The organism is Mesorhizobium sp. CNPSo 4670 (genome assembly GCF_057784235.1).
Window position 1 is genome coordinate 441671 of the sequence record NZ_JBWJFQ010000003.1, and the last position, 40612, is coordinate 482282.

The 40612-nt window shown below is 62.1% G+C and carries 40 protein-coding genes, 1 tRNA gene and 3 pseudogenes; 19 read left to right on the forward strand and 25 right to left on the reverse strand.

What is annotated here, in order from left to right; genetic code table 11:
• Window positions 1-33: 33 nt before the first annotated feature.
• Window positions 34-216: a response regulator gene (locus AC0ZT5_RS08505; RefSeq protein ID WP_488496112.1), complete on the reverse strand. Its 183-nt coding sequence runs from the start codon at window positions 214-216 to the stop codon at window positions 34-36.
• Window positions 213-1622, reverse strand: coding sequence for a GAF domain-containing protein (locus AC0ZT5_RS08510; RefSeq protein ID WP_488496062.1), 1410 nt, complete (start codon window positions 1620-1622; stop codon window positions 213-215). The genes AC0ZT5_RS08505 and AC0ZT5_RS08510 overlap by 4 nt, the downstream gene beginning before the upstream one ends.
• A gap of 433 nt (window positions 1623-2055) precedes the next feature.
• Between AC0ZT5_RS08510 and AC0ZT5_RS08515 the strand changes: the two are divergent.
• A pseudogene (locus AC0ZT5_RS08515) lies at window positions 2056-2289 on the forward strand (hypothetical protein).
• Between the two features lie 455 nt (window positions 2290-2744).
• On the opposite strand, the pseudogene AC0ZT5_RS08520 reads toward AC0ZT5_RS08515, so the two are convergent.
• Window positions 2745-3093 (reverse strand): annotated as a pseudogene (locus AC0ZT5_RS08520) (hypothetical protein).
• A 115-nt stretch (window positions 3094-3208) separates the two neighbouring features.
• Here AC0ZT5_RS08520 and AC0ZT5_RS08525 point away from each other — a divergent pair.
• Window positions 3209-4114 (forward strand): LysR family transcriptional regulator, encoded by a 906-nt coding sequence (locus AC0ZT5_RS08525; RefSeq protein WP_488496063.1) that lies wholly within the window; start codon window positions 3209-3211, stop codon window positions 4112-4114.
• Here AC0ZT5_RS08525 and AC0ZT5_RS08530 read toward each other — a convergent pair.
• From AC0ZT5_RS08530 to AC0ZT5_RS08545, 4 genes are all read right to left on the reverse strand, one after another.
• On the reverse strand, window positions 4098-4802 hold the full coding sequence (locus AC0ZT5_RS08530) for a peroxiredoxin-like family protein (protein ID WP_488496064.1): 705 nt from the start codon (window positions 4800-4802) through the stop codon (window positions 4098-4100). The genes AC0ZT5_RS08525 and AC0ZT5_RS08530 overlap by 17 nt on opposite strands.
• A gap of 236 nt (window positions 4803-5038) precedes the next feature.
• Window positions 5039-6433 carry an NAD(P)/FAD-dependent oxidoreductase gene (locus AC0ZT5_RS08535; RefSeq protein ID WP_488496065.1) on the reverse strand — a complete coding sequence of 465 codons (1395 nt, stop codon included), beginning with the start codon at window positions 6431-6433 and terminating at the stop codon, window positions 5039-5041.
• Between the two features lie 42 nt (window positions 6434-6475).
• On the reverse strand, window positions 6476-7633 hold the full coding sequence (locus tag AC0ZT5_RS08540; protein WP_488496066.1) for a patatin-like phospholipase family protein: 1158 nt from the start codon (window positions 7631-7633) through the stop codon (window positions 6476-6478).
• Window positions 7634-7656: 23 nt separating this feature from the next.
• Window positions 7657-8439, reverse strand: a complete 783-nt coding sequence (locus tag AC0ZT5_RS08545) for a 3-hydroxybutyrate dehydrogenase (RefSeq protein ID WP_488496067.1) — start codon at window positions 8437-8439, stop codon at window positions 7657-7659.
• A 277-nt stretch (window positions 8440-8716) separates the two neighbouring features.
• On the opposite strand from AC0ZT5_RS08545, the gene AC0ZT5_RS08550 reads away from it, so the two are divergent.
• The gene (locus tag AC0ZT5_RS08550; RefSeq protein WP_488496068.1) at window positions 8717-9628 is read left to right on the forward strand and encodes a LysR family transcriptional regulator; all 912 of its coding nucleotides are present in this window, start codon (window positions 8717-8719) and stop codon (window positions 9626-9628) included.
• Window positions 9629-9690: 62 nt separating this feature from the next.
• Here the strand turns inward: AC0ZT5_RS08550 and AC0ZT5_RS08555 are convergent, their stop codons facing one another.
• From AC0ZT5_RS08555 to AC0ZT5_RS08575, 5 genes are all read right to left on the reverse strand, one after another.
• Window positions 9691-10155 carry a DUF302 domain-containing protein gene (locus AC0ZT5_RS08555; protein WP_488496069.1) on the reverse strand — a complete coding sequence of 155 codons (465 nt, stop codon included), beginning with the start codon at window positions 10153-10155 and terminating at the stop codon, window positions 9691-9693.
• Window positions 10156-10192: 37 nt separating this feature from the next.
• Complete coding sequence (locus AC0ZT5_RS08560) at window positions 10193-11395, reverse strand: MFS transporter (RefSeq protein WP_488496070.1); 1203 nt, start codon at window positions 11393-11395, stop codon at window positions 10193-10195.
• A 91-nt stretch (window positions 11396-11486) separates the two neighbouring features.
• Window positions 11487-11969 carry a cupin domain-containing protein gene (locus AC0ZT5_RS08565; protein ID WP_488496071.1) on the reverse strand — a complete coding sequence of 161 codons (483 nt, stop codon included), beginning with the start codon at window positions 11967-11969 and terminating at the stop codon, window positions 11487-11489.
• A 193-nt stretch (window positions 11970-12162) separates the two neighbouring features.
• Window positions 12163-13077: a LysR family transcriptional regulator gene (locus AC0ZT5_RS08570; protein WP_095775296.1), complete on the reverse strand. Its 915-nt coding sequence runs from the start codon at window positions 13075-13077 to the stop codon at window positions 12163-12165.
• A 240-nt stretch (window positions 13078-13317) separates the two neighbouring features.
• Window positions 13318-13785 carry a hypothetical protein gene (locus tag AC0ZT5_RS08575; protein ID WP_488496072.1) on the reverse strand — a complete coding sequence of 156 codons (468 nt, stop codon included), beginning with the start codon at window positions 13783-13785 and terminating at the stop codon, window positions 13318-13320.
• 41 nt (window positions 13786-13826) lie between these two features.
• On the opposite strand from AC0ZT5_RS08575, the gene AC0ZT5_RS08580 reads away from it, so the two are divergent.
• From AC0ZT5_RS08580 to AC0ZT5_RS08630, 11 genes are all read left to right on the forward strand, one after another.
• Window positions 13827-14675, forward strand: a complete 849-nt coding sequence (locus AC0ZT5_RS08580; RefSeq protein WP_488496073.1) for a patatin-like phospholipase family protein — start codon at window positions 13827-13829, stop codon at window positions 14673-14675.
• Window positions 14676-14906: 231 nt separating this feature from the next.
• Window positions 14907-15176 (forward strand): BufA1 family periplasmic bufferin-type metallophore, encoded by a 270-nt coding sequence (locus AC0ZT5_RS08585; protein WP_192247663.1) that lies wholly within the window; start codon window positions 14907-14909, stop codon window positions 15174-15176.
• Between the two features lie 41 nt (window positions 15177-15217).
• The gene (bufB, locus tag AC0ZT5_RS08590; protein ID WP_488496074.1) at window positions 15218-16252 is read left to right on the forward strand and encodes an MNIO family bufferin maturase; all 1035 of its coding nucleotides are present in this window, start codon (window positions 15218-15220) and stop codon (window positions 16250-16252) included.
• Window positions 16239-17039, forward strand: a complete 801-nt coding sequence (locus AC0ZT5_RS08595; protein WP_488496075.1) for an HvfC/BufC family peptide modification chaperone — start codon at window positions 16239-16241, stop codon at window positions 17037-17039. The genes bufB and AC0ZT5_RS08595 overlap by 14 nt, the downstream gene beginning before the upstream one ends.
• Complete coding sequence (locus AC0ZT5_RS08600; protein ID WP_488496076.1) at window positions 17036-17512, forward strand: DoxX family protein; 477 nt, start codon at window positions 17036-17038, stop codon at window positions 17510-17512. Before AC0ZT5_RS08595 ends, AC0ZT5_RS08600 begins: the two co-directional genes overlap by 4 nt.
• Window positions 17513-17537: 25 nt before the next feature.
• A complete protein-coding gene (locus AC0ZT5_RS08605; protein WP_488496077.1) occupies window positions 17538-18245 on the forward strand; it encodes an NAD(P)H-dependent oxidoreductase in 708 nt (235 codons plus the stop codon).
• Between the two features lie 273 nt (window positions 18246-18518).
• On the forward strand, window positions 18519-19595 hold the full coding sequence (locus tag AC0ZT5_RS08610) for a class I SAM-dependent methyltransferase (RefSeq protein ID WP_488496078.1): 1077 nt from the start codon (window positions 18519-18521) through the stop codon (window positions 19593-19595).
• 142 nt (window positions 19596-19737) lie between these two features.
• Window positions 19738-19941, forward strand: a complete 204-nt coding sequence (locus AC0ZT5_RS08615; RefSeq protein ID WP_488496079.1) for a hypothetical protein — start codon at window positions 19738-19740, stop codon at window positions 19939-19941.
• A 142-nt stretch (window positions 19942-20083) separates the two neighbouring features.
• The gene (locus AC0ZT5_RS08620; protein ID WP_488496080.1) at window positions 20084-20722 is read left to right on the forward strand and encodes a DUF1326 domain-containing protein; all 639 of its coding nucleotides are present in this window, start codon (window positions 20084-20086) and stop codon (window positions 20720-20722) included.
• Window positions 20723-20991: 269 nt separating this feature from the next.
• Window positions 20992-21591 (forward strand): DUF2182 domain-containing protein, encoded by a 600-nt coding sequence (locus AC0ZT5_RS08625; protein ID WP_488496081.1) that lies wholly within the window; start codon window positions 20992-20994, stop codon window positions 21589-21591.
• 261 nt (window positions 21592-21852) lie between these two features.
• Entirely contained in the window at window positions 21853-23298 is a 1446-nt protein-coding gene (locus AC0ZT5_RS08630; protein ID WP_488496082.1) for a DUF5939 domain-containing protein, read from the forward strand.
• Window positions 23299-23940: 642 nt separating this feature from the next.
• Here AC0ZT5_RS08630 and atzF read toward each other — a convergent pair.
• Genes atzF through AC0ZT5_RS08670 form a run of 8 tightly spaced genes read right to left on the reverse strand, consistent with a single transcriptional unit; the run spans window position 23941 to window position 32200 of the window.
• Window positions 23941-25743, reverse strand: coding sequence for an allophanate hydrolase (atzF, locus tag AC0ZT5_RS08635; RefSeq protein WP_488496083.1), 1803 nt, complete (start codon window positions 25741-25743; stop codon window positions 23941-23943).
• Entirely contained in the window at window positions 25740-26090 is a 351-nt protein-coding gene (locus tag AC0ZT5_RS08640) for a cupin domain-containing protein (RefSeq protein ID WP_488496084.1), read from the reverse strand. Before AC0ZT5_RS08640 ends, atzF begins: the two co-directional genes overlap by 4 nt.
• Entirely contained in the window at window positions 26083-26751 is a 669-nt protein-coding gene (locus AC0ZT5_RS08645; protein ID WP_488496085.1) for a cysteine hydrolase family protein, read from the reverse strand. The genes AC0ZT5_RS08640 and AC0ZT5_RS08645 overlap by 8 nt, the downstream gene beginning before the upstream one ends.
• Window positions 26751-28280, reverse strand: a complete 1530-nt coding sequence (locus tag AC0ZT5_RS08650; protein ID WP_488496086.1) for an ABC transporter ATP-binding protein — start codon at window positions 28278-28280, stop codon at window positions 26751-26753. The genes AC0ZT5_RS08645 and AC0ZT5_RS08650 overlap by 1 nt, the downstream gene beginning before the upstream one ends.
• 10 nt (window positions 28281-28290) lie before the next feature.
• Window positions 28291-28992: a biuret amidohydrolase gene (gene biuH, locus AC0ZT5_RS08655; RefSeq protein ID WP_488496087.1), complete on the reverse strand. Its 702-nt coding sequence runs from the start codon at window positions 28990-28992 to the stop codon at window positions 28291-28293.
• Window positions 28993-29009: 17 nt separating this feature from the next.
• Entirely contained in the window at window positions 29010-29936 is a 927-nt protein-coding gene (locus AC0ZT5_RS08660; protein ID WP_488496088.1) for an ABC transporter permease, read from the reverse strand.
• Window positions 29936-31054, reverse strand: coding sequence for an ABC transporter permease (locus AC0ZT5_RS08665; RefSeq protein ID WP_488496089.1), 1119 nt, complete (start codon window positions 31052-31054; stop codon window positions 29936-29938). Before AC0ZT5_RS08665 ends, AC0ZT5_RS08660 begins: the two co-directional genes overlap by 1 nt.
• 18 nt (window positions 31055-31072) lie before the next feature.
• The gene (locus AC0ZT5_RS08670) at window positions 31073-32200 is read right to left on the reverse strand and encodes a BMP family ABC transporter substrate-binding protein (protein ID WP_488496090.1); all 1128 of its coding nucleotides are present in this window, start codon (window positions 32198-32200) and stop codon (window positions 31073-31075) included.
• A 321-nt stretch (window positions 32201-32521) separates the two neighbouring features.
• On the opposite strand from AC0ZT5_RS08670, the gene AC0ZT5_RS08675 reads away from it, so the two are divergent.
• Window positions 32522-33166: a GntR family transcriptional regulator gene (locus AC0ZT5_RS08675; RefSeq protein ID WP_488496113.1), complete on the forward strand. Its 645-nt coding sequence runs from the start codon at window positions 32522-32524 to the stop codon at window positions 33164-33166.
• Between the two features lie 52 nt (window positions 33167-33218).
• Complete coding sequence (locus AC0ZT5_RS08680; RefSeq protein WP_488496091.1) at window positions 33219-33344, forward strand: hypothetical protein; 126 nt, start codon at window positions 33219-33221, stop codon at window positions 33342-33344.
• A 425-nt stretch (window positions 33345-33769) separates the two neighbouring features.
• Here AC0ZT5_RS08680 and AC0ZT5_RS08685 read toward each other — a convergent pair.
• Window positions 33770-33845, reverse strand: a tRNA-Ile gene (locus AC0ZT5_RS08685).
• 135 nt (window positions 33846-33980) lie between these two features.
• On the opposite strand from AC0ZT5_RS08685, the gene AC0ZT5_RS08690 reads away from it, so the two are divergent.
• The gene (locus tag AC0ZT5_RS08690) at window positions 33981-34691 is read left to right on the forward strand and encodes an SIMPL domain-containing protein (protein WP_488496092.1); all 711 of its coding nucleotides are present in this window, start codon (window positions 33981-33983) and stop codon (window positions 34689-34691) included.
• Window positions 34692-34941: 250 nt separating this feature from the next.
• On the opposite strand, the gene AC0ZT5_RS08695 is transcribed toward AC0ZT5_RS08690, so the two are convergent.
• Window positions 34942-35319: a hypothetical protein gene (locus AC0ZT5_RS08695; protein WP_477300600.1), complete on the reverse strand. Its 378-nt coding sequence runs from the start codon at window positions 35317-35319 to the stop codon at window positions 34942-34944.
• 351 nt (window positions 35320-35670) lie between these two features.
• Window positions 35671-36117, reverse strand: a complete 447-nt coding sequence (locus AC0ZT5_RS08700; RefSeq protein ID WP_095091722.1) for a YcgN family cysteine cluster protein — start codon at window positions 36115-36117, stop codon at window positions 35671-35673.
• 198 nt (window positions 36118-36315) lie between these two features.
• Between AC0ZT5_RS08700 and AC0ZT5_RS08705 the strand changes: the two genes are divergently transcribed.
• Window positions 36316-38559: an OmpA family protein gene (locus AC0ZT5_RS08705; protein WP_488496093.1), complete on the forward strand. Its 2244-nt coding sequence runs from the start codon at window positions 36316-36318 to the stop codon at window positions 38557-38559.
• 322 nt (window positions 38560-38881) lie between these two features.
• Window positions 38882-39396, forward strand: a pseudogene (locus tag AC0ZT5_RS08710) (TIGR00645 family protein).
• Between the two features lie 108 nt (window positions 39397-39504).
• Here AC0ZT5_RS08710 and AC0ZT5_RS08715 read toward each other — a convergent pair.
• Both AC0ZT5_RS08715 and AC0ZT5_RS08720 read right to left on the reverse strand, forming a co-directional pair.
• Complete coding sequence (locus AC0ZT5_RS08715) at window positions 39505-40371, reverse strand: SDR family oxidoreductase (protein ID WP_488496094.1); 867 nt, start codon at window positions 40369-40371, stop codon at window positions 39505-39507.
• Window positions 40372-40481: 110 nt separating this feature from the next.
• Window positions 40482-40612 (reverse strand): LuxR C-terminal-related transcriptional regulator (locus tag AC0ZT5_RS08720; protein WP_488496114.1); only part of this gene is annotated, 131 nt, incomplete at its 5' end.

Sequence of the window (40612 nt, forward strand, 5' to 3'; positions counted from 1 at the left end):
GACAACTGGTGAGGCTTGAGCTTGAGTTCGGCTCTATCCGCCTGCCAGTGTGGCTCTTCTCAACGAGGCGACAAGCTCGTCGACCCGCAACGGCTTGCTCAAATAGTCATCCATCCCCGCATCCAGATATCGCTCGCGGTCCCCGGCCATTGCGTTGGCCGTAAGGGCCACGATGTAGGGTTGGCGGATCTCGGGAGTGGCGGAGGTGCGGATCAGCCTTGTGGCCTCGAGGCCATGAGAGTGGTGAAGGCTTCGCCAAACTGATAGGGGAAATGGATCAGCCTGGTTTCCCGGTCGAGCAGGGCCACATAGACGATGTCGGCGTTGAAGATTTCCTGCATCTGGTTGCCAATCAGCTGGATCGTATTCCCAAGTTCCGATTCGGCGATGAGTGCCTGGCTCACCTTGCTGATTGCACCCAGTTCGGCCGCACGGTCTTCGGTCTCTTTAAGGAGCCGTTGGGTTTCGTCAAACAGGCGGGCATTGGCGATGGCAACGCCCATGTTGGAGGCGACCGTCTGCAGCAGGCGCACATGGTTTTCGTCAAAGGCATGCTTCTGGTAGCTCTGCACGCTGAGCACCCCCAGTGTCCTTTCACCCGAGTTGATCGGCACACCAATGTAAGACGCGGTTCTGTCCTCTTCGTTGGGAAAGAAAGCGCCCAGTTCTTTCCCTTTCTCCAGAGTACCAAAAACCAACGGCTTACCCGTCAGGATGATCTTCGATGAAACTCCCACGCCCATCGGAAATGGTTCAATGAATCGATATCCGCGATAGTATGCATAAGGGACATGGATTAGGCCGGACGCATTATCGTGCAACACGATTTCACTGACCTCGGTGCCGAAGGCTTCCCGCACCTTGTCGCCCACGAGGCGAATAACAGTTTCCAGGTTCAGCGACTCCGTCATCGCCTCGCTGACACTATTGAGAATGGCCAGTTCCGCCGCGCGGTCCTCGGTTTCCTTGAGAAGGCGCTGGGTCTGATCGAAGAGCCGGGCATTGGCGATGGCAACGCCCATGCTGGAGGAGAGTCCCTGCAACAGACGCACATGCGATTCGTTGAAGGCGTCCCTCTCGTAGCTTTGCACGCTGACAACGCCCAGAGTTTTGTCGCCGGCAATGATCGGCACGCCCAGGTAGGATTCGGTTTCGTCCTCTTCCGTAGGCGTAAGAGCGCCCAACTCATTGGCACGATCACCTGAGCCGATTACGAGCGGTTCGCCGGACAGGATGACTTTGGAGGTCAGTCCCTCGCCCATCGAAAATGGTTCAGGTTCCTGGTAGTCCTTGTAGAACGCATAGGGGACCGTGATCAGATCAGACGCGTCATCGTGCAACAGGATTTCAGTGACGTCCGCGCCGAATATTTCGCGTACCTTATCACCGACGATGCGAGTCACTGTTTTGACATTTAGCGTCTTCGCCATCGCCTCGCCGACGCTGTTGAAAATGGCGAGTTCCTTTGCGCGTTGCTCAGCTATCCTGAGCAGACGCTTGTTTTCACCAGAAAGACGCTCAAGTTCAATTGCTGTGGCCGCTTTGGCGATTTCCAGCTCGGCAATCTTCCGGTTGGCGGATTCGAGGCGCCTCGCAAGGTCGATTTCGACTAAGCCCGGCATATCGGCTTTCTCCCAAAGGGACATCCCGCCCACAGGTCGAGCGGGGTCCCTGCCCATTGCCAATCAGGTTGTCCGGAGGGAATGTTACATGCCAGCGCTTTGATTGGCGAGTACGCTGGACGCACTGCCCCGTAGGTCGCCAGCCGAGCATCCACCCACGCTTCGAAAGTGTCCGATCGCAGTGTCGAGTTCTGGCGCAACCGCGCGACCTCCGGTGCGGTCGCTAGCAACGTCTGCTTTCAGCCGTGGTACGGCTGACCTCAACGGCCGAATTTGGGCGCAAAGCGGTCATCATCGCCTGATCCCTTCAACGGCAGCTTCGGGGCACGACGAGAAGTCTGCGGTGACGACGCCCGCATTCTCCGCAGGTCCCGATCCGATGGGCCGGGTGTGTGCAACATGCTGTTGCACACCTCTGGTATCTATTGCGCCCGTGTCTGACCCGAACTACCTCACTCCTGAAGAAGTCATCGCTCGCTACCGCGGTCAGCTGAACGAGGGGACACTTCGCAACTGACGCTGCATGCGCATCGGGCCGTCGTTCCTCAAAATCGGCAAAGCAATCCTCTACCCGAGCAGCGAGCTCGATCGCTGGGACAAATCGATCCTCGTTGTCTGCAGGCCCACACGCAAACTTCCGCTCGAAAAGGCGTCTCCACCAGGGTAGTAGAAAGGCCGTTCAGCCGTCCCGAGTGGCACTAGCGAGAAAAGATGAGCGTTCGGAATCCGTGGTTGATCGGGACGTCAGGGTACTGCGCAAATGCGACCATTCCCATGCGTGAAAGATCACAAGTGGTCACTCGGCACACACCCCAGTTAACAGCCCCTGCCCTCTAAGGTTGACACACAAGCAACTGATAATCCTTATGATTCCTTTCTTGGTGTGTTGATGCACAATGATCCCGCTCGACACCCCACGGTCATTGTGAATCACGACCGGTCGCGCTTGGATCTAATCTCAACGTGAAATCAGAGATTTGCGAGTTTCACTTTGGTCCGCCCAGCCTCCTTGGAGGCAGACACGCGCCCTTCCCTGCCCCACCCCTCACTGAAAGCGCCAGGAACGGCCTGCGATTGGGATGACTGAAATGGGGCCGCAAGCGGACAGACGGCTTTTGGCGATTAGCGGATGTTCAAGTCGACGCTGGGTATGATTCCCACGCTTTCTCCCGAGAAGACAGTGAAATGCGGGTGGTTCTCGAACAGGCAGACGGCAGCATCGATGGTATCGGCCTCAACGACAATGTAGCCGCAGAGAGGGTCCACGGCGTCGGCGATGCCTTCATTGGTAACGCGCCGTCCTGCCGACCACGCCGCCACGATCGGGAAAAAATGCGGCATTTCTCTCCTACCAGTTCGTCCACTGCTGTAAGCCGAAGGCATCAATCGCGCTCTGCTCGGGCTCAGGCAAGCTCCGAAAGCGGGCGAGGTCTTCGGGCTTCATAGTGTAGACTGCAAGAAAGCGGGGCATGCGGCGGTCTACGTGCTGGCAGAAGGCAGGCCACTTTGCTGAAAACGATTTATTGCGTTAATCTTCGAATATGCACCATCGCTGATAGACCAATTCGCTGAGGGGGCGAAAATTAATGGAGATGCAGCAGGTCCGTTATTTTCTGGCCCTGTCCAACACGCTTAATTTCACTCGAGCAGCGGAAGAGTGCAATGTCACACAGCCAGCTCTGACGCGCGCAATCAAGACCCTGGAAGACGAGTTGGGTGGGGAGCTGCTTCGGCGCGAGCGCCAGCATTCCCATCTGACCGAGCTTGGCCGGCGCATGCTGCCACTGCTGCAACAATGTTACGATGCTGCCACCTCCGCAAAATCTCTTGCCAAGGCCGTGCAAAGCAGTGACGTCGCTCCACTCAACGTCACCATTTCCAATAGCGTCAACATAGCGCTGCTGGTTTCAACCTTCACCGAGCTTTTCCGAGCCTACCCTGGAGTGCACCTCAAGATCAGTCGCGGTTCGCCGACCGCTGTCATCGAAGCTCTCAAGAACGGCGAGGTCGAACTGGCGGTTGCCGGCCCGCTGGGACAGGCCTGGGATCGGCTCGACACGTGGCCGCTTTTCCAGGAAGCGATCGAGCTGGTCGTGAACTCCAATCACCCTCTTGCCCGCCGAAACGAAGCGGACGTCGCACTGAGCCAGTTGTCCGCAGAGCCCGTGCTCAGTCGGATCGACTGGGAAACGAGCGAAGATTTGTCGCGCGGTCTCTCGGCCAAGGGATTTTCGCCTCGCACCGCTCACGAGGTTGAAACCGACCAGGATTTGCTGGCGCTGCTGGAAGCCAATGCTGGCGTTGGCTTTGTCTCGATGACTGCACCTCGCTCGCCCAACGTCCGCCGACTCAAGCTGCGTGATCTGGATGTTTCTCGGATCGTCGCTGTATACGCAGTCGCCGGCCGACATCGCTCGCAGGTGGCCATGACGCTCCTCAACCTCCTGCGATCGACCGACTGGTCGACTTTTGGCGTCAGCGAGCCCGCCTGAGCGCCGCGATCAAGTCGTCGATGTCCATCCGCCGACGGTAGTCGGGATCGACGAACCGATCTGTGATGATGCCATCAATCCCGACAACGAAAGTAGCAGGGATCGGCAGGAACCAGCTGTTATTGCCCTGGTAGTTCGGCAGATCGAGGCCAAGGCCCATCAGCCGCTCCATTTCGGCTCCCACCCAGATCGCCAGGTTGAGGGACAAAGCGTAGCCATTGTCCATATCGGTCAGGAAAGGAAATTGCGCACCAACCGATGCCTTCATCGCCTTCGCGAATTTGCGCCGCTCCGGCATGATCACCACGACCTGGCCGCCCAAAGTCGCGATCTCCTGCTGGGCTTCGACGATGCCGATCGCATTCAGGCGGCAATAGGGACACCAATGTCCGCGCTGAAAGGTTATGACGGCCGGCCCGTGAGCAAGGATTTCAGATAGGCTCACGAGCCTGCCCTCGTCGTCAGGCAGCAGGAATGCGGGCATGACATCGCCGGGCGCGGGCGCGCTTGCGCCAGCTTCCTGCTCCCGGAGGCGCGCTACCAGCCGGTCAACCGCGTCAGCGAAATCCGCGTTCAGGCGGCGCACGGCCCTGGCAATCACCGCCAGCCGCTCGTTGAGAGGCGCGTCGAGTTCTATGGCAGCCTGGACGGACTGTTCAAATGTCATTGGCTGGTCGTCGGCGGCCATTTCAGCACTTTCGCAATTTCCATGCAGCCTAACATTGAAGCCCTACGACCACGGCCATGCTTTTCTTGCATGGAGTCGATGCATTGCGTGCATCGAAACCGCGGGGATTCATCTTCTGTTCGATATTTCGGGTCGAATCGTTACAGCATGTTCCTGAGATCTGAGGTCCGCCAGGCTGCGCGCCTCTGCCATCGCTATCGACAGCCCGGGAATGCATTTACTCGCCTTCCCAAGACTCAATGCAGTTTGACTCGCGGTCTGGCGCGGCGTGACAAGAAGCCGATTGCCGTGTCCAGCACGGTCTTGAAGGTCCCGTGGACTGCCTTGAGATGCATCTTGTAGAGCGAGCGATACATCAGCCGTGTAAGCAAGCCCTCGACCTTCAGTCCGCCGACCAAGCTGCCGAAGGTGCCGTAGTCGGCCAGTGAGACGAGAGAACCGTAGTCGCGATAACGGAACGCCGGCGCCGCCCATCCTCCCCGGCGTGCTGCCATCACCTTGACCATATGATCGGCCTGCTGATGGGCCGTCTGGGCGCGCGGCGGCAAAGGGCCTTCGCTGCCGGGCAACACACAACTCGCGCAGTCGCCGATCGCAAACACGTTTTCGTCTCCCATGGCCCGAAGCGTCTCATCCACGACCAAGCGGTTGATGCGATCCGTATCGAGGCCATCGAGCTGCCTCAGAAAATCCGGCGCCTTGATCCCGGCGGACCACACGACGAGTTCGGCCGGCACGAACAGCTTCTCGCCAAGCTTGATACCGTCTTCTGTCACTTCGGTGACCTTGATGCCGCATCGGATCTGAACGCCGAGATCTACAAGCCGGCGCGCAGAAGATCGCGCAAGGTGTTCCGGCAAAGCCGGCAGGATGCGCGGTCCCGCCTCGACGATGGTGATGCGGATCAGCCTCTCGAAATCGATGTTGTCGAGATTGTGCGAGGCGATTTCTCGCATCGACTTGTGCAACTCCGCGGCCAGTTCAACCCCGGTCGCCCCGGCGCCAACGATGATGCAATGGAGCTGGCCCGGCGAAAGCTTCTCGTATTGCGCGTTTGCACGCAGGCAGGCGTCGATCATGCGCTTGTTGAAACGGCAGGCCTGACCGGTCGTGTCGAGTGCAATAGCGTGACGTGCGGCCCCCGGCGTACCGAAATCGTTGCTGACGCTGCCCACGGCCAGCACCAGCGTGTCGTAGCCCAGCACCCGTGGGGGAATGATCTGCCTGCCATCATCGTCGAAGCTCGGCGCAACAAAGATTTGGCGCTTGGAGCGATCGATGCCGACGACTTCGCCGATCCGGTAGCGATAGTGGTGGCGACTGGCATGGGCAATGTATTCCACCGCATCGTTCGACGGGTTCAAAGTTCCGGACGCCACCTCGTGCAGAAGGGGTTTCCAGATGTGGGTGCGATTGCGGTCGACCAGCGTGACCGAAAGCCGCCCCTTGCCGGACTTGCGCCCGAGGCGCGTTGCCAGTTCCAGCCCGCCCGCGCCGCCGCCGACAATGACCAGGCGATGCAGAGAGCTGTCCGCATGAGATGGTGTCTCCGGTATCGCACGGAAAATCGCTGCATTGTTGGCGAGCACGGCTTCCGGAACCAGCCGCATCCCGGGAGTGATTATCTGCATCGGTATTCTCCGTCTTTCTTCTCGGCGTCGCGCTCGAACCGATCACTCTTGCGACTCGTGGATGACGATGCCCTGCAGCATGCCGACGTCGCATTCCCACGGCTTCTCCGAGAGGACGCGCTGCCCGTGCTCGTATCCGGCCTGCCAGCGCGTGCGGACGCCTGCGCGGGTGAAGTCGATGTCCTTGGTGTGGTCCTCGCCGTCGAGGCGCGGTGAAAGCAACCGAACAAGGTGCATGACCGACGGGCAGCCATAGGAGGCAAGTTCCTTGAACATCGGATCCTCACGCCGCTCCTCGGGAACCAGCCTTCCCATTTCACGCACGACGTGCCGCAGACGGTGCAGTTGCTCCTGTCTGGCAACGTGGCTCCGGCCCCGGCTGGCGTATTGAAGGTCCTTTTGCCGACCCATGACCTGCCAGATCGATTTCGGCTCGGTGGCGCGTGGCTGCCACATGTTGACGGCAAAGATCAGCGAGTCGCGCCGCGGACGCGCGTCGAGCACGACCTCGATGGGCGTGTTCGAATAGATGCCACCATCCCAGTAAGGCTCGCCGTCGATACAGACCGCCGGAAACGCCGGCGGCAAGGCACCCGACGCCATGATGTGCGCCGCCGACAGGGTCATCTCTCGGGTGTCGAAGTATTTGAGTTCACTGGTGTTGACGTTGACCGCGCCGACCGTCAGGCGGGTATGGCGCCGGTTGAGATAGTCGAAGTCGATCAAGTCATTCAGCGTCCTCTTGAGCGGATCGGTCGTGTAGTAGGAGGCGTTCTCGACACCCACTTCGCGGTTCACTCCGAACATGGCGCTTGGATTCGGCTCGAAGAATCCCGGTATGCCGCGCATCACGGTGCCCATATTGGCAAAGACATTGCTTGGAACCATCATCCGGAAAAACTCATCGAGCGGGCTGATACGGCTGACGTTTTCCCAGAATTCCTGAAGCCTCGCGAGCCGAACCGTTGGTTCGTTTCCGGCAATCAACGCCGCGTTGATGGCACCGATCGAGGTGCCAATGACCCAATCCGGCTCGATCCCGCCTTCGACGAGCGCCTGGTAGACACCGGCCTGATAGGCACCTAGGGCGCCGCCGCCTTGCAGCACCAACACCGTTTGCCGCTGAACGGCAGCATCGGCCACTTGGGCGACCTCCGGCAAAGGTTCAGCGGTCGGGGGATTTCGGGTGATCTTGTTCATGGTCTCTGCTCCTCGCTGGCGGTTCAATGGGCGGTCCAGCCGCCCTCGATTGGCATGATCGCGCCGGTGATCGAGGCTGCCTCGTCCGAGGCCAGAAACAGGCAGAGTGCCGCTACCTGGGCTACGGTCACGAACTGCTTGGTTGGCTGAGCCGCCAAAAGCACATCCTTGATCACCTGTTCTTCTGTGATCCCCCGGGCCTTGGCCGTATCCGGTATCTGCTTCTCGACCAGCGGGGTGAGCACGTATCCGGGGCAAACCGCATTGACGGTAATGCCCTGCTCGGCGACTTCCAGCGCAACCGTCTTGGTCAGACCGGCGACGCCGTGCTTGGCGGCGACATAGGCGGATTTGTAGGGCGAGGCGACAAGGGCGTGGGCGGACGCAACGTTGATGATGCGACCCCATTTGCGTTCTTTCATGGCCTGCAGCGCGCGTCGGATCGTGTAGAAAGACGACATCAGATCGATCGCCACGACTGCTTCGAATTTCTCGATCGGAAAGTCGTCGATCGGTGCGACATGCTGGATGCCGGCATTGTTGACTAGGATGTCGACCGCGCCGAACTCGGCGATAGCCTTGTCCATCATCGCGGTGATCGCGCTGCCCTTGCTCATATCCGCGCCATCGTAGCGAACGATCACGCCGTGGTCGGTGGCGAGCCTGGCGCGTAACTTCTCGATCTCCGTGGCATCGCCGAAACCGTTGAGCACAATGTTGCATCCCTTCGCTGCGAAGGCCTCGGCGATGCCTTGGCCGATGCCGCTGGTCGAGCCTGTGATCAGTGCCGTCTTTCCTATGAGCATCGTTGTTTCCTTCGGTTGAAGCCGCGGCCGAAATGGCCTGCAAACGGCTGCGAGCGACGGGCCGTGGCGCCCAGTCTCGACTTCTGGGCCAAGTATGGCGGGTGGCTGAAGGCAGCGGAAATGCCGTTGAGACATGGATTCGATAGCCGACCGTCAGATCGTCAATCTGTCGCCTGGGATATCAATCGCCGGATCGGGTTGTTTGACGTAGGGGTAACTAGTAAGATCAACCGGCAACGCGGGTCGTGCCGTGTGCCAGCCGCTGGGGGAGCGTGCAGTGGAGATCAGCCAGGTCAGGTATTTCTTGGCCGTCGCCAAGGAACTGAATTTCACTAGGGCGGCCGAGCTGTGCAACGTTACGCAGCCGGCACTGTCACGCGCGATCAAGCTGCTCGAAGACGAGTTCGGCGGCGCGCTTTTTCACCGTGAACGACGCTTCACTCATCTGACGGAACTCGGTCGAATGGTCGAGACCTATCTCGAAGGCGTTTTCGAGAACTCCCGGCAGGCAAAGCAGATCGCCGAGCAATATGTGCACCTGAGGAAAACGCCCCTCCGGGTCGGCATTATGAGCACGATTGCTCCGGATGAAATCATCGAACTCATCTCGTCCGTGCGCACGCACCATCCGGGCGTGGAGCTTCATCTTTGCGACGCTGATGCACCGAGCTTGCGACGGCGGCTGCTCGGAGGAGATCTCGAGGCAGCAATTTACGCGTTGCCATCAAACGTGCCCGATGAGGAAGTTCACTCCTTGCCGCTGTTTCAGGAGCAGATGGTGATGGCCGTTCATCTGAACCATCGGCTGGCCAACCAGCGCAGCGTGCGGGTGACGGATATGAGCAATGAAAGCTACATCCACCGCAACAATTGCGAATTTGCCGGCTATGCTGACGCCATTCTTTCCGAGCAGGGTGTCACGGTCAGCCCCGTTTACTGGAGCGATCGCGACGATTGGACACTCGCAATGATCGCCGCCGGGCTTGGTTTCGGATTCATGCCCGAGCATACCGCCAAGCACCCCGGAGTGGTGCGGTTGCCGATCACCGATCCGGAATTCTGGCGCGAGGTCAATCTCGTTACGGTGCGTGGCCGCAGGCATTCGCCGGCGGTTGGTGCACTCGTGCGCGAGGCCACGCAGAAGAAGTGGTTCGGCGAACGTGCGAAGGCGTTGTCCGCCGCTGAGTAGCCTCTGCGCGCAAAACGTTCTTTCCCATGCCGGAGCGATGGATCTCCGGCACCTGTCCACGCTCAGTTCTTCCTGATCGTCGAGGTCACGGACTGGATCACTTCGGTTGCCATTTTGAACTGTGGGGCGCGATCGGTGATGCCATGACGCTTGGCGATCCAGTCGAAATCGCTATAGGCGGCGTAAACCGCGCCATCCGCAGTCTGGTAGACCAGCACGCGCACCGGCCAGTCGAGACCGGCTTCGGGATTGGATGTGATGAAGGTTGTCCCGAGCGCCGGGTTGCCGAACATCACCAGCCGCGACGGCCTGACTTCGTTGCCGGCATTGTTGCCAAGCTTTGCCTGGTCGATGACGCCGAAGAACTTGATACCCTTCTTGAGGACATCCTTCTTGATGCGGGCGACGGTTTCAGTGACGGAATAATCGCTCTTCACCGTAACGACGCCGTCCGAAGCGGCAGCCGGGAGGGTGATCGCCACAATCATGGTGGCGCCGGCAAGCAAGGTTTTGAGGCAAGTGGTCATGTCAGTCTCCTTTGTTGGATGGTCAAATTTCAGGGTGCTAGGTCTTTGGCGTTTGCAGCATGCGCGCGACCACGATCGCAACGGCGAGGACCGCGGCGAGCACCGCCACACATGCGGTCCAGCCGATCCGGTCGTAGATTTGGCCGATGACGAAGCTGCCGGCGAGCCCGCCCGCATAGTAGGAGGCGAGGTAGATGCCGCTTGCGGCGGCTCGGTCGCGCGAGGCGGTCCGGCTGACGTGCCCCGTGGCTAACGCCTGCGCCAGGAAGGTGCCGATGGCGACCAGCGCCATCCCAGCAAGAACGATCGGCAGGCGGGGCGTGAGCAGCAGAAGCAAACCCAGGATCGCCAGCGCAAGCGTAGCGCCGATGCCGATCCGTGGGCCGAGGCCCGCAGCGACACGCCCGGCGAGCGGCGTGGTCAGCATGGAGGGCAGGAAGACGAAATACACCAGCCCCAGTGCCATCGGCGATAGCGATAGCGGCGCAGCGACGAGCTGGAAGTTCACATAGGTGAACGTGCCGATGAAGACGAAGAGGATCAGGAAGGCGATCACGAAACAAGCGCGCAGTTCGGCGTTCTCCAGCGGGCTTTTCCAGGACGCACGGGCAGATTGACCGACCGTATCGGCCCTTATCGTTGCAGAGGTCTTTTGCAGCGTGAACCAGACGAGCGCCGCGCCAGACAGATTGAGGGCCGCGAAGGTCAGGAAGTTGGTGGAGATGCCGAACGTGTCGGCGACGGCGGCCGACATCAGTCGTCCGAAGAAATTGCTGGCGACATTGCCCGTCACGTAGGCGGCGAGGGCGCTGGTCGTCTGCCGCGCTGAAAAATGCTCGGCCAGGTAGGCCATCGTGAGCGTGAATGCGGTCGACATGCACAGGCCTTGCGCCACGCGCAATAGGGCGAAGACGACTATGCTGTCTGTTTGCGAAAGCAGCGTCGTTGGGATGGCGAGGATGGCCAGGCTGATCCAGATGCCATTGCGGCGATCGATGCCGCGCCCGAACAGAGCGACCGCGACCCCGGCCACCGCCATGCCGAACGTGCTTGCGTTGACGGCGAAGCCCATGGTCGCGCGGCTGACGCCGAATTTTATGACCAACGAAGGCAGGATTGCCTGGGTGGCGAACAGATCGACAAGCGTGAGAAACGCGATCAGTGCAACGAGGCCGAAGCGCCAGCTGTCGGCAGCCACCATGCGCAGCCGAGTCGGTTGCGTGTGTTCACTCATCGTCATGACAGGGCTCCGTGGCCACACGTCCCCAGGCGACCGCCCGAGGACGCGTTTTCAGTTGCTGATGCTGGAATCTGCTCGCCGCAGGCGCGGCTCACATCATGTGGTCGTCGGGCATCGCAGGCGGCAGGATGTCGGCGGAATAGAGCACGGCGGGCACCTTGCCGTTGTTCTTCCACCAATGGGCGAGCTGGCCAAACTCGGCGGTCACGTCGCCGGCTGGATGCTCGATCCCCACCTTGCAGGTGCTGCGATATTCGGTGATCGAACCTTCTACGATCAGGATGTTGGCAGGACGAACATTGTGCTCATGCCATGGCACGACGCCGCCCGGCTGAACGACGAGCTTGCGAAGACGCAGCATATTGCCTTTCCAGGCTTCGCCCTTGCTGCTCAGATCGATCGCCGAGAGAACCGTGTCGGTAACGCCAACCGGCTTGCTGGGATGGTCCTGGATATCGGTCGTCGCGGCCTGGCCGGCAGGACAGTCGCCGGCGAAGGCCGGGGCAGCGGAAAATGTGGCGGTTGCGGAAAGCAGCCCTATCGCAAGCGCAAGATTGAGTTTCTTGGTAGCCATGTCGTATTTCTCCTTTGTCGGTGCCCAAACGCGGGAGGCGGGGCATGACGAGAAGAGTGACCGGAGCCGCACCAAAAGAGAAATGCTGACTGGCTTTCAATTCGATACCTGAAAACTATCGTCGACCATCGCAACTGCATATAAGACACACGCGGCAAACCGCCACGTGCGATCCTTAATTCTTCGATTTGCTTCAGGCAGCGGTCTTTTGAATCGCCTGGACGATTGCGCTCTCAGGCCAGCCATGCGCCTTGACGCTGTTCACGAAAGCCGATGCCGCAGGCGAGAACCTGCGTCCCGCAACGACAACCAGGGATACTTCCCGCCAGACCTCAGGGTCGATGACGGGACGGACCTGCAACCCCGGAATCACCGCACTGAATTCCGGGATGAAGCAGATGCCCAGTCCTCCGGATACCATATTCTGGATCCAGTCCTCGCGCTCGCTGGCGTAGGAGATCCTGAGCTTCACGCCGCGGTCCGTGCACAGACCGGCGAGGTGATCGCGATACTCGCAATTGAGACGTCTGAGATAATTTTCACCATCGAGTTCGGAGATGGCCACGTTGTCATTGCGAGCCAGCCGGTGGCCATTTGGAAATGCGAGGACAAAGCGCTCGCGATAAAGCGGTGTGACGTCGAAGCGGTCCGGGAAGCTGTCGCTCGACGCCATGATGGCGACGTCGATCTCGCCGGACTCCAGAAGTTGGGAGAGCGATGCCGGCACGCCCTCAACCAGCTGCAGCTGGATGCCTTGCTGTCGCCGGTTAAAGTCAGTCAGCAGGCCAGTGAAACGACGGGGGCCTATAGTGCACATGACGCCGACCTTCAGGTTGGCGTTTTCCAGGCACAGAAACCTCGATGCCTCCTGCCGCACTCCAGTCAGTTCGTCGAGAATCTGCTGAAAACGAGGGCGAAGCAGCACACCCAGGTCAGTCAGGTGGGTCAAGCTTCGTTCGCGGCGAAACAGTAGCCCTCCGACCTCTTCCTCGAGCTGTTGAATCGCGCGGGACAGAGCCGGCTGAGTAACGTTGCACTTTTCGCCTGCGCGCGTGAAGTTTCGCGTCTCGCACACGGCCAGGAAGTAGCGGATGTGGTGAATGTCCATGCCGATTTGTCCCCGGATTGCAGACGTGGCTGTTCGTGCTTCGGAGACTGCCGCAAGGCTCGCTTTGGCGCCAATGCACTGCGGCTATGAAGTCGATAGCGGTCCGTCATGGCGCCCGTGACAGCGCTCGCTGAAATTTTGTGTTTGCGCCGCAGTTGGCCACCACCGAAAGAGAGATGGCAAGCAGACCGTTCGCCATCGCGACATCTTCCCTAGGTGCTCGGAACGAGCCGGAGCACGTCAGTTGGCGCCGCCAAGCGCCAATACATTGGCGCAGAATGCAGCGTGCGGCTTGCTCAGGGCTGCGTCATTGCACATCTTCATCATCTTGTCCCGATCTCCCCGAGGCGTAGCCAGCCATGCCTTTTTGAAACCGGCCATAGGCTTCATCATTTTCATACCAGCATCGCTATGGAATGAAGGCAGTGACGCCAGATCGCCGAAGGCATCGGCGGATGCAGGCCCGGCCAACAGAGCGACGGCGAACGCCCCCAAACAGACATTTCGTATTCTCATGACACGCTCCTCTTGGTGCTGAAGGGCTGCCGGCGACCGTCGTGACGCCAGCTCCGAAGCGAGATCGCGGGATTCTCGCCAGCCTGGCAAAACCTTGCGGCGCGCAAAGGATTGCAGCCAATGCAATCTGCCTATGGAGTTCATGCCACCTTGGCATTTCGCCAATGAAGGATCATGCGGCAGTGTCTCCATCAAACGCCTTGCCTGGCGTTCTTCGGGAGGAGACCCAAAAGATGGAAATCCAGGCCGCAACCGACCAAGCCTTTATTGCCGGTGCAGAGCTGGTGATTGAAGACCGCCAGCCGATCGACATTACGCTGGCAAACGACGCTCACGGCGCATTTGTCTGGGGCGTGCTCGATCGCTTGCTGGATGAACCTCGCCTTTCCCTCCGCAGCATCACTGCATCCGGTTTCGGAGGCATGGAGGCAGCGGTTCTTGCCTACGGACTGGCTCTGGGCGGCAGGCGTGGGGCAAGGACGGCGCTCACCAATTTCTGGCGGCGCGTCAGCCATGCATCGATGTCTGTGGCCACGACAGCCAATCCACTGAGATCGATTCTGGAACAGTCGATCGACATTGCCGAGTTGCACAAAAATAGCTGCCAGTTGCAGCTCAACATCCTGGCTTCGAATGCCCGCACCGACACAGCGACGATTTTCTCCGGCGATCAATTGTCGATTGACGCTATCCTGGCCGGGGCGACAGTCCCATTTCTGTTCCCCGCCGTGGAAATCGATGGCGATCCGTATTGGGGCGAAGGCGATTTTTCGGCTTTGCGAGCGGTGCAGCCAATCGAGGCTGGGCATTGGCTGATTGTCAGCGGCAAACCCTCCGGGTGCATCACGCCTTGTGCGGCTTACCCCCTCGCCACAAATGCCGTGAACTCTGCATCTGTCCACACCATCTTCGACAGTCATCACAGAAGAAGCGCTGCGCTGTTTACCAGGCCCTGGACCGACTGGGGCGAATTGACCGACACGCGTGACCGCGGACGGCAGCGAGCCGAGGACTGGCTTCTCGCCGACCATCCAACCTTCAGCGAAAGCTCCGTCGTCGACAGCAAAAATCGATACGTCTAGGCGCCTCCCTCCGCCTGGCTGCGCCCGCTTCGCTCCGCTCCCGAAGTAGAGGCGCCAAAGCCCTCCGGTCCCCCGCCGGAGGGCTTTTGCTCGTTATCCTCCTCAACATAGTGACCGCGTATCAAATCCATGCCGAGACAGCATTTCAGCTTCATCGCGCGTTGGACGACACTGCTTGCAGACAGGCCGCCAGGTCAGTCTTCCCTCGAAACGCAACCAGGAGAAACGACCGTGATCAACACCAAGACCCTCATCGGATCGGCCCTCGCGGCAGCCACCTCGCTTGCTGCAACAGCAGCCTATAGCGGCCCGGCTGCTAAGCCCAGCTTCTCGTTCGAGAAGTGCTATGGCGTCGTCAAGGCCGGCCAGAACGACTGCCAGACAGCGACGCATTCATGTGCCGGCACCTCGACCGCCGACAACCAGCCGGATTCCTGGCTCTACGTGCCTGCCGGCAGCTGCGCCAAGATCACCGGCGGCAGCGACAAGCCTAAGGCCTGACCGATCAGACTTCGAGCCAACACCCAGGAATGGAGGAACCGATGTCCCGTGCGTTTCAAGCCCTCGCTATCCCCGCAACCGCGGGCATCGGTCTTCGCTCTCCTCACATCGGAGAAATGCTGACCCGCAGGCCTTCTGCCGGCTGGCTCGAGGTGCATGCCGAGAACTATATGGGTGACGGCGCCGCCGTCGAGGCCCTGGAGCGGTTGCGCCGGATATATCCGCTGTCAGTCCATGGGGTTGGCCTGTCTCTGGGCAGCGCACAAGGGGTGGACCGCGATCACCTGGAGAGGCTGCGCAAGGTCTGCGAGCGGTTTCAGCCCGATCTCGTTTCGGAGCATCTTGCCTGGAGCGTTGCCGACGGAGCCTATCTCAATGACCTGCTGCCGCTTCGCTATGACGAAGAGGCGCTGGCGATCGTGGCGCGCAATGTCGCGACCGTCCAGGATACGCTGAAACGTCAGGTGCTGATCGAAAATCTGTCTGCATATGTCGCCTTTGCCGACTCCTCTATGAACGAGGCTGAATTCCTGGCCGAACTCGTGGTGCGGACCGGTTGCGGTCTGTTGCTGGACGTCAACAACGTCCAGGTCTCGGCATACAATTTGCAATATGACGCCAAAGCCTTCATCGATGCGCTGCCTGCTGAAGCGATCGGCGAAATCCATCTTGCCGGCCATGCGACCAATCAGGTCGGAGCCGACACCGTGCTCATCGACGATCACGGCTCGCGGGTCCCGCCGGTCGTCTGGTCTCTCTATCAGCACGCCATTAGCTGGCTCGGACCCCGCCCCACCCTAATCGAATGGGATACCGACGTTCCGGTTCTCGACGTGTTGCTTGGCGAAGCCATGTGGGCCGACATGCTCTCTGCTTCAATCATGTTCAACCGCAAGCGGGCTGCGAGACAAACTGCGACGGTCCCGGCCCAGCCAATGCCCATCTCCCTTTCCGTCGAAAGCAGGACGATGACGAGCATGCCCGTGCTCGCCGCATTTGCAGCTGCCAAGGCCGCCCGCCCATCCATGTCTGCCGTGCTGCCGTCAATCGAGGAGGGATACCATGCTGCCGCTTGAGCACTTGCAGACCAGCATGGCGCGCTCCGTGCTTGCCACCGAGCCATTGGTCAGCGCGAAAATGCTGACCGCCGGCAAGGCTGATCCGTTGGCCCGCCTTCGCATCTACCAGAACAACACACGCAGTTCGCTGACCGCGGTGCTGATGGCGGTTTTTCCCGTCACCGTGCGCCTGGTCGACGAACGCTTCTTCCGTTTTGTGGCGAGCGAGTTCATCCGACGCCATCCGCCGGTGGAGTCGCGACTGGCGCGCTACGGCGCCGGCTTCCCGCGCTTCCTGAAGACGATCGACACGCTTTCCGATATGCCGGTCGTGGCCGAGACGGCGCGGCTCGAATGGGCGATTGCCGAGGCGCTCGACGCGGCTTCGCTACCCCCGCGGACCCTGGCGGAATTCGACAATACCGATCTGGGACCTGTGCCCGATATTCTGCTGCAGCCATCGCTGCGATTGATTGTCTCGCATTGGTCGATCCTGTCGGTGTGGACGGCGCATCAGCAGGGCGCGCACGTCGACCAGCACAGCGCCTGGACGAGGCGCCCCGAACGCGTCGCCTTGTGGCGCGCTGGAGACAATGTCCGGCTGGTTCTGCTCGATCGCGCGAACTTCGCCTTCCGGCATTCCCTGAAGCACGGTCTTGGCCTGGAACATGCCACAAGCCGCGCCGTGGCGCTCGACCCGGCCTTCGACCTCGTTTCCGCCCTCGTGCGCCTCTTCGGCGACGGCCTCGTCACGAACCTGCGCATCGCCGCGCATCCCTTCTCAAACGGATGGAGACTGTCATGACCGCAATTTCAGATCATTCCTCGACGAGCCAGGCCGGTTTGGTCGGCGTCTACCGGCGCATCATCAAGCTGCCCGAACGCATTCCTTTTTCACTGATCCAGCTCGCGGCCCGTGTCGCGGTCGCGCATGTCTTCTGGCAATCGGCGCAGAGCAAGCTGGCATCCTGGCCGGTGACGCTGCAGCTGTTCGCCAGCGAATACAATCTGCCATTCATCGATCCGTCGATCGCCGCGCCTCTGGCGACTACGGCGGAGATCACTGGCTCGGTGCTGCTATTCCTCGGCCTGTTCTCGCGCATCGGCGCGCTGATGCTGCTCGGTGTGGTGTCGGTGATCCAGATCTTCGTATTCCCGGAAAACTGGGCCGAGCATCTTCTGTGGGCCTCGCTGCTGCTTCTCGTGCTGACACGCGGCGCCGGCGTCTTCTCGCTCGACTATGTCGCCGAGCGAACCCTTTCAGCACCTAGAAAATAGACGTTCGTTCGAGTGGGAAAGCACCGTGCGCATCTTGATCGTTCATGCCCACCCCGAGCCCAACAGTTTCAACGGCGCCCTGACCCGCACAGCGCAGGGGGCGCTGTCTGCGGCAGGGCATCAGGTCGTTATCTCCGATCTTTACGCTATGGGCTTCAATCCGGTGTCGGATCGCAGCAACTTCACGACCGTGCGCGACGCGAACTACTACCGCCAGCAGGCTGAGGAGGCGAATGCGGCAGCCTTTGACGGATTCGCTGCCGACATCCAGGCCGAGATGGACAAGCTTTTCTGGTGCGACGCACTGATCCTGCAGTTTCCGCTCTGGTGGTTCGGACTGCCCGCAATCCTGAAGGGCTGGGTTGACCGAGTGTTCGCGTCAGGCGGCCGCATCTATGGCGGCGGCAAATGGTATGATCGCGGCGTCTTCGCAGGAAAGCGCGCGATGTGTTCAGTCACAATCGGCGGACCCTCGCCGATCTATTCCGCCCGCGGACTAAACGGGCCAATCACTGAGATCCTGTTCCCAATCAACCACGGGATACTCTATTTTGTCGGCTTCACGGTGATCGAACCATTCCTGGTGCATGCACCAGTTCGCATCAGCGGTAGCCAACGTGAGGAGCACCTCGTTCGTTACCGCGAACGCATCCTCAGCCTCGCGTATGCCCCTACCATCGCGTATCCGAAGCTCGCGGACTTCGACGAAACCCATGTTTTGAAATCGGCGTGAAAGAAGTTTTGTCCAGGTCGCTGGGGCAGCGCCGCAGGCCGCAGCCCTGAGCTAGCACCTCTCTGATCCGGATCCACCTCCGCCGGTTGCTCCGGCGATTTGCCGTCACGCCGTCGCCAAGAATTCCCAGCAGCGGTCACGTTGCTGTGAGGCCGTAACGGGCAGTCGCCGCTGTGCGAATAATGGATTGTTATGGCGAGGCCTTCCCCGGTGACGGGGATCTGGCTTGTCGCCCATGGCGAGTGTTTTGGATCGAGCCGGAGGAGAAAGCCGATGCAAGAACGCAATAAGGAGACGCAACCCGACCAGGAGAAGCTTGAGGCGCTGCTTGGAAAGATGGTCGGCGATCTGGGCGCCATCACCACAGGAGCCGCGGTTCTGCTGGGCGACAGACTCGGCTTGTTCGCGGCCATGAGCGAGGGCGGCAAGATGACCGCCGGACAGCTTGCCAAAAAGACCGGCACGCAGGAGCGGCTGGTCCGCGAATGGCTGTCGGCGCAGGCGGCGGCCGGCTATGTCGAATATGACGAGGCGAGCGACAGCTTCTACCTCAGCCCCGAACAGGAGCAGGTCTTCGTCAACGAGGACAGCCCCGCCTTCATGGCCGGCGCCTTCGAGGTCGTCTCGACACTGTGGCTGGACGAGGAGAAGGTCAGGCAGGCCTTCCGCTCCGGCAAGGGACTTGGCTGGCACGATCACAGCGCCTGCCTGTTTCGCGGCACCGAACGCTTCTTCCGACCGGGCTACAACGCCAATCTGATCGGCTCCTGGCTGCCGGCACTCGACGGTGTTGTCGAAAAGCTGGAGCGGGGCATAGACGTCGCAGATGTCGGCTGCGGCCACGGCGCCTCGACCGTGCTGATGGCCAAGGCATTCCCGAACTCGCGCTTCACCGGTTTCGACTATCACGCCCCGTCGATCGAGCGCGCCCGCGCCGCGGCCAATGAGGCCGGGGTCGCCGGCAACACGCACTTCGAGATCGCGGCGGCCAAGGATTTCCCAGGCACCTACGATCTCGTCGCCTTCTTCGACTGCCTGCACGACATGGGCGATCCGGAGGGCGCTGCCAGGCATGTGCACAAGGCGCTCAAAGCGGACGGCACCTGGATGATCGTCGAGCCTTTCGCGCACGACCAGCTCTCGGCCAACCTCAACCCGGTCGGCCGCATCTACTACGCCGCCTCGACCTTCATTTGCACGCCGGCCTCGCTGTCCCAGGAGGTCGGGCTGGGGCTCGGCGCCCAAGCCGGCGAGGCGAGGCTGCGCAAGGTCGTGTCGGGTGGCGGGTTCAAGCGGTTCCGCCGCGCTACCGAAACCCCGTTCAACATGGTTCTCGAGGCACGCCTGTAAGGCCGGCCAGGCAAGAGAGTCTTCGCAATCGATTGGAGGAAGGCATGACTGCTTACAACGTCGTGAGGTTCCGCACCAAACCGGGCAAGGAAACAGGCATTCATCGATGCACACAAGAAGGCGAGCCTCGACGTCAAGGGCCTTGCGCAAGGCCACTCTGATCAAGACCGGCGAGCGGACCTTCTGCGTCGTCGGTGAATGGAACGACATGGACAGTCTCGCGGCGGCACGGCCGCAGATGATTGGCCTTCTGATTACGATGCGCGACATGCTGGAGGATCTCGGCGGCGACCTCGGTGTCACCGATCCTGTCTCCGGAACGGTCGTCGCCGACATCGGAACCTGAAGTGGCCCAGCTGCAGGCTTGGTATGCACCGCGACCAATAATGTGGGGCCTGTGCATCAAGATCAGCGAGCGACGCACGAACCACTGGAGTGCGCTCAGCCTTCGACGTATAAATGGCCCTAAATTTCCGGGAGGAAGAGCCATGAATGCAGTGCCTCAATGGCGGCTCGCAGGCGACTGGTTCGACATCTGCAGCTGCGACATCCCTTGCCCTTGCGAGTTCGCCCAGCGGCCAACCGGCAATCACTGCCAGGGCGTGCTCGCCTGGCATGTGCGCGAGGGTCAGTATGGCGACGTGAAGCTCGACGGCCTGACGCTGGTGGCGCTCGGCGAGTTCGAAGGCAATCTATGGGCCGGCGAGGCAAAGGCCGTGATGGGCATGTATCTTGACAAGAAGGCGAATGAGCAGCAGCGCGAAGCCTTGCAGGCGATCTTTGGCGGCCAAGCCGGTGGCTGGCCGGCGACCTTTGCCGCTAATGTCGGCGAGATGCGTGGCATGGAGTTCGTTCCGATCACTTTCGAGGTGGCGGGCGACCTCGCCACCTGGCGAGTCGAGATTCCTGGCCTCGTCGTCGGACGGGCGGAAGCGCTTTCCGGTCCCACCACACCGCCCGGCAAGCGGGTGCAGACGATCAACCCGCCGGGCTCGGAGGTCGGCCCGGGCCAGGTTGCCACTTGGGGGCGTTCTGTCGAGGTGAGCACCAAAGGCTTCGGGCTCGACTGGACTGGCACGGCCCGCTCGAGCAAGCACATTCCGTTCGACTGGACCGGCCCGAACTAGGGCATGACAATGGCCGACGCGTTCCCCAGGAAATCGCGGCGATTCCCCCGGAATCTGCGCGGTATCCCGCTCGGTCTACTCGCATCGCTCGTCGGGCTGACAGCAGCGGCGTGGGCGCTCACCCTCTACCAGACCTTCAGCATGGATATGCCCATGGGCATTGCGGTGCGTGGCGGTATGGAGGGTATGGAAGGTATGGTCGGCATGGCGATGACCGGAATTCCCGCCGCCGGCTGGTCAGTCGCCGGCGCCGCCGCCTTTCTCGCAGTATGGACCGTGATGATGGCGGCCATGATGCTGCCAGCTGCGGCGCCCATGATCTTTTCGCGGCGGCGCAGGCGAGGCGCGAACAACACGTCGCCATCCCGACGTGGACCTTCGTCGCGGGCTATCTGCTCGTCTGGGCGGCGGCGGGACTTGTCGTCTATGTCCTGGTCCAGCTCGGCAGCGACTTTGCAACGAGCCTCGATCCACCCCAGCGATCGAAATGGGCACCGCTCGCGCTCGGTGCCACGCTTGGCGTCGCCGGACTCTACCAATTCACGACCCTCAAGCACATTTGCCTCAGCCATTGCCGTTCGCCGCTCGCCTTCGTTGCGCAGCACTGGCGCGACGGGCGTGTTGGCGCGCTCAAGATGGGGCTGCGTCACGGCCTCTATTGCTTTGGCTGCTGCTGGGCGCTGTTCGCCGTGCTGGTCGCGACGGGCGTCATGAGCGTCGCCTGGATGCTGCTTTTGACGCTGGTCGCCTTCGTCGAGAAGCTGCTGCCCCGTGGCCGCCGCTTCGAAGGTAGTTTGGGCGTTGCGCTAGTGGCCCTCGGGATCGTTGTGTCGCTCGGGGCGATCGATATGCCGTGGATGCGCGGCTAGTGGCCTTCCCTTCCATTCCCGCCAAACCGCGCCCAGCAATCGCATGGCGTGCGCGACCGTCACCCTAGGTGTCGACTTCGACCGGGTCAGCATGAATGAAATTCCGGACGTGCCGGTTGTCACGGCGCACATCCGATTTGGACGTTTCGGCGCGTCTGCGCCAGAGCACCGCGTGCCAACAAAGGAAACTCAATTCGTTCGCATCGCGCTGGTTTTTTAGTAGGCTGTCGCGCGGCAAGGCGGCAAGGTTGAGGGTCCGGCATGACGGTAGTCGACGATCGTCTTCTCGAAAGCAAGATGACCAAGGTGGAGCAAGCGCGAGCCTGGAGCCCACGCGTGATCTCGAAATTCGAGACGCTGATCAGGAGCGCCGACGACCACTCACTCTTCCGCGTTAATCCACTGAGCTTTGCTCGCGACCGTGCAATCGCCGAGCCTGAAGCAATCGACCTCTTCCTTCATGCCGCCCGCTGTGGCTTGTTCGACATGAGCTGGGATGTGCTGTGTCCCCAGTCCGGGATGGTGCTCGATAGTTTCGGCGCCCTGCGCACGCTAAAGACCCACTACGTCTGTGGCCTATGCGATGTATCGGGCGACACCGACCTCGACGACTTCATCGAGGTCACCTTCTCGGTATCGCCGAAGTTACGGCGCCTGCCGCACCATGACCCCGAGACGCTCCCTGTTGAGGATTTTCACTGGAAGCTCCACTTCGGACATGATGGGCGGCTACCGGGGCAAGACGTTCGCTTTCTTGACGTTCTGCGCGGCTTCGTTCGGGGCATGACGTTTCTGCCGCCTGGCATCACCACAGTGCTCCGCGCCGACCTGGGACCGGGCGCCCTTTCGGGCGTCAACGTCCAGACGCAGGCCGCATTCGCTGTGCCGATATCAGGCGATCCGGTGTTGGAGCCGACGCTTCTAAAGATCGATTATGACGGCAAGCGTTTCTTGCCGTCGTTGCCCGCTGTGCCACCTGGTCCGATCGTCATCGAGGTAGCGAATAGGGGGCCAGTGCGAGGTTCGTTGTTTGTCATCAACTGGCCGCCCGAGCTTGTCGCACTGACTACCAAGCCGGCGCTCGATTTCGACCCTTATGTTTCCGGTGGAGCGCTGCTTGCGCGCCAAACCTTCCGCCAGCTCTTTCGGTCCGAGCGTGTCGACGAGAAGGAGGGGCTCGGCATCCGGCAGATCACCTTCCTGTTCACGGATCTCAAGGGTTCGACCGCCATGTATGAGCGCCTGGGTGACCTCAACGCCTATGCTTTGGTCCGCGAGCATTTCGCTCTGGTCAACGCGGCGGTTCAGCAACATTCCGGAGCGGTGGTCAAGACGATTGGGGATGCGGTGATGGCTGTCTTCTCGCAGCCGTCGGATGCGATTTCGGCCGCACTCCACGTCTTTGAAGAAATCGATCGCTTCAACGGCGACCACGACGGGCCGGGGATCATCCTCAAGATCGGCGCCCACTGTGGACCCTCGATTGCCGTGACGCTCAACGACAACCTCGACTATTTCGGCCAGACCGTGAATGTCGCCGCGCGCGTGCAGTCCTTGGCAGAAGCCGGACAGGTCTGCATTTCCGAGGCGCTCTATTCCGCGCCCGGGGTTCGCGAAATGCTTGCCGGCCATCGCGTCGAGGCTTTTGATGCGCCTCTTCGGGGTGTGGAGGGTGATGCAACTGTCTATCGTGTCATGCGGGGATAGACACGGTTGCATGCCAACTCTCGAGGAACTGCTCGACCCTCTTTGAATAGAATCAAATCGCCTGCCCAACCTTCGTATCAAGCACGCACCAGTTCGCCTCATTTCGCAATGCTCTGCGAACTACCGCCTTGCATCGGCAAAGGTCCGACGATGTTTGGCGCAAAGCTGGCTGTGTCCTGGATTTAACGATGTCTGCTTTGGTGCAGGACGGGACGGCAGGAATGTCTGATACGAGGCGCATTGCTGCCATTCGGTAGAAGATAAATGCGGTCAGCGAGCCGCCGGATCAACTTCTTGAATCAATTTGGGCGAACCGCTTCGTAACCCATGGACAAATAACGATTATGTTAGCCGCCGAAGGTCAACGTTTTCTACACAAAATCAATATGTTAGCGGATGGTTCGCCAACCTATTTCCTTCGTATTCACTCGTATGGTCAGGCGAACCTAAGGACCAGGAGGAGGACTAGTTTTCCATGCACGCGGACAAAAGGATCGATGAATCCGTGACAAGCGTAGTTGATTTTGAGCTGCAAGCGGACTGGCAGCTTTCCGGCTTCGCCACGAAGGTAATCAGAAGTTAAACCTACCTCGGTCGGGGCCCCGGCCCCTCTTGCCATCGCAAAGTGCGTTGACGAAGTGTTCAAACGGGAACGCGATCTGACAAAAAGCGGCGCCAGCCGCCGAATGACGAGATGTCAGAAGCGCCTAGCAAGCCCACGGATTCCACCAGAAAGCCTTTGGCGGTGCTGCCGTCATCAAGCTCTATACTGCCAATGCCCAGCGGCGGCGGAATGGCGGCCACAAAGTGGCCGAAAGCGTCGGCAGGGAGCCGCCAGACCTCCACCTCGATCGCAGTGCCGCCGTTCCCGACACGGACCAGTCCCGGCTTGGGCGTGGCCTGGCCCGCAAGCTCATAAAGCTTGTATGAAGAGGTTGTCCTCATCGCCCGGCAGAACCGGGCACCAGCCTCCTTGAGCTGGCCATTGAGCGGCATTCCCGAGAGGTGAGCGCCGACCACCACCAATTCGATCGTGCCGTCTTCGGCCGATGCGCCGACAGGTTGCGCGCTTGGCTGCCGCCAGCCGGTCGTGCCGAGGGTGAGGCCGCTCGCGGCATGGAGATCGCGCGCGACGGACGCCACAAGGCCGTCCAGTCCGGCGGCCGCAAGCAGCGTTACGCTCATCGGCAGGCCGTCGACGCGCCGGCCGGTCGGCACGGCAATGCCGCACATATCGAGCAGATTGACGAAATTGGTGTAGGTGCCGAGCCGGCTGTTGGTCTCGACCGGATCGGCGAGCACGACGGCAGTGGTGTAATGCGTCGGCGCGGTCGGCACGCAGAACAGGTCGACCGAGGCGATGACCGGGGCGAGCTTGGCCTTGTAGGCCTGCAAGGCATAAAGGCCGCGGAAGGCGTCCGCCGCCGACAGCTTCCTGGCGCCGCCGATGATCTTGCGCGTCACCTGATGCATGGCGGCTTCGTTGGCTTCCATGAAATCGCGGATCGCGGCATAACGTTCGGCCACCCATGCGCCCTCATAGAGGAGGTTGGCGGTGGCGTAGAAATCGCCGAACGGGATTTCGACCAACCGACACCCGAGCTTTTCCAACCCGGCAAGGGCCGTCTCAAAGCCGGCCTGCATCGAGGCGTCGCCGAAGAATTTGAGGTCTGCCTTCGCCGGCACGCCGACGCTCAGCACCGGCGGGCGCGCGGCAAGCGCTGGCACCTTGATCGCGCGCGAATAGGCATCGGCCGCATCCTTGGCCGCCGCGACGCCGAACACTGCATAGGCGTCGTCGACGGTGAGCGCGAACACAGAGATGCAGTCGAGCGTGCGGCAGGCCGGCACGACACCGGCGGCTGAAAGCGCACCGACGGTCGGCTTCAGCCCGACGATGTTGTTGAGACCGGCCGGAATGCGCCCGGACCCGGCCGTATCGGTGCCGAGCGCGAAGGAGACGGTGCCACGCGCCGTCGCCACCGCCGACCCCGACGAGGAGCCACCGGGGACCAGGCTGGCATCGACGGCATTCTTCGGGATCGGATACGGCGTGCGCACGCCGACAAGGCCGGTGGCGAACTGGTCGAGATTGGTCTTGCCGACCACCAGCGCACCAGCGGCCTTCAGCCGCGCCACCACGGTGGCGTCCTTGTCGGGCACATAGGCATATTCGGCGCAGGCGGCGGTCGTCGGCATGCCGGCGACATCGATGTTGTCCTTGACCGCGAACGGCACGCCCCACAGCGGTTTGGCCTCCGGATCGAACGGCCCGAGCTTTTGCGCCTGCGCCAGCATGTCCGCGCTGCCGGCGAGATGGATGAAGATGCCGGGATCGTCAGCCGCCGCGATGCGCTCATGAACGGCATCGATCATGGCGGCGACGGTGACACCGCTGGCATAGGCCGCGTGCAGACTGCCGATGTCGAAGCGGATCTCGCTCATGTGGCCTCCCCCAGAATGATCACCGGCAGGTCCCACTGAATCAGCACGACGCAGCCGCCCTTCGTCCATACCGAATGCTCGGTCCCGACCGGATTCAGAACCACGCTGCCGGCCGGATAATCGCCGTTCTCGTCGCTTTGCGTGCCCTCGAGCACGACGATGGTTTCCAACCCGACATGGCGATGACGCGGCACGCCTGCGCCGGGCCGGTAGTCGAGGATCGCGACCGAGGGTTCGACCGGTCCGCCCTTCAGCAGCCAGTGTACCGTGATGCCCTCGCGAAAATGCTCGAACGCCAGATCGCGCCAACCGCCGCCGACGAGGCCGGCAAAACTCCGATTAGCCATTGGCAATTCCCTCGAGCACTTGGTCGGTGGTCGCCGTCCAGCCGACGATGGCGCCCTGCGCCCTGATCATGGCGATCGCCGCCGCCTTGAACTCGGGAAAGTAGCTCTCCGTCGCATCCTCGGCGAGCAGGCACTCATAACCGCGATCGTTGGCCTCGCGCATCGTCGTCTGCACGCAGACTTCGGTGGTGACGCCAGCAAAGACCAGCTGCTCGGCGCCGAGCCTTTTCAGGTCATCGCCGAAGGAGGTTGCATAGAAGGCGCCCTTGCCCGGCTTCTCGATGACGATCTCGCCGGGCAACGGCGCAAGCTCGTCGAGAATCGCCGTGCCCGGCTCGCCGGCGATCAGCACGCGGCCCATCGGCCCGGCATCGCCGATACGGATCGACGGATTGCCGCGATTGCGCTTGGCCGGCGGCAGGTCGGAAAGGTCCGACCGATGGCACTCCATCGTATGGATCACCGGCAGGCCGGCGGCGCGAAAGCCCTCGATCAATCTCTTCACCGTCGGCACGATCGCGGTCACGCGACCGACGTCGTTGCCGAGACTGGCGCCGAAGCCGCCGGGCTCGGCGAAGTCTCGCTGCATGTCGATGACGACCAGCGCCATGGTCCGCGGTTTGAAGGCGAACGGAAATGGCTGCGCTGCGATTTCCGCCATCAGTGATGTCCCGCCATATGCTCGCCGATGGTCTGGACACTGGCCTGCGCGATCCGCGTCTCGTAGACCAGTGCGCCATCGGACATGACGAAGATGCGGTCTGAAAGCTCAAGCAGTTCGTCGAGGTCCTCCGACATCAGAAGCACGGCGGCACCCGCATTGCGCGCCTTCATGATGCGGGCGCGAATTTCGGCTACGGCCGAGAAGTCGAGGCCGAAGCACGGGTTGGAGACGATCAGAAGGTCGACTTCGCCGGTCAGTTCCCTCGCGAGCACGGCACGCTGCACATTGCCGCCCGACAGCGACGCGATTGGCGAGGCAAGCGAGGCGGTCTTGACCTTGAACTGCTCGACCAGCCTGGCGCTGAATGCCTTGATGGCGCCTGCGCTGATCCAACTCACCGGCTTGCCGTTGCTGTCGATGTCGAAGGTGCGGAAGGCGATGTTCTCGGCCACTGTCATCTTCGGCGCGCAAGCGTTTTTCAGCGGCTCTTCCGGGATCAGCCGGACGTTGAGCGCACGCGCCTCGGCGCGCGTCGCCGCATAGGCGGTACTGCGCACCATGACTTCGCCGGCATCGCGGGGGCGCTGCCCGGCCAGCACTTCGAGGAATTCCTTCTGGCCGTTGCCGGAAATGCCGGCGATGCCGACGATCTCGCCGGAGCGCACGTCGAGATCCTCGATCCGGATCGACTTCAGCCCGGTGCGGTCAGGCGCCTTCAGCGCCTTGACCTTGAGCACGATCTCGGCGTCCGGCTTCGGCTCGGCGCGGCTGTCGAGCGCGGCGATTGGCTGGTCGCCGATCATCATCGCCGCCATGGCTTTGTGGTCTAGGTCGACGACGCGGCCGGTGCCGGTCAGCCTGCCCTTGCGCAGCACGCTGACGTCGTCAGCGAACGCCGTCACCTCGTGGAATTTGTGCGAGATCATCAGCACGGTGAGGTCGCCGGCTTTTGTCATGTCGCGCACAAGGCCCAGCACTTCCTTCGCCTCGCCGGGGGTGAGCACGGAGGTCGGCTCGTCCAGCACCAGGAAGGAGCGGCCAAGATAGAGCTGCTTGATGATCTCCAGCTTCTGCTTCTCGCCGGCCGCGAGTTCGGCCACCTTGACGTCGAGCGGCAGCTTGAACGGCATGCGATCCATGAACACGGCAAGGTCGCCGCGCTCCTTGCGCCAGTCGATCACGCCGGGAACCTTCTCACGCGAAATGACCAGGTTTTCGGCGCCGGTCAGCGACGGGACAAGCGTAAAATGCTGGTAGACCATGCCGAGGCCGAGCGCCGATGCGTCCCTGGGGTTGGCGATCGCCACCTCGCGGCCGTCGACCAGAATGTCGCCGGCGGTCGGGTGATAGAAACCCATCATGCATTTGACCAGCGTCGACTTGCCGGCGCCGTTTTCGCCGAGCAGGGCGTGGAAGGAGCCGGCCGGCACCTTGATCGAGACATCGCCCAGCGCCGTGAAGGCGCCGAAGTGCATGGTCATGCCGATGGTCTCGACGCCGACGGCCTTGCCGGTGATCGCGCTCATTCTGGTTTCCTCACGGCAGCTGGGCGACGAAGGACGCCGCGTTCGACACCGCGCCGAAGACGCCGCCCTGCATCTTGATCATCTTGATCGCGGCGAGATGATTGCCGTAGTCGGTCGCCCCGCAACAGTCCTCCAGCATGACGCATTCGAAGCCGCGGTCGTTGGCCTCGCGCATGGTGGTGTGGACGCAGACATCGGTGGTGATGCCGGTGAGCACGATGTTTTCGATGCAGCGCTGGTTGAGGATCAGTTCCAGGTCGGTGGCGCAGAACGAGCCCTTGCCCGGCTTGTCGATGATCGGCTCGCCCTCGATCGGGTAAAGGTCGGGGATGATGTCCCAACCCGGCTCGCCGCGCACCAGGATGCGCCCGCAGGGGCCCGGGTCGCCAATGCCGGCATTGATGCGGCGCGAGCGCCAGCGCTTGTTGGCGGGCAGGTCGGCGAGGTCGGGCCGGTGGCCCTCGCGGGTGTGGATGATGGTATAGCCTTTCAAGCGCATGGCCGACAGCACCGACTTGATCGGCTCGATCGGCGCGCGCACCAGCGAGAGGTCGTAGCCCATATGGTCGACATAGCCGCCCGGCCCGCAGAAATCGGTCTGCATGTCGATGATGATCAGCGCCGTGTTGTCGGGGCGAAGTTCGCCATTGTAGGGCCATGGATAGGGGTCCGCGTCGATGTAGCGCTGGGTGATTTCGGCTCTGGCGTTCATGGCAAAAAACTCCAGTCTCATTTGGTTATCGACAGTTCGCCCGGCGCACCGGCGAGCGAGCGTGTCGGTGACGAGGTGGCGATCATGATGATCAAGGTGAGGATGTAGGGAGCGGCGTAGAACATGTAATAGCCCTGCGTGACGCCGACCGATTGCAGCGCCGGGCCGAGCGCGCCCGCCCCACCGAACAGAAGGGCGGCGGCAAAGCAGCCGAGCGGGTTCCAGCGTGCGAAGATCACCAGTGCCACGGCCATCAGGCCCTGGCCCGACGAGATGCGCTCGGTCCAGCTGCCGGGATAGTAGAGCGACAGATAGGCGCCGCCGATGCCGGCCAGCGCACCGCCGACCCCGGTGGCCAGCAGCCGCACCGTATCGGGGTTGAGGCCCATAGCGCGTGCGGCGTCCGAACTGTCGCCGACGACCCTCACGATGAGGCCGGCGCGGGTGTTGCGGAACGCCCACCACAGGATGAGCGAAAGCACAGCCCCGATCAGGAACAGCACGTTGACGTCGAGCGCCGCCTGCACCTGCGGGATATCAGACCAGCCGCCGAAGGGAATGGCCGGCAAATTGGGTGCCTTCGGCTTGATGAACGGCTTGCCGAAGAAGAAGGCCAGGCCCGAGCCGAACAGCATCAGCGCGATGCCGATGGCGATGTCGTTTACTTTCGGGAATTTGCAGATCCAGCCATGGAACAGGCCGAAACACAGGCCGGCGCCGGCTGCAGCGAGCAGGCCTAGCCAGGGCGAGTCGGTCATCACCGCGACCGCATAGGCGGTCATGGCGCCGAAGACGAGCGTGCCTTCGAGCCCCAGGTTGATGCGGCCGGAACGCTCGGTGATGGCTTCGCCCAGCGAGACGAAGATGAAGGGCGTCGACACGCGGATGGCGCCGCCGAGGATGGCGAGCGGCACGCCCCAGAGGCCGATCTCGGTCGCGTCCATCAGCCGGCTCCCTTCCAAAGATCGGGATTGAAGGCCTTGAAGCGGCCATAGAAGGTTTCGCTGAACAGGATGACGATGAAGATCATGCCCTGCAGCACAAGCACGGTGGCGTCGGGCAGGTCCATGCGGCGCTGGATCAGCCCGCCGGAGGCGTCGATACCGCCAAGCAGGATGGCGACCGGGATGATGGCCAGCGGGTTGTGGCGAGCGAGGAAGGCGACGAGGATGCCGGTGTAGCCGTAACCGGCGGCGAGCGAGGCATTGGCGCTGCCTTGCACGGCAGCGACTTCCAGCATGCCGGCAAGCCCGGCAAAGCCACCGGCCAGCGCGGTGAAGCCAACGATGAGCGGCCCGACGGCCAGCCCTTGCACCTGCGCCGCGCGCACATTGCCGCCGGCGATGCGGGCGGCGAAACCCCAGCGGGTCTTTTCAATGAGCACCCAGGAGAGAACGCAGGCGACGACACCAACGACCAGCCCCCAATGCACGTCCATGCCCGGAATGTCGCCGATGCGGTAGACGTCCGCCAGCGGCTGCGTCGAAGGCTTGTTGAGCGAGGCCGGATCGCGCAGCGGCCCTTCCACCAGCTGGTTCATCAGCGCGATGGCGATGTAGGCCATCAGCAGGCTGGAAATGGTTTCGTTGACAGCCCGGTAATGGCGCAGCGCGCCGACGGCACCGATCCAGATGCCGCCGGCGGCCATGCCCGCCACGCCCATGGCAAGAATGACGATTGACGATGGCGCGCCGCTGAGCGCCACGCCGATTGCCGCGGCGGCGACGCCGCCGAGCACGATGGCGCCCTCGCCGCCGATGACGACGAGGCCAAGCCGGGCCGGCAGCGCCACGCAGAGCGCCGCCAGCAACAGCGGTGCGGCCCGCGACAGCGAGTTCTGCATCGAGAACCACGAGCCGAAGCCGCCCCGCCACATGGTCTCGTAGAGCAGGATCGGCGACTTGCCGACCAGTGCGATGAACAGGCTGAACAGCGCCATGCCGACGACCAGCGCCACGAGCGGAATGACGAATGCTTCCGCCCGTCTGGCGATCCATTCGAGCGTCGCCGGATATCCCTTGGCTCCGAGCATGGCCGGCGCACTGCTGACTGTATCCGTCATCGCCCCGTTCCCCTCAGGTCAGGCGGTCGAGCCGACGACCCCGTCGACCAGATAGTCCATGCTTTCGAGTTCGATGGCGTTTTCGGGGAACGCCTGGCCCTCGGTGGCGACGACGATGCCCTTGTTGCTCTTCAGCGGGCCCTTGATGACGGCAAAGCCGCCCTTCATGATCTCGGCCAGCGTGGCGTCGAACTGCTTGCGCGCCGGCTCGCCGACGGCGGGGCCGAGCGGGCTCATCTTGACGAAGCCGTCGGCCAGGCCGCCGCGGGTGAAATTGGGCAGCGGCGTGCCGGCGACGAGATCGTCGACGAACATCTTGTAGACCTTGGCCCAGTTCCACTCGGCGCCGGTGAGGTATTTTTCCGGCGCCAGCGGGCTCTGGTTGGCGTGATAGCCGCAGACGAAGGCGCCGCGCCCGGCCGCCGTCTCGACCACCACTTTCGGGCTGTCGACATGGCAGGTGATGACGTCGGCGCCCTGATCGACCAGGGCGTTGGTGGCTTCCGCCTCCTTGACCGCCAGCGACCACTCACCGGTGAAGATGACCTGGCAGGTGATCGTCGGGTCGACCGAGCGCGCGCCGAGCAGGAAGGAGTTGATGTTGAGCAGCACCTGCGGAATGGGCTTGGCGGCGACGAAGCCGAGCTTCTTGGTCTTCGAGGTGTGGCCGGCGACGACACCGTTGAGATACTGGCCCATGCCGATATAGCCGAAATAGGAGCCGGCATTCATCGGATGCTTGTCCTTGTTCCACATGCCGCCGCAATGGCGAAACTGCACGTCGGGAAATTTCGCGCACATGGCCAGCATGTGCGGATCGAAATAGCCGAAGGAGGTCGGGAAGATCAGCGAGGCGCCGTCGAGGTTGATCATCGATTCCATCGTCTTCTGGACATCGACCGTCTCCGGCACGTTCTCCTCCTCGACGACGGTGATGCCCTCGATGCCCTTCAGCGCCGCCGCACCCTCGGCATGCGCCTGGTTGTAGCCATAGTCGTCCTTCGGCCCGACATAGATGAAGCCGACGGTGGCGGCCGCGGCGAAGGCACGGCTGATCGGAAAGGATGCCGAGGCCAGGCCGAGTGCGGCTCCCGCCGCGGAGGTCTTGAGCAGTTGGCGGCGGTTAAGCATGAATCTGTCGGTCATGGTGAATGCTCCCCTTTGGGACCCTTTTTGGGTCGGTTAACATGCCGTCAAGCAAGTGCATGCAATCATCGTGCCAGTTTTATAATTGAACTTTATCCAATAAAATCAGCTATCATATCGAAAGCTCCTGCTCACAGCAGAGGCAATTGCATGCACTTTTTGCCTTGAAAATAGCCAGTTTGACAGGCAGATTAAAATGGAGGCATAGAGGGCATATCGAGTCGAAGGACCGACGAGTCGGCCGACTCCACGAGAAGACGCGACGGAGGAAACTTGTCGGCGAAGCGCAGCTTGATCAGGTCGGGCACGACCGTGGATCAGATGGTGCGGGCGATCGGCGACCGGATCGTCACCGGCTACCTGCGCCCCGGCGAAAAGCTGGACGAGGCCTCGCTCGCCGCCCGCTTCGACGTATCACGCACCCCGGTCAGGGAGGCGCTCGGCCAGCTCAGCGCCATGGGCCTGGTCGAGAGGCGACCCAACAGGGGCGCTATCGTCGCCGTCGTGACGCAGGAGCATCTCGCCTCGATGTTCGAGAGCATGGCCGAACTCGAGGCGATCTGCGCGCGCTTCTCGGCTGAGCGCATGACCGGCAGCGAGCGCCGCGGTCTCGAGATCGAGCACCAGGCTTCAGCGCGGATGGTTCAGCTGGGCGCCGAGGAGGACTACGAGTATTTCAACACCGAGTTCCACAGCCGGCTTTATCGTGGTGCCCACAATACGCATATCCACGATCTCACCGTGATGACACGCAGCCGGTTGGCACCCTTCCGCCGCGCCCAGTTCATGCTGCCCGGACGGCTGGCCAAATCCTGGCAGGAACACGACCTGATTGTCACCGCAATCATGCGCGGAGACAGCGTGGCTGCGGGCAAGGCCGCCAGGGACCATGTCTCTCTCGTCAGCGAGGCGAGCGCGGTGTTCGCGACTGATGATCGCAAGCCAATTCGGCGGGGCGTGGCCTGAAAATTCCGAACAGCCAGAAACCTCGGCCAGGTCGGTCAGCGTCCGTTCGAAAATGGGTTACAAGACCATGTTCGCGCTCAAGGACATGAAGGACGGCAAGCCGGCTCCGACCGATCCGACCTACACGGCACTTGACGTCTGCACGCCGGAGACGGCCGACACCTGTATCGCAAAGTAACGAAACGGGGCGGGAGAAATCCCGCCCCTCTTCCATGACCGATTAGTTCTGATCAAACTGCGAATTGGCCTGATCGGCTCCGACGATTGTGACACGACTTCTATTCGGCTTCGCAACACCCAATCTGCGTCCGATGCCGGTTCAACCGAGGTCCTGTGCGGTCGCCGGCAATGTCCGCTTAGGGCAATGGTACCGCTGGCCTTAATGACCGAGATGAGGCTCAAAGTCGCCGCCCTCATGCGGCTGGTGCAGGTCAACTATGGGCCATAGACTGGCATATCCGGAACGACTCAAAGATCAACTTCGCTGCAGTCGCCGAAATCGTTCCCGAACACAATCCGATTTGATTTTTATGGGGGGTTCGAGTCCATGGTGTGGGCAAAGAAAAAATAATTTAATAAAATCAGTAACTTAGATGGGTATTTTGGTGGGCCCGGAGGGACTCGAACCCCCAACCAAGCGGTTATGAGCCGCCGGCTCTAACCATTGAGCTACAGGCCCCACGCGGGCTGGATTAATGTTTTTCGCATCGCCGCACAAGGCTTTCCCGTCGGGCTTCCACGGATCGCCCAAATCAACCCATAATCGCGCTCTACGCGACCTCTGCGACTTTGATCGCAGACCAAGGAGATTTTCATGACCAGACGCCTTTTGCCTCTCGCGCTCGCCGCTGCAATCGCTTTTCCGGCGATGGCTGGAGCCACCGATTTGCCGACGCCACCCCGCATCATTGTGTCGGGCGAAGGCGAAGCAACCGTAGCCCCCGATCTGGCGATCCTGACGCTCAGCGTCATGCGCGAAGCCAAGACCGCACGCGCGGCACTCGACGCCAACAACGACGCCATGGCCGCCGTGATCGCCGCCATGAAGTCGGCTGGCATCAAGGACCGCGACCTGCAGACCGCCAGCATCCAGATCAACCCGCGCTACAACTACACTAACAAGCCGGATGGCAGCCAGGAAGCCGAACTCGTCGCCTATCAGGTGACCAACACGCTGTCGGTGCGGGTGCGCGATGTCGACAAGACGGGCGAGATTCTGGACAAGGCGGTGTCGCTTGGCGTCAACCAGGGCGGCGGCATTGCCTTCACCAACGACAACCCGGCAGCGACCGTCACCGAGGCCCGCAAGAAGGCGGTGGCCAACGCAGTGGCCAAGGCCAAGACGCTTGCCGAGGCCGCCGGCGTCAGCCTCGGCCGGGTGCTCGAGATCACCGACCAGAACATCGCCCCGACGCCAATGCCGATCAACGCCAAGGCCTTCGATGCCGCGGCGGGCGCGGCTCCGGTGCAGGCCGGCGAGAATTCCTACAACGTCCAGGTCACCGTCACCTTCGAACTGAAGTAGGCGCCTGACGATCCATGGCTGGGCTTGCTCGGCCATGGATCCAGCCATGGCCAACACGTTGCATGAAAAACCCCGCGGGATTGCTCCCGCGGGGTTTTCGAGCCACGCCCTTCCAGCAGGAAAGGGGCTCGGCTACTCCCAGCTGATCTTCGCAGAAGATCGTGCTGCCCGGCTAACCCTCGATGAGGGTCATGCCGCCAGGCTGATCTTTGAAGGAGATCATGCCCTTGTATTCAAGCCGGACCCGGCCTCAGCGATAGATAACCGGGCAGCCGCGATCGTTGGCGAACACGACGACGACGCGGTCGCCGTACTGTCGGCCCATCACCTTCACGGTACGACGGTTGACGTCGAGGATGCGGACGCGGTGGAGACCCATGCGTTCGGCCTTGTCGAGCGCGCGGTCCGGCGAACAGCCACGGCGCCATTCGCCGCGGCGTTCATCACCCCAGCCGCGACGTTCATCACGGCGATGGCGATAGCCGTCGTCGCCGGCATAGACGCCGAAGCGCGTGTCGTTGTTGTTGCCGAAGCCGAGATAGAGGCTGTCGGCATGGGCCGGGATGGCGGCCAGCGTGCCGAGACCGACCAGAGCCGAAAGGGCTGCCGTCTTGATCGTGTTGAACATTGTCTTCTCTCCTTGTTGCGGGCTTTCGCCCGTCCTCGTGAACCGATGGGGGGAGAATGCACTTGGCTGTCTGAACTCATAGCGAACCGGCCGTTCATCTCCGGTTCATGTGGCGGAAAAGGATTTCGCCGGCCATCTACCATCGTCCACTGCAGGGGTGAATGCCCCAAAACGCCTCACTCAGTGCCGGGTCCCAATCCAGCTGATTGGCTGAAGACCAGCTTGTTCGTTCCAACGCGGAGCCCTATGGCTCTCGTCTCCAATGCGAGCCGTACGGCTCGCCGTTCTACGCGAGCGCTACGGCTTATCGTCTCTACGCGAGCGCTACGGCTCATCGTCTCTACGCGAGCTTTAGGGCTCGTCGTCCAGCAGGTAATCAAAATAGTCTTCCGGCTCGGCAAGATCGGTCTCGCTCGCCTTGACCCGCCCGCGCATCGACATGCCGGCTTCATGCACGGTCTCGGCGCTCCCCGACACCAGCCGGTGCCACCAGTAGAGGTCATGGCCCTCGGCCACCAGCCGGTAGGCGCAGGTGCTGGGCAGCCAGCTGATGGTGCGAACGTTCTGCGGCGTCAGCCCGACGCAGTCGGGAACGCGCGCCAACCGGTTGGCGTAGTCCGAACAGCGGCAGCTCTGCGCGTCGAACAGCCGGCAGCCGACACTGGTCCAGTAGATCTCGCCGGTGTCCTCGTCCTCGAGTTTTGACAGGCAGCATTTGCCGCAGCCGTCGCACAGCGACTCCCACTCGGCCGGGCTCATCGCCTCCAGCGCCTTGGTTTTCCAGAATGGCGTTTCCATTCCCGGCATGTGGCCCCAGCCGCCGGCAAGGTCAAGCGCGGTAGCGGCCGGAATGCGGCGGTCGCCAGGGTGAATGACACGAAGTTGCCTTCAAAAGGCCGGCCAATCGCCCCGTACGGCGTCTATCGCAACCAAACTGGAACCAATCGGCGCAAGATCGGTTTCGGCAAGGATGGGACCCCACAAGGAGAGTTTTCGATGAAACGCCAACCACGGATTCTGGCAGGCACCGCACTTGGCCTGCTGATGGCATCCGCGCCGTTGGGCGCGTTCCCGCTTCAGGGAAGTGCCACCTTCGGCCCCGCCCAGCACACGTCAGCCGCGTTCATTTTGGCGCAGGCAGAGTGCGCCGAGGGCGAATCGGCCGAAGCCTGTGCACAGAAGCAGCCAAAACAAAAGGAGCGGAAGAAGGCCGAGCCTGAGCAGCAGGCGGCGCCCGCCGCCCAGGGCGAGCAACCCGCCGAGCAGGAGCAGCCGCGCAAGAAGCGTGAGAAGCAACAGCAGACGGAGTCCGCCCCTGCCGAGCAGGCCGCTCCGGCTGTCGAAGAGCAGCAACCTCGGAGGAAGAAGCGCGATCAGCAGCAGCAGACTGAGCAGGCACCAGCCGAGCAAGCCGCTCCGGCCGCCGAGGCGCAGCAGCCGCGCAAGAAGAAGCGCGATCAGCAGCAGCAGACCGAGCAGGCGCCAGCCGAAGCGGCACCCGCCGAACAGGCCGCTCCAGCCGCCGAGGCGCAGCAGCCGCGCAAGAAAAAGCGCGAACAGCAGCAGCAGACCGAGCAGGCGCCAGCTCCTGCCGGCCAGGCCGAACCGGCCAACGACAACCAGCAGGGCGAGCAAGTCAAGCCGCGCAAGAAGCACAAGCAGGATCAGCAGGCCGAGCCAACCACGGTAGCGCCGGCCGTCGAGCCCGCGCAGAAGCCTGAGAAGCAGAAGAAGCCTGTCGAAACGGCCAAACCGGCCGTCGTGCCGGAAGCTGCCCCGGCACCGACCGAGAAGCAAGCTCCGGCCGAAGTGGCGAAGCCCAAGGTCGAACCGGCTCCTGCCGGCGAACAGCCTGCTGCCCAGGGCGAGCAGCCTCAGGACAAGACCAAGAAGCACGGCAAGAAACTAGTTGGCGAGCAGCCTGCCACCGGCGAGCAGCCTGTCACGGGCGAGCAGCCTGCCACGGGCCAACAACCGGCAAATGGCGAAAAGCCTGCCCTAGCCGAGCAGCCGGCCAATGGCGGCAAGACGGCGCCTGTCCAGGGCGAAGCGCCTGCCGATCCGAACGCCGCTCCCATACTGGACAGCCAGAAGGATGCCGAGCGCAAGGGCGGCAAGGACCAGGGCCGCAGGAAGCCCGCCAACCAGAACGGCCAGCAGAATAGCGAGCAGCAGAATGGTGGGCAGAACGCCCAGCAAGGTGGCGATCAGGGCGGGAAGCCCGTGGTCGCGCCTGCCGATCAGGGCCCGCCGCCCACCGACGACAAGGCCGCCCAGCAGGAGATCAAGGCCGAAAAAATCGTCCCGGTGACGGAGGAAAAAGGCACGCGCGTCGATCGTGCGCCGGACGAGAACATCCGCGACCGCCGCCGCCCCAAGGGCGTCGACGTGCTCAAGGAAATCGGCGACCGCGTCATCATCCAGCTCAACAACCAGACGATTGTCCAGAGCAATGACGGTCCGCGCATGAACCGCGGCGCCAAGGACGTCTACTACGAGGATCTGCCGCAAGGCCGCATACGCGAGACGGTCCAGCGCAGCAATGGCGTCCAGATCGTCACCATCCGCAACCGCTACGGCGATGTCATCCAGCGTTCGCGCATCACGCCCGACGGCCGCGAATATGTGCTGAGCTATGTCGACGAGCAGGACTATCAGGATGAGGGCGATTGGCGCGATCCCGGCGACGACCTGCCGCCGATGCGACTGACCATCCCGCGGCGGGAGTACATTCTCGATTCCGAGGACGTCGAAAGCCCGGACGACTACTACACTTTCCTCGAGCAGCCGCCTGTCGAGAAGGTCCAGCGCCTCTATTCGATCGACGAGGTCAAGCGTTCGGCCCGGGTGCGCGACATTGCACGCCGCGTCGACCTCGACACGCTGAACTTCGAATTCGGCTCGGCCTCGATCTCCGACACCGAGGTGCAGAAGCTCGAGGGTGTCGCCAGCGCCATGGAAAAGCTGCTGAAGAAGAACCCGGCCGAGACCTTCCTGATCGAAGGCCATACGGATGCCGTCGGCACGCCGGAGGCCAACCTCGCTTTGTCGGACCGCCGTGCCGAAGCGGTGGCGGAGGCCCTCACCAATGCCTTCGGCATTCCGCCGGAGAACCTGACGACGCAGGGCTATGGCGAGGAGTACCTGAAGGTCAACACGGCCGCGCCCAACCGCGAGAACCGGCGCGTCGCCATTCGCCGCATCACCTCGCTGGTGGCGCCGGTGGCCAGCAACAATTAGGTCATGATTTCAAAACCATGACCTGGTTTGCGGACTCTACACGAAAAGCAACCATCCCCGGTCCTGCCGGGGATGGTTCGGCGTGCCAGGTTCAACAAGAGTTGTACCGGCATTAGAGCCTGCTCATTGAATCGCGAGGGCATCCACCCCAGATTCTGGATTGGGCGTTCCCTGCCCCGTCCCGACTCCAGCGGGACGCATTGAGCCCCGCCGGTCCCTCGCCGGCGGGGTTTTTTGTCTTGCAAACAGGGGCGACCTGACCGAAATACGAGCCGCCCCCGTTGCGGCCTACTATCCCAAGAGAACCAACCGGTAGCACTCTATGAAGCGTCTCGAACTCGCCATCGAATCGATCATCCTGCTTCTCGATGGCTGTTGGTCGTTTTCTATCTCGGGCTAGGCGTAGCGCTGGCAATCTACGCGCTGTCCTTCGGCAAGAAGCTCTACGAGTTCGTCACCATGGCGTTCAGCCTTGGCGACACCGACACGATCCTGAAGATGCTGGGGCTGATCGATGCCGCACTGGTCGCCTCGCTGGTGGTGATGGTCATCATCTCGGGCTACGAGAACTTCGTCAGCCGCTTCGACGATGAAGACGGCGGCGTGCATTGGCTGGGCACGATCGACGTCGGTTCGCTGAAGGTCAAGGTCGCCTCGACCATCGTCGCCATCTCCTCCATCCACCTCTTGCAGGTGTTCCTCAACTCGTCTTCGTATTCGACCGACCAGTTGATGTGGCTGACCATCATCCACCTCGCCTTCGTCGCCTCGGCCTTCATGCTCGCCTATATCGATCGGCTGATGGGCCTGAGCAAAGGCAAGAAGGACGAGGCATGAGGTGACGCCTGCCGGCGTTGAATCAATCCGGCAGGATAGGCACCCTATCGCCTTGCATGAGCAGGATTTTCCGCGGCTCGAGGATTGGCGGCTGGCGGCCTCAAGCCTCTAATAGATCCGCTTGATCTTCGTGTCCGTCCGCGCAAACACCTCGTCCGGCACGAAGAAGTCGCCGGCCAGCGGTCCGGTCGCGCCTGGCGCATAGATGGAAAAGTCGCTGACGCCCTCGGCGCGCAACACCTCCTCGTCTATGTAGAAATTGCCGGTCGCCTCGCGTGACGGCCGCATGAAGATCGCATGCGCGGCATCGGCCATGATGTCGGGCGAACGGCTCATCGCCGCCACCGTCGCGCCGCCGAGCAGATTGCGCACCGCCGCCGTGTCGATGGTCGAGATCGGCCACAGCGAATTGACCGCGATGCCGTCCCTGGCGAACTCGGCGCTCATGCCCAGCGTGCACATCGACATGCCGAACTTGGCCATCGTGTAGGCGACGTGGTTCTTGAACCATTTGGCCTTCATGTCGAGCGGCGGCGCCAGATTCAAAATGTGAGGATTATTAGCCAACTTCAGGTGCGGAATGCACATTTTGGAGACGAGGAAGGTGCCGCGCGTGTTGATCTGGTGCATCAGATCGTAGCGCTTCATGTCGGTTTCCAGCGTGCTGGTGAGCTGGATGGCGCTGGCATTGTTGACGCAGATGTCGATGCCGCCGAACTTTTCGACGGTCTTTGAAACCGCCTCGGCAACCTGTGCTTCCTCGCGGATGTCGCACAGCACAGGCAGCGCCTTGCCGCCGGCCTGCTCGATCTCTTCAGCCGCGGTGTAGATCGTGCCCGGCAGCTTCGGATGCGGCTCGGCGGTCTTGGCGGCGATCGTCACATTGGCGCCGTCACACGCGGCGCGCAGCGCGATCGCCAGCCCGATGCCGCGCGACCCGCCGGAGATGAACAGCGTCTTTCCCTTGAGCGACATTTCCTTGTGCCTCCCTTGCAACATGGCAGGCGCGAACCTTTGCGCGGCAGGCGACCGCAGTGCAAGGCCTGAGGCGTTGGTTGCCGAGTTACGCTGCGTAGGGTTTTTAACTAGACCAGCACCAGCCCCTGCCGCATCGCAATGGCGATCGCATCGGTGCGGTTGGCGGCACCCAGCTTGATCAGGATCGCGGCGACATGGAACTTCGCCGTGTGCACGGAAATGTTCAGCCGCCGCGCGA

Coding starts and splice junctions, on each gene's coding strand:
- AC0ZT5_RS08530 (WP_488496064.1), bottom strand. CDS start 4,802: ATGGCCGCCGACGACCAGCCAATGACATTTGAACAGTCCGTCCAGGCT.
- AC0ZT5_RS08510 (WP_488496062.1), bottom strand. CDS start 1,622: ATGCCGGGCTTAGTCGAAATCGACCTTGCGAGGCGCCTCGAATCCGCC.
- AC0ZT5_RS08525 (WP_488496063.1), top strand. CDS start 3,209: ATGGAGATGCAGCAGGTCCGTTATTTTCTGGCCCTGTCCAACACGCTT.
- AC0ZT5_RS08630 (WP_488496082.1), top strand. CDS start 21,853: ATGACGGTAGTCGACGATCGTCTTCTCGAAAGCAAGATGACCAAGGTG.
- biuH (WP_488496087.1), bottom strand. CDS start 28,992: ATGAACGCCAGAGCCGAAATCACCCAGCGCTACATCGACGCGGACCCC.
- AC0ZT5_RS08610 (WP_488496078.1), top strand. CDS start 18,519: ATGCAAGAACGCAATAAGGAGACGCAACCCGACCAGGAGAAGCTTGAG.
- AC0ZT5_RS08535 (WP_488496065.1), bottom strand. CDS start 6,433: ATGCAGATAATCACTCCCGGGATGCGGCTGGTTCCGGAAGCCGTGCTC.
- AC0ZT5_RS08705 (WP_488496093.1), top strand. CDS start 36,316: ATGAAACGCCAACCACGGATTCTGGCAGGCACCGCACTTGGCCTGCTG.
- atzF (WP_488496083.1), bottom strand. CDS start 25,743: ATGAGCGAGATCCGCTTCGACATCGGCAGTCTGCACGCGGCCTATGCC.
- AC0ZT5_RS08700 (WP_095091722.1), bottom strand. CDS start 36,117: ATGGAAACGCCATTCTGGAAAACCAAGGCGCTGGAGGCGATGAGCCCG.
- AC0ZT5_RS08660 (WP_488496088.1), bottom strand. CDS start 29,936: ATGGACGCGACCGAGATCGGCCTCTGGGGCGTGCCGCTCGCCATCCTC.
- bufB (WP_488496074.1), top strand. CDS start 15,218: ATGTCCCGTGCGTTTCAAGCCCTCGCTATCCCCGCAACCGCGGGCATC.
- AC0ZT5_RS08620 (WP_488496080.1), top strand. CDS start 20,084: ATGAATGCAGTGCCTCAATGGCGGCTCGCAGGCGACTGGTTCGACATC.
- AC0ZT5_RS08645 (WP_488496085.1), bottom strand. CDS start 26,751: ATGGCGGAAATCGCAGCGCAGCCATTTCCGTTCGCCTTCAAACCGCGG.
- AC0ZT5_RS08545 (WP_488496067.1), bottom strand. CDS start 8,439: ATGCTCATAGGAAAGACGGCACTGATCACAGGCTCGACCAGCGGCATC.
- AC0ZT5_RS08600 (WP_488496076.1), top strand. CDS start 17,036: ATGACCGCAATTTCAGATCATTCCTCGACGAGCCAGGCCGGTTTGGTC.
- AC0ZT5_RS08640 (WP_488496084.1), bottom strand. CDS start 26,090: ATGGCTAATCGGAGTTTTGCCGGCCTCGTCGGCGGCGGTTGGCGCGAT.
- AC0ZT5_RS08695 (WP_477300600.1), bottom strand. CDS start 35,319: ATGTTCAACACGATCAAGACGGCAGCCCTTTCGGCTCTGGTCGGTCTC.
- AC0ZT5_RS08680 (WP_488496091.1), top strand. CDS start 33,219: ATGGGTTACAAGACCATGTTCGCGCTCAAGGACATGAAGGACGGCAAG.
- AC0ZT5_RS08560 (WP_488496070.1), bottom strand. CDS start 11,395: ATGACGATGAGTGAACACACGCAACCGACTCGGCTGCGCATGGTGGCT.
- AC0ZT5_RS08650 (WP_488496086.1), bottom strand. CDS start 28,280: ATGAGCGCGATCACCGGCAAGGCCGTCGGCGTCGAGACCATCGGCATG.
- AC0ZT5_RS08670 (WP_488496090.1), bottom strand. CDS start 32,200: ATGACCGACAGATTCATGCTTAACCGCCGCCAACTGCTCAAGACCTCC.
- AC0ZT5_RS08595 (WP_488496075.1), top strand. CDS start 16,239: ATGCTGCCGCTTGAGCACTTGCAGACCAGCATGGCGCGCTCCGTGCTT.
- AC0ZT5_RS08690 (WP_488496092.1), top strand. CDS start 33,981: ATGACCAGACGCCTTTTGCCTCTCGCGCTCGCCGCTGCAATCGCTTTT.
- AC0ZT5_RS08665 (WP_488496089.1), bottom strand. CDS start 31,054: ATGACGGATACAGTCAGCAGTGCGCCGGCCATGCTCGGAGCCAAGGGA.
- AC0ZT5_RS08675 (WP_488496113.1), top strand. CDS start 32,522: ATGGTGCGGGCGATCGGCGACCGGATCGTCACCGGCTACCTGCGCCCC.
- AC0ZT5_RS08580 (WP_488496073.1), top strand. CDS start 13,827: ATGGAAATCCAGGCCGCAACCGACCAAGCCTTTATTGCCGGTGCAGAG.
- AC0ZT5_RS08715 (WP_488496094.1), bottom strand. CDS start 40,371: ATGTCGCTCAAGGGAAAGACGCTGTTCATCTCCGGCGGGTCGCGCGGC.
- AC0ZT5_RS08625 (WP_488496081.1), top strand. CDS start 20,992: ATGGACCGTGATGATGGCGGCCATGATGCTGCCAGCTGCGGCGCCCAT.
- AC0ZT5_RS08575 (WP_488496072.1), bottom strand. CDS start 13,785: ATGGAGACACTGCCGCATGATCCTTCATTGGCGAAATGCCAAGGTGGC.
- AC0ZT5_RS08570 (WP_095775296.1), bottom strand. CDS start 13,077: ATGGACATTCACCACATCCGCTACTTCCTGGCCGTGTGCGAGACGCGA.
- AC0ZT5_RS08555 (WP_488496069.1), bottom strand. CDS start 10,155: ATGACCACTTGCCTCAAAACCTTGCTTGCCGGCGCCACCATGATTGTG.
- AC0ZT5_RS08540 (WP_488496066.1), bottom strand. CDS start 7,633: ATGAACAAGATCACCCGAAATCCCCCGACCGCTGAACCTTTGCCGGAG.
- AC0ZT5_RS08565 (WP_488496071.1), bottom strand. CDS start 11,969: ATGGCTACCAAGAAACTCAATCTTGCGCTTGCGATAGGGCTGCTTTCC.